The sequence below is a fragment of the Croceicoccus sp. BE223 genome (assembly GCF_031457155.1).
GTDB lineage: Bacteria > Pseudomonadota > Alphaproteobacteria > Sphingomonadales > Sphingomonadaceae > Croceicoccus.
On the sequence record NZ_JAVDWB010000004.1, the window covers coordinates 166,401 to 221,333 of the forward strand.

A 54,933-nucleotide genomic window follows, 5' to 3' on the forward strand; every position below is an offset into this window, starting at 1 on the left:
TTGATCCGCACGACGGTCTTGTCCAGATGCCAGACGCTGTCGGCCCGTCCGCGCCTGCGGCGAATGTTGGCGGTGATGGCGGGACCGAGTTTGTTCGGCCAGCAGCGAACGGTCTCGTAGGTCACGTCGATCCCGCGCTCTGCGAGTAACTCCTCAACGTCCCGCAGGCTCGGGGTGAAGCGGTGATGAAGCCATACGCCTAGCCGGATGGCGTCGGGATGAACGATGCCGCTTGAAGGAAATGGAATTCATTACCCAGGTGGCGAGAGGTTAGCACCCTCCTTACAGCACCCCACGCCCTCTGCCGGACAGCGCATCGCCACGCTTCGCCGATGGTTCCCGCCGGCTGGATCGCTTCACCTGATCTACCGGTCGCCTTGTAGCAATTGATACAGCAGCAATCCGATTGATGATGTATGCTGTCGGCATCGGTCTGAGGGCTCGCAGCTAAACCTATCTGGTCAGACACCGCCCTTTTGCTGGTCGAAGGATCTCGACCAATGCCATCATTCCAACTGAAGATCGCTGGCCGTGGGGCCAGTGAGCCGCAAACGCTTGAGTTCGAAAGCTCTGACAACGCGGGCGCCCTCAACAGGCTTGACCGCCTCGCTCCCGGCCAACGGGCCGAGCTTTGGCGCGACGATGATTTCGTCTGCATCATCTCTTCCGATGCCGGGGGCTCGGGTGTGTGGAAAATCGAAGGCCGATAGGCATCACTGCGTTTCGCCTGCCTGGCGCACCCGCTTTCGCGCTGCTTAAATGGCCGCACCTTCCTTGCCAGTCTTTGTCAGATTGCACGGTGCACCGATTTCCTGCGGATTCGCCTCGTTCGTTCCCGCCCTCTGGTGATGGGCTCGGTCGAGCTTGTCCGGTCCGGCGGAGCAATTTTTTGGGTGCGCCGAAAAGCAGATGCGCCTTCGCACGTTAGGCACAATAGGCACGATAGGTCAGCCCACTTGCCCGGACGGCAGTCTGCCGGGTGCCATGTGGCGTGAACCTGACTTCAGGAGTCGTTGCGGAAGTCGTCGATCTGTCGCAGCATCGCATGTCGGGCGTCACGATACCTTCGGTATTGTCGACCGCACAGCAGACCAAGTGCTGTGAGGAGCCCGACGCCGATCAACAAGATGGACTCGTCCGCCATCACCACGTCCATAGCAGCCCTTCTGCAGAAGAGGACCTCGCTTTTGCGCGGGGGTGGTGATGGTTCAACCATGCGATTGAAAAAGGATGCCGCTATTTATCTTAGGGCAAGTCTCTTCAATGATACCTTCGCACCGTCGATGTGAGTCGAGGGGATCGCGGCCCATGCATAAATACCTGTTGACAGTTGCCCGTCAGGGGGCCGGTGACGAACAGATCTTCGAGTTCGAGAGCCAGGACACGGCGGGCGCGCTTACCGTTCTCTCCACCATGTACGTCGGTCCCTGCGCCGAGCCTTGGGAAGACAACAATTTCATCTGCACAATCGAACGAGATGCAGTTGGGCCGGACGTCGGGGAGGTCAGGGCTCCCGAACGAATACAGGGTCGCATGCCGTTTTGACTGACAGCGTTTCCCCAATCTACGTACTATGACGTAGCCCAACATCGGCTCATCGCTGGTCAAATCTTAGTGGCACTTGTGCACAAGGGTCGGACCCTGGTTGCTCGTTGGCTCCGTCGATCTTCTCCGGATGGGCGGAGCCAACATTCAGACCAGGCCTTTGACGGAAAGTCAGGCCTGCGCGCCGGGCGTTGAGTAGCAAACCGGCTGGCCATTAAAAATGTGCCCACTAGATTGGTTTCCAGGATCGAACGGAAGACGTCCGCTGGGTGAAGCCGGTGAGCGCCGAACATCGGGATGTTGGGAGCAACACCACCGCAATTCACCAAGATATAGGCAGGTCTGTACTTCGCGCACGCTTCGTCAAGAGCCCAGTTCACGTCCTCTGCGTCGCGAACGAATGCTTTTAGGAACAGTCCGCCGCTCTCATTTGTCACAAGGCGGCCTGAGGCCTCGTCTACGTCCACGATCGAAACGTTCATGCCCTGCCGGCTCAGCCACCTCGCTGTCGCGGCTCCCAAACCCGAGGCTCCACACGTGACGATGGCGTGTGCGCCGCTGACCTCCATCAGCGTGTCTCCGAGTCATTTTTGGTGAGACGTCTTAAGAAGCCCCATTGGCGCGGCCGAGCAGCGCTGTGATAGGCCAGGTCTGTGAATTCGAGAACTTAACTTGGCGCCGACGATCGCACCATGCCCGGCCCCCAAAGATCGCAGTTATACCCGATGTAACCTTGTCATAACCCCAGCTTTCAGGTGACAGAGCATGTTTTGAGCGTCTCCCGTCATCTTAATAAAAGAGTACAGGCCCCTCGTTCTGGATCACCGGCTCCTGCTGCCGGGAGCGCACGCGGGCGAGAAGCTGGGATAACGCATCGACCTGATCGCGATACCGGGTTTGCGGGAACCCGAGAAGTTCGGACTTGAAATCGGGCAACCACGGCGCCTCGTGCGGCAGGTGCAGCTGCCCCGCCTCGATCATCGCGGCGATACCCCTGACCCGCGATTCCTTGTCGGTCGTTGCCCGCTCGGCAATCGCCACCGGAACGCCGCTGGGCGAGATGCGCCGTAATTCCTGGATCAATTGCTGGCCCGAGGCCATGTCCTCAATCAGCAGATCCCGCGCGCCGTACTCCCGCGCGAGCGCAATCGTCCGGTTGCGCAGATCATGGATCTCCAACCGCTCGCGCAGGACATGGAGGATGTAGATGTCGTTACCGCGGATGAGGGCGGTGATGCAGCACGAGTATGCACAGTTCGCTCCGGTCTTGTTCGCGGTGTCCCACGACTGGATGATGTAGCCATCGCGGGTGTCAAATGAGGGACCGTAGTAACGGAGCCACATGGCCTTGATCCAGTTGCCATCTGCCGGGACAGGGTTCTGCAAGTACTGTCCAGCGTAGCGCTCCGAGCCCATCTCCTGGCAGATCCGTGCCAGCGCTTCGAGCGACTCGTGTGCAGGATGGAGCGCTTCACCGGCGCGTCGCAGGTGGAATTTGCCGCCCAGCAGGCGGATGCACTCGTCGATCTGGGCGACGGCCGGGAGACAGAGATGGTTCCAGCCGCCTGCTTCGAGAAGCATGCCGGAAAGATCGAACTGGTGGAGGCGCTGCATCACGCCGATGATCGCGCCGCTCTTCTTGTCATTGAGGCGCGAGGCGAGGGTGGAGTGGTACCACTCGTTCACGTTCTCGCGGATAACGACGGAATCCGCCTCATCGGGCTTGATGACGTCGTCCAAGATGATGATGTCGCCGCCCCGCCCGGTGAGAGTGCCGGTGATCGAGGTTGCGAGCCGTCCGCCATTGCGGGTGGTTTCAAAGTCCATCGCCTTGCGGCGAGTGGAGATGACCGTCCCGGGGAATACTTCTCGGTACCAGTCGGACTGCATGATGCTCAGGCAATCCCGGGCGAGCTTGCCGGACAGTTCGTTCGAGTAGCTGACGCAGACGAAGTTCTTGGTGGGGTCGAGCCCGAGCATCCACGCGACCCATGCGATAGAAATGGTGATTGATTTGAGGTTGCGCGGCGGCAGGTTGACGAGCAGACGCGTGGACCTGCCCAACCGCACCTGCTCGAGTTCGTACGCCATGGCCGACAAGTGCCAGTTGGGTACAAGCTGCTGTCCGCCGCTGATGTAGGAAAAGGCGCGCATCAGGAAAAACAGGAAGCTGCGGCGAGTGAGCGCATTCGTACCCGCGCGCGGGTCCTCGAAGGGAAGTATCATGGCAGATCGTCCTCGCTATAATTGGCAATGGTGGCGATATGGCGGTCGGTCGCTAGCGGACCGTCCGGATCGCCACCCGTGGGCTTGATGAGCTCATCTACGGAGCCGGCTCGCTCGAGCTCTCCGCTGGCGTCCCCGCCAAAAGCTTTCAGGAAGTTGTCGAGGATGGCTTCGTCGTGGGCCGAGAGCGTCCTCCTGTCCGCGCCCCGGTCCTCGATTCCGAACACGGTGAGTACGAGCGGTAGGAGCTGCGCGCTGGCCTTGAGGTTGCCGTTGGCCGCCAGCAGCGCCAGCGTGCGGATCGCCAGCTGCTGGGTGGTGCCTTTCATCTGGTACTTGCCGATCTTGACTTCGACGATCCGGTTCAATTCGGCGTGGAGGTCGGTCTTGAGCCCGCGCGAACCCTTCTTGCGGCCGCGCGGATTGCCCGACTGGCCCGGGGGGAACCGGGTGTGGATGGGAGGCTTGCAGTAACCGACCGTGTAGGGCGTTTCCGCCTCCGGAGCGCCTGACCCCCGATCTCCAGACGCGCCATCGTTCCCTTCATCCTGATCTTCGTAGTCGAATTCGTCATCTGCATGCGACATGATCACGCCTCCCGCCCGGCGAGGCGTTCGGCCGCGATCTCGTCGAAGGTACGGCCATCACCAGCGAGCGTTGCGACAATCCCCGTGGCATCGCGCAGGCGCCTCAGTGCGGTATCAACGTAGAGCGGATCGAGCTCGATCCCGACCGCCCGGCGGTTGACTCTGGCTGCCGCCAAGAGGAGGCTCCCCGAGCCGCAGAACGGATCCAGCACGATATCACCGGGGTTCGAGCAGTCGAGGAGCAGGTCGGCAATGAGGGCGGTCGGCTTGATCGACGGGTGATCGGCCAAGTCGCGCTGCCGCGTCTTGGAGAAGGTGCTGCAACCCGGGTGCTCAAGAACGTTCGTCCGGTACCGGCCCGTCTCCCCCATGCGGAAGTTATTGATGTGCTTGCCGCGTCCCGACTTGAACACGCAGATGAGTTCGTGGCGGCTGCGGTAGAAGGCGCCGAGGGATCCTGCGGTTTTCACCCAAACCAGGAGCTGCTTGAACTCCTCGTAGACCCCGTCCGCGGCGTCGAGCATGTGGCGCAGGTTCCGCCAGTCGATGAAGTGGTAATGGATCGACGCCTCGTGGGAAAACCGCGCGCAGTTACGGAATACCCCGCGGAAAAAGGCGATCAATTCGGGCGTGGTCTGCTCACCGCTCATCATCACGAACTCGCGGGCCGTAGCCTTAGTCGACACGTTGTGGCGAACCTTGACCCCGTAGGGGGGATCGCTGGACACGAGGCGCGCGAGCTCTCCCCCGAGCGCCCCCTCAAAGCTTTCAGAACGCTGGGAGTCACCGTTGAAAAGCCTGTGGGGACCTGCGAGCCACAAATCGCCGATACGGCTCACCGCCTTCGTATCGGGGTCGGGGAGCATCACTGCCTCGGTTTCGTCGGCAACCTCCTCGCCGGGGATCGAGAAGTCGAGGTCGGACAGGCTGAATCCGGTGACCCCGAAATCGTAGTTCTTTGCGACCAGGTCGTTCAGCTGCCGGGAGAGAACGTCGTCCTTCCAGGGGCTCAGCTCGGCGAGCTTATTGTCCGCGAGCGCGTAGGCGGTCCGGTCCTCATCGGTCAGGAAGCGCGCGCGGACAACCGGGACCTTCTTAAGCCCAAGTAACTCGGCGGCGAGGTACCTACCGTCACCGGCCACAATCATGCCGTTCTCGTCTATGACGATCGGCGCCAGAAACCCGAAACGCTCGATGCTCGCAGCGATCAGCCGTACCTGCTTGGCCTCGTGGTGCTTGGCATTGTCGGGGTCGCGGTGGATGGACCGCAACGGGACGATTGCACTGTGGGGGTTGGGGCTGAGGCTGCTGCTCGCAAGCAACTCTGCCTGATTGCCGAGATTTTTGTCCGCCATTGCACTGCTCCTTGAAAAGGGAGCAGTTCAGTTATCGGTGATGATGCCCTGGTTTAAGGAAAATAGATCGGGCAAAATGGCAGCACGGTCACGACCTGGTAGTTCGGGCCGAGCTTATCCATGGGCTGCGGGGCATTCATCTCGTGACGGTACGTCGGGAAGAAATCGGAAAACAGCATCGCTTTCCCGGCGTATTCTCGCCGGGCCTGTTTAACGATGGTCGCAATCGTGGTGACTGACGCGGTCGGATCAAGTTTCTCCGCCCACAACAGAAGCGCGCGACCACTCATGTTGACCGCCTGCGGAGCGTAGAGATTATCCTTGTGATGGGTGAACAGGACGGGCTGACCCGTCGTGTCCTGAATGAGTGCCATCAATCCGCGAAGGTGGTGTCGTAAAATGCGATAGCTGGAACGTCGGCGAGGCCGGAGGAGATCCGCTGCTCGACGCGCCCCGAAGTTGGCGTCCTCCTTGGTGAGTACCGCGCCAGTACTGCCCGTCCTGATCGCCGCGTGATCCATCGCGTACTTAAGAATGACCACTTCGATTTCAGGATGCGCGCGTTCACCGCGCCGCTTCGCCGGGCGCTTTCGGTTCAGGGAGCGATTGAGCTTGGCCAGGGAACGGTTGAAATCGAGGTCATTGCCGAGGGCTCTGATTGTTGACCGATAGCTGGATTCGACGAACGCCAGCTTCTTCCCGAACTCCGTCGTTATCGCGTCAACCCGGGTCGGATCGGTGACGATATTCCGGGGCTGATCGGTGACACCCTGTGGGTCGTTAGTGCGGGGGCGAGGCATGGTCCGATGGACGTATCATGCCACGCGATGTTCCGCTATCGTTCCCTGATTGAGCTTGGAAAATCGCTACTGCAATTTTAGGGAACCTCCCATAAGAAACCGCAGTTTTCTGCCATCGCGCTTGGCCAATCCTCTACCAACCTGGCCGGGAATTGCCGGAATTCCCTGCAGAGTCCCTGCAAAGCAGGGAAGTCCTACCCTGAGGCTGGTTAGCCTCAGACTGCGTCGTTCACCACCATCCCCTCCGACATCCGCGACACGATTTCTTTTCAAGGTCACGCCGGCCTGTCTCCGTCTTGCCCTCGAAAACGGCAAAGCCGGGTCGCGGTTGCTGCTGGAATGCGGCAGCGATGGGCGGCGTTTGCGATGTCATCGGGGTGATCACATGACGGTGGAAGACGAGGTGTACGAGCTGACCGGTACGCAGCTGGCGGCTTATCTTGCCAGGATCGGGATCGATGGCGGCGTCACGCTCGATTTCGATGGACTCGCACGGCTGCATCGCGCCCACCTGATGGGCATTACCTGGGAGGCGATCGACGCCTTCATGGGCTGGCCCAGTTCGATTGCTCCTGCCGCTGCCCACGACAAGATCGTCGAGGGCGGGCGAGGTGGGTGGTGTTACGAGATGAACGGCCTGTTCGGCGCGGCGCTCGCGGCCCTGGGCTTCAAGGTTACCCGGTTGTGCGGCTGTGTCGACCGGCCTAAGCTGGGCGACATGGCCATCGGCAACCACCTGACCCTGCGCGTCGATCTGGACGTGCCTTATCTGGCCGAGGTCGGCGTCGCCGATGCCCTGATCGCGCCGGTGCCGATGGCGGTCGGGCCGATCCGGCAACGCGGTTTCGACTTCGCCATCGCGGATGCCGGTGAGGGCTGGCTGCGCTTTCACAACCACGCGCACGGGATCGCGCGAACGGTCGATTTCGGGCCCGGGCACCGCGACGAGGGCGCGCTGGCGGCGGTGCAGGGTTTCTTGATGACCGACCCCGGCTCTCCGTTCACGAATGCCCTGGCGGTGTTCCGTCATTTCGACGACGGGTATCTTGCCCTCCAGAACGGCCGCCTTCGCCGTATCACCGCCGCGGCCGTCGAAGAGGAGACCGTAAAAAGCGAGGATGAACTGGCCCATCTCCTGCGCGATCGCTTCGAAATCGATGTGCCGCGTGTCGACGAGATCTGGGCCAAGGTGCAGCGCATGACGCAAAGCCCGATTCCGGCGCAAAACTAGCGCGGCCGTTTGCATGACCGGGGCGATCCCATAGGATCGTCGCCGTGCTATCCCAGAAAGCCCGGTATGCGATCCGCGCCATGCAACACCTGTCCGACCATTACGGGCAGGGATTGGTCCCGCTTGCCGACATCGCGGCGGCCCAGAACATTCCCGCCAAGTTCCTGACTGTCATCCTTTCGGAATTTACCCGCTTCGGCCTCGTCGAATCGCAGCGCGGACGCGACGGCGGCTATCGCCTGGCGCTGCCTCCGGTTGACATATCCTATGGCGACCTGGTGCGCTTGACGCGCGGATCGCTGGCGCTGGTGCCCTGCGCCAGCCGGTTTGCACACGAAACCTGCAAGAACTGCCTGCCCGAGGAAGAATGCCGCACGCGTGCGCTGATGCTGCAGGTTCGCGACCGCGTCGCCGAACTGCTCGATGGAATCAGGTTGTCCGATCCCATCGACCCGGCAGTGGTCGAAATCGCCGGGGGCGGCTGATCAGCCGATAGTTTTTGCTGGTTCGGCCCAACGATATCTTGCCGCCTTGCCATATTGTCAACAAAATCAGTTGAGATTAATCCTCCATGCGACGGCGACGTACGCCTTGCCGAACGGAGCGACCTCGATGGCTGACCGCAATGACAAGACCTCTGCTCACAGCCTTGGCGCCGAGCAGATCGACGCGATCGTCGAGGCGCTTTCGCATTTGCGCTTCGGTGTCATCCAGCTGACCGTCCACGACGGCAGGCTGATGCAGCTCGACGTGACCGAACGGCGCCGTTTCGCCTGACTTCCCGGTCCGCATCGCGGACCGACCCACGACAATAGCGACCGAGCAGACCGGACCGCCGGATGCGCCGTTCCCGAACCTTCAGGGACATCACAGATGCATTCGACTGTTATCCGGCGCCCCGGCGCTACGCCCGCCCATGCCCTCTCTTTCTTCTCGCTGGCCGCTGCGCTGGCGTTCCCCTCGGCAGCCCTTGCGCAGGACGCCGGTGACGCCATTGCGGCAGAACCCGCTCCACCATCGCCCTCCGCCGCCGGTACCGGCGCGCAGGATAGCGGCGAGATCTTCGTCACCGCCCGCCGCCGCAGCGAGACCGTTCAGGACGTGCCGATCGCCGTCTCCGTCGTAGGCGGCGAGCATATCGACAGCACCGGATCCTTCAACGTCGGGCGCCTGCAGCAACTGACCCCGACGTTGCAGTTCTACAGCTCGAACCCGCGCAACACCGCGGTCAACATCCGCGGCATCGGCGTGCCGTTCGGCCTCACCAACGACGGGATCGAGCAGGGCGTCGGCATCTACGTCGACGACGTTTACAATTCGCGCGTCGCCTCCGCGACGTTCGACTTCCTCGACGTCGACCGGATCGAGGTGCTGCGCGGGCCGCAGGGCACGCTCTATGGCAAGAACACCACGGCGGGCGCGATCAACATCACCACGCGCCAGCCGACCTTCGATTTCGAGGGGAGGGCCGAAGTGTCGGTCGGCAATCTCGGCTTCCGCCAGGCCAAGGCGGCGATTTCCGGCCCGCTGTCGGAAACACTGGCGGCGCGCTTCGCGGTGTCCTCCACCCACCGCAACGGTACGATACGCAACGTCGTGACCGAACGCGATATCAACGAGCAGGACAACCTCGGCCTGCGCGGCCAGTTGCTGTGGCAGCCCAGCGATGCGCTGTCGGTCACGCTGGCGGGCGATTACAGCGAGCAGGATCCCGAATGCTGCGGCACGGTCTACGTCCGCGTCGGCAAGACCCAGCGCCCGCTGAATCGCCAGTACGAGGCGCTGGCCGCCGCGCAAGGCTACGTCACGCCCAGCCGCAACGGCTATGACCGTCTCACCGATCTGGATGCCAGCCTCAATGCCGGCAACAAGATCGGCGGCGCCTCGCTGAAGGCGGAACTGGACACCGGCCTCGGCAAGCTGACTTCGATCACCGCGTGGCGGTTCTGGGACTGGAAGCCGGAGAACGATCGCGACTTCACCGGCCTGCCGATCACCACGCTGTCGCAAAACCCGTCGCAGCAGGACCAATGGACGCAGGAATTGCGTCTCTCGGGCGGGGGGGACAGCCTCGATTACGTGCTCGGCGCGTTCTGGTTCGAGCAGAAGGTGCGCACGCAGGGCACCCAGAAACAGGGGCCGGCGGCGAGCGCGTGGCTGATCAATCCGTCCAATCCGCTGAGCCAGGACCCTTCCGTGCTGGACGGGCTGACCGCAGAAAACGACATCCGCCTCGACAACACCAGCGCCGCGCTGTTCGGCCAGGTCAGCTTTCGCCCTGCGCCGGGCGTGACCCTGCGCCCCGGCGTGCGATTGAACTACGACCGGAAGGACGGGTCCTACGATTCGGTGGTGACCAACGGCGACGGCCAGCTCGTCACGTTCGCCAGCACCGATCCCCGCATCGTCGCCCAGCGCGGCGTGCTCGCCCCGCAGCAATTCACCGTCGATTACGAAGACTGGAACTTCAGCTACGACTTCACCGCGAGCTACGAGCCGACACGCGACCTGCTATTCTACGCGACGTACGCGAAGAGCTTCAAATCGGGCGGCGTCAACCTGAACGGCGTGCCCAGCGACAGCAGCGGCGCGCCGATCCTGGCGGCGGCCACGGTGAAGCCGGAATCGGTCGATCATTTCGAAGCCGGCGTGAAGGCGCAATTCGCCGACCGCAAGGCGACGCTCAACCTCGCCGCCTTTCGCACCGAAATCGCCAACTACCAGGCGCTCGTGACGAACGGCAGCCTCGGCGTGCTGCGCGGCTATCTCGCGAATGCCGACAAGGTGAGGACGCAGGGTATCGAGGCCGACTTCTCGTTCCGGCCGAGCAAGCGGTTCAACCTTTACGTCAACGGCGCCTATACCGACGCGAAGTATCGCCGCTTCACCGACGCTCCGTGCCCGCCCGAGCTGTCTGGCGGCACCACAGTCGGCGCGGGCCAGACGCCGGGCGCACCGGATGTGCCGGGCGCGCTCAGCCCGGCGAACTGCGACATTTCGGGCCAGCGCCTGCCGGGCGTGTCGAAATGGGGCCTGTCCTACGGCGCCGAAGGGAACGTTCCGGCCGGCGTTCTGGGCCTCGACGGGGCTTTCTTCCTGGGCGTCGACGGTAGCTATCGTTCGCGCTTTTCCAGCAACCCGTCGCCTTCGATCTACACCTGGATCGACGGCTACGCGCTGACCAACCTGCGCGGTGGCTTTCGCGCCGACAACGGGCTGGAGCTTTACGGTTGGGTCCGCAACGCCTTCGGCACCGATTACTACGAGCAGCTCCAGGTGCCGAGCGGCAACACCGGCCTGATCGTCGGCAATCCCGGCGATCCCCGCACTTACGGCGTCACGCTCCGGCACGCCTTCTGACCCTCCGGCAGAACCTTCCCTCGGAACGAAGAGGATCACCTCATGTTCGATTTCTCGCTGACCTTTGCCGATATTGCGCCCTTCATTGTCGTCGGGCTCTTCGCCCAGTTGATCGACGGGGCCCTGGGAATGGCCTTTGGCGTCATCTCGCAGACGATGCTGGTCAGCGTACTCGGCGTCGCTCCGGCCGCGGCATCGGCGACGACGCACCTGGTCGAGATGTTCACCACCGGTGCGTCGGGCGCGAGCCACATCGCGCATCGCAACGTCGATTGGGGACTGTTCTGGCGGCTCGCGCCGTTCGGCGTGGCGGGCGGCGTGGCGGGTGCCTATCTGCTCACCAGCATCGATGCTTCGGTCGCCAAGCCGTTCGTCATGATCTACCTCACCGGCGTGGGGGTCTATCTCTTCGTCAAGGCATTGCGGATGCGAAAGCCCCGGTTCGAGGATCCCAAGACCACTCGTCCCCTGGCTCTGGTCGGCGGCTTTCTCGACGCGGCGGGCGGCGGCGGTTGGGGTCCGGTGGTGACGTCGAACCTGCTGATCCAGGGTGGCGATCCGGCCAAGGTGATCGGCACGGTCAACTCGGCCGAATTCCTGCTTGCCACCAGCATCTCGATTGCCTTCATCGCGACGCTGGGCCTTGAGGCTTTCGGCGCGGCGACGATCGGCATGATCATCGGCGGCGTCATCGCGGCCCCGTTCGGTGCCATGTTCGCCAAGCGCATTCCGGCGCGAGCGCTGCTCTTTGCGGTCAGCGTGGTGCTCGTCGCAACAAGCGCCTATTCGGTCTGGAAGGCGTTCGCGTGAGGCCGGTGCCGTCCCGCGTCAGGCGATGCGGTACGGCACCACACCGCGCCGGTCGCGGTCGACGACGATGGCGCGGTCGCCCGGCGGAAAGGCGCGCTGGTCGCAGGTCTCGCGCGGGCAGATGCGGCAGCTCGTGCCGATCGGCGTCGCCGACATGCGGGCGGCAAGGTCGAGCCCGTCGGCATAGATGAAGCTGGCGGCATGTTCCGCTTCGCAACCCAGCGCCACGGCGTAGCGGCGCGGGGGGCGGGCGAAGCTGCCCGAAGGCTTGACCAGTCCCTTGGCCATCGAGACGTAGCGGACACCGTCGGGCATTTCGGCCAGTTGGGTGAGGATGCGATCGGGAATGGCGACCGCCTCGTGCACGATCCACAGCGGGCAGGCCCCGCCGAACCGCGCGAATTGCAGGCGGGTCGCCGAATGCCGCTTGGTGATGTTGCCGGCCATGTCGACGCGGCAGAAGAAGAACGGCAGGCCGCGCAGGTCTGGTCGCTGCAGGGTGGAGAGGCGATGGCACGCCTGTTCGAAGCTCACCGCGAAGCGCCGGGTCAGCCGGTCGATGTCGTGCCTTTCCTCCAGCGCCGCGGCGCGGAAGGCGGCATAGGGCATGAGCAGCGCGCCGGCGGTGTAATTGGCCAGGCCCACTGCCAGCAGTTCGCGCGCCGCCTGCGTCGAAAGGCCCGATCCGGCGACGACTGCGGCGATCTCGCGCTCCAGCGCGAGGGCGACGATCTGGTGGGCGAGCTGGAAGCGGCGGGTTTCGGGCGGCTGCGCGCTGTCGAGAACCAGCCGCTCCCTCTCGCGCGATCGCAACGTGTCCCCGTCCCCTTCGATTACCATGAGGCCTAGGGCGTTCTGCGCGAACCGTTCGAGCGCGGCGGATCCCGGCGACGGCGCATCGCCCGCAAGACTTGCGGCGAGATCCTCGCCCGCCCGGTCCAGCGTGTCGATGTAGTTGCCGGCATCATGGAACCAGTCGCGCACCTCCTCCCACGGCAGGCGTGCCGCGCTCTCCGTGCCCGCGCCGAGCGCCTCGTCGAGCATCTGCAAACGCTCGCCCGCGTGGCGGTAGGCACGGTGCAGCGCGACGAAACGTTCGGCGAGATGCGGCAACTGGCGCACCGCCCGGCTGGCCAGCGCCTCGTCCAGCGGTTCGGCGAAGATCGGGTCGGACGCTGCCTGCATCAGCGCCTCGGCCCGCGCGTCGGAGCTTTCGCCGCCGATCTCGTCGCGGGCCATGCCGAAGCGGCGGGTCAGGGTGGCAAGGATCGGCGCAGTGAGTGGCCGGTCGTCGTTCTCGATCTGCGACAGGTAGCTGACCGAGATCGACAGGGCCCGCGCCAGTTCGGCTTGCTTCATGCCATGGCGTTCGCGCAGGGCGCGCACCGACTGGCCGGCGAAGATGCGTTGCGGCTTGGTCATTTGCACCGTTCATAGCCTTGCCGCGAAGTTTTGCAAAACCGGGCTAAGTAATTTTGCAAATTTGCATTGGACTTGTCGTTCGGGCAATCGGATAGGGCGCGTTTCCCGATACCTGCGGCCGCGGGCGGTACCTTGCGCGCGGCCTGAACGGAGCCTGCCGATGTCTGCCAATATCGCCGAAGTCGAACGCCGCCGCGCCGCCGCCAAGCTGGGCGGGGGGCAGAAGCGGATCGACGCGCAGCACGCCAAGGGCCGGCTGACCGCACGCGAACGGCTCGACGTCCTGCTCGACGAGGGCAGCTTCGAGGAACTCGACATGTACGTCGAACACAACTGCGTCGATTTCGGCATGGACGAGCAGCACGTGCCGGGCGACGGCGTGGTCACCGGATCGGGCACGATCAACGGCCGGCTGGTCTATGTCTTCAGCCAGGATTTCACCGTCTTCGGCGGATCGCTGTCCGAACGCCACGCGCAGAAGATCTGCAAGATCATGGACGCCGCGATGAAGGTCGGCGCGCCGGTCATCGGCCTCAACGATTCGGGCGGTGCCCGCATTCAGGAAGGTGTCGCCTCGCTGGGCGGTTATGCAGAGGTGTTCCAGCGCAACGTGCTCGCCTCGGGTGTCGTGCCACAGCTTTCGCTGATCATGGGGCCCTGCGCGGGGGGCGCGGTCTACTCGCCCTCGATGACCGACTTCATCTTCATGGTGGAAGACAGCTCCTACATGTTCGTGACCGGCCCTGACGTCGTGAAGACCGTTACCAACGAGGTCGTGACGCAGGAGGAGCTCGGCGGCGCATCGACCCATACCGTGAAATCGGGCGTGGCGGACCTCGCTTGCGAGAACGACATCGTCGCCCTGTTGCAAGCGCGCGACTTCATCGACTTCCTGCCCGCCAACAACCGCGAAGAGGTGCCCGAGCGTCCGTCGAGCGATCCGTGGGACCGGCAGGAAGACAGCCTCGACACGATCATCCCGGCTTCGGCCAACCAGCCCTATGACATGCACGAAGTCATCCGCAAGACGGTCGACGAGGGCGATTTCTTCGAGATCCAGCCCCGCCACGCAGCCAACATCATCTGCGGTTTCGGGCGCATCGAGGGGCGCACGGTCGGCGTCGTCGCCAACCAGCCGATGGTGCTGGCCGGCGTGCTCGACATCAATTCGTCGAAGAAGGCGGCGCGCTTCGTCCGCTTCTGCGACGCGTTCAACATCCCGATCCTGACCTTCGTCGACGTGCCCGGTTTCCTTCCCGGCACCGACCAGGAGCACAACGGCATCATCAAGCACGGCGCCAAGCTGCTCTTCGCCTATGCCGAGGCGACCGTGCCCAAGATCACCGTCATCACCCGGAAGGCCTATGGCGGTGCCTACGACGTCATGGCGTCCAAGCACCTGCGCGGAGATCTCAACTACGCCTGGCCGACCGCCGAGATCGCGGTGATGGGCGCGAAGGGCGCGGTGGAGATCATCTTCCGCCAGCATCGCGACGATCCCGACATGATCGCGGAAAAGACGAAGGAATACGAAGACCGCTTCGCCAATCCCTTCGTGGCGGCGAGCAAGGGGTTCATCGACGAGGTGATCATGCCGCATTCCACCCGCCGCCGGATCGCGCTGGGCTTGCGCAAGCTGCGCAACAAGGCGCTGGAAAACCCCTGGAAGAAGCACGACAACATTCCGCTCTGAGGCCCGTCATGGTCGACTACACCGCAACGGTTCGCTGGCACGCGCGCGACGGCGAGGATTTCACCGCCCAGCGGTACAGCCGCGCCCACGAATGGCGCTTCGACGGCGGGGCGGTCGTGCCCGGCTCCGCCGCCCCGGGCAACGTTCCGGCAGGCACGGCCGATGAAAGCGCGGTCGATCCCGAAGAAGCGCTGCTTGCCGCGGCGGCGAGCTGCCACATGCTCTATTTCCTCGCCTATGCGGCCAAAGCCGGCTTCACGATCGAAAGCTACGTCGACGAAACGGTCGGCGCGGTCGCGAGGAACCAGGCGGGCGATCCCTGGGTGGCGAGCATCGTGCTGCGCCCCGCTGCGCGATTTGGCGGCGACAGGCGCCCGACCCGTGCCGAGATCGACGACCTGCATCACCGGTCGCACAAGTCCTGCATCATCGCGAACTCGCTGAAGAGCGCGATCACCATCGAACCCGTTTACGGAGAGGCTGCATGAAGGCCGGAACAATGAAGCTCGGACGCATGAATCACCTCGGCTACGCGGTGCCCGACATGGATGCGGCCATCGCCCACTATCGCGACGTCATGGGCGCCGAAGTCATCACCGAACCCTTCGACCTCCCCGAACAGGGCGTGAAGGTGTGCTTCGTCAACACCCCCGGCCATGCCGGAACCGAGGGAACGCAGGTCGAGCTGCTGAGCCCGCTGTCCGCCGAAAGCCCGGTGGCCGGATTCATCGCGAAGAACCCGCTGGGCGGCCAGCACCATGTCTGCTTCGAAGTGCCCGACATCGCCGCCGCCCGCGCCTATTTCGAGGGGATCGGCAAGCGCATCCTCGGCCCGACGCGGATCGGGGCGCACGGCACGCCGATCTTCTTCGTGCATCCCAAGGACATGATGGGCATGCTGACCGAAATCATGGAATCGCCCAGAGAGGGAACGGCGCACTGATGGCCTACAAGTTCATCTCCGTCAGCCGGGACGATGACGTCACGACCCTGATGCTCGCGCGGCCCGAAAAGCTGAACGCGATCACGCCGACGGTCTTCGTCGAGTTGACCGACGCGATCGACACCGCGCTGGCCGAGGGAACGCGCGCCTTCGTCCTGACGGGCGAGGGACGCGCCTTCTGCTCGGGCGCGGACCTGATGCCGGATGGCGCCGGCTATGACGGTCTGCCGGAAGACCTGGGCGAGATCATCGACCAGTTCTACAATCCCTTCACCGCGAAGCTGATGGATCTGCCGGTCCCGGTCGTGACCGCGATCAACGGCCCCGCGGTCGGCGCAGGGCTCAGCCTGGCGCTTGCGGGCGATCTCGCGGTGATGGCGCAGGGGGCCTATCTGCTGCTCGCGTTCGTCAACATCGGCCTCGTCCCCGACGCCGGCGCGACATGGCTGGTGGCGAAAAGCGTCGGGCGGCAGCGCGCGATGAATATGGCCCTGCTGGGAGAAAAGGTTTCCGCCGACGACGCCCTGGCGATGGGTCTCGTCACCGAAGTGGCCGCCGACGACGAGGTGCTGGCCCGCGCCCAGGCAATCGCCGCGAAGCTGGCGGGCGGACCGTCGAAGGCGATCGGCCTTATCCGCAGCCAAGTGAATGATGCGGTCGCGCAGACGCTGACCGAAAGCCTTTCGACCGAGCGCGATAACCAGCGCGCCTGCGGCTACAGCGAAGATTTCAAGGAAGCGATCGCCGCGTTCGGCGAAAAGCGCAAACCCGTGTTCAAGGGCCGTTGAGGCCGAGGAGTCCCCCATGACCGACAGCAACGACAAGACCCTGAGCGATTGGCAGGCCCTGGCCGACAAGGAAGTCAAGGGCCAGGACCTGACCTGGCATACGCCCGAAGGCATCGCGGTGAAGCCGCTCTATACCGAGGCGGACGTCGAGGATTGGGATCCGGGCCTGCCGGGCTTCGCCCCCTTCACGCGCGGCGTCAAAGCCTCGATGTATGCCGGACGGCCCTGGACCATCCGGCAATACGCGGGCTTCTCCACGGCGGAGGAATCGAATGCCTTCTACCGCCGCAACCTTGCCGCCGGGCAAAAGGGCCTGTCGGTCGCGTTCGACCTCGCCACCCACCGCGGCTATGACAGCGACCATCCGCGCGTCGTCGGCGACGTCGGCAAGGCGGGCGTCGCGATCGACAGTGTCGAGGACATGAAGATCCTGTTCGACCAGATCCCATTGGACCAGATGAGCGTGTCGATGACGATGAACGGCGCGGTCATCCCGTGCCTCGCCTTCTACATCATCGCGGCGGAAGAACAGGGCGTGTCGCCCGACCAGCTGACCGGGACCATCCAGAACGACATCCTCAAGGAGTTCATGGTCCGCAACACCTATATCTATCCGCCCGAACCCAGCATGCGGATCATCTCGGACATCTTCGCCTATACGGCGGACCACATGCCCAAGTTCAACTCGATCTCGATTTCCGGCTACCACATGCAGGAAGCCGGCGCGACGCAGGTGCAGGAACTGGCCTTCACCATCGCCGACGGCATGGAATACGTGAAGTACGGCGTCGCCTCCGGTCTCGACATCGACAAGTTCGCGGGCCGCCTCTCGTTCTTCTTCGCCATCGGCATGAATTTCTTCATGGAAGTCGCCAAGCTGCGCGCGGCGCGCACGCTGTGGCACCGTGCAATGACCGAACTGGGCGCGAAGAGCGAGCGGTCGAAGATGCTGCGCACGCATTGCCAGACCAGTGGAGTCTCGCTGACCGAGCAGGACCCCTACAACAACGTCATCCGCACCACGATCGAGGCGATGGCCGCGATGCTGGGCGGGACCCAGTCGCTGCACACCAACGCGCTGGACGAGGCGATCGCGCTGCCCACCGACTTTTCCGCCCGGATCGCGCGCAACACGCAGATCGTGATCCAGGAAGAGACGGGGATGACCAATGTGGTCGATCCGCTGGGCGGGTCGTACTACGTCGAGGCGCTGACCAAGGCTCTGGTCGACGAGGCCTGGGCGATCATCGAGCGCGTCCAGTCCGAAGGCGGCATGGCCAAGGCGGTCGATGCCGGCTGGCCCAAGGCGATGATTGAGGAAGCCGCCGCCGCGCGGCAGGCCCGCGTCGACCGGGGCGAGGACGTCATCGTCGGCGTCAACAAGTTCCGTTTGAAGGACGAGGACAAGATCGAGACGCTGGAGGTCGACAACACCGCCGTCCGCCAGGCGCAGATCGCCCGGCTGGAAAAGATGCGCGCGAGCCGTGACGAGGCGAAGTGCCAGGCCGCTTTGAAGGCGCTGCGCGAAGGTGCGGCGGGGACGGGCAACCTCCTTGCACTCGCCGTCGATGCGGCGCGCGAACGGGCGAGCCTTGGCGAGATTTCCGACGCGATGGAAAGCGCCTTCGGCCGTTATGACACGATGCCGCGCCCGGTGAAGGGCGTTTACGGCGCGGCCTATGCCGGCGACAGCCGCTATCAGGCGGTCTGCGACGGGGTCGACGCAGTGACCCGACGCCTGGGCCGCAAGCCCAGGGTGATGATCGCCAAGATGGGCCAGGACGGCCACGACCGCGGCGCGAACGTCATCGCCTCCGCCTTTGCCGACATGGGCTTCGACGTCGTGTCCGGCCCGCTGTTCCAGACGCCTGCGGAAACCCGCGACATGGCGCTGGCGAACGGCGTCGACCTGATCGGTGCCTCCTCGCTGGCCGCGGGGCACAAGACACTGATCCCCGAACTGATCAACCTGCTGCGCGAAGCGGGCCGGGCCGACATCAAGGTGACCGCCGGCGGCGTCATTCCGCCCAGCGATTATCAGTACCTGCGCGATGCGGGCGTGCAGGGCATCTACGGCCCCGGATCGAACGTCGTGGAATGCGCCGCAGACGTGCTGCGTCTGCTCGGCCACAACATGCCGCCTCCGGGCGAGGAACTGGAAGCCGATGTCATGGGTCAGGCGGCCGAGTAATGGGCGGGCAGCCGCATTTCGGATTGTTCGGCATCGCGGCGCTCAACACCTCGCTCGGGCACCAGATCGGCGGACCGGTTGCGGCGACGGCGGCGGCCTTTGCCGTGGGGCTGGCCGTCGCGCTCGTCCTGCTGGTCGTGAACGGAGTCCCGTCGCGCGATGCGCTGGCCTTCGATCGCCCATGGATATGGTTCGGGGCGGTGTTCATCCTCTTCTACGCGGTTTCGGTGACCTTTGCCGCGCCGCGTATCGGGCTCGGCAATGCGATCTTCTTCGTCTTGCTCGGGCAACTGGTCGCGGCGGCGGCGATCGATCATTTCGGCTGGCTGGGGGTGGTGCCGTCGACCCTGACCCTGCGCCGCGCGCTCGGCATCGCGATCATGGCGCTGGGCGTCTGGTTCGCGCGCAAGCCGCTATGACTCTGGGCTTCTCGGTCGAGACGCTGCTGCCCGACGCGCGCGTGTCGGGCCCGCTGCGCATGGGGCTGGTGCGCCTTTCCGAAGCGGAATGGTTGCAGGCGGAGCCGGACATCGCCCCCCGCGCGGCGGCGTTCGACGCCAATCCCGATGCCGTGCAGGTGCTGCCCGAGGCGCGCGCGGCGGAGTCGGAACTGGCCGCGATGCTCGGCGTCGACGGCGGGCTGGAGCAGGTTGCCCGCGCACACTGGGAAGATTTCTGCATCCTGACGCAGGATGCGCCCGGCACGCGTTTCCGCCTGACCGGCGCGGCGGTCGCCTTCCCGACCGACTGGCACCTCGCCGAAAAGATGGGACGCCCGATGATGGAGGTGCACGAACCCATCGACGGTTATGCCGAGCAACTGGCGGCAGGCGTCGATCGCTTCCTCGAAGGGCTGCGCGCACCCAACATCTTTGGCCGGACCAACGCCTTCGTCATGGCGAGCGACGCCTGGCGCTACATGCCCGCCGACGATCCGGCGATGCGCTTTGCCCATGTCACGCCCGACAATGCGGGCGAGACGCTGTTCGTGCGGTGCGAGCGCGAGACCCTGCGCCGCCTGCCGCGTTCGCAAGCCGTGGTCTTCACCATCGGGGTGCAGGTCAGCCCGCTCGGCAGCCTGTCCGACGGGGCGGTCGCGCGGATTGCGCAGTCGGCAGGCGGGTTCGGCGCGGGCGAGGGCAATCGCCGCGCCGCGCCGCACTATGCCGAGGCGCTGACGGCCTATGCGTCGCGGCGGGCCGAGGGAAGGCAAGTGGCATAAGCGCCGACGCCAGAATCACGGGGAGAGAGCCGATGACCGAGCAGAAGATCGAGACCCGCATGGTCCATGCCGGGTGCGAGGTGGATCCGACGACCAAGGCCCGCATCACGCCGATCTACCAGACCGCGAGCTATGCCTTCGACGATGCCGACCACGCCGCGCGGCTGTTCGGGCTGCAGGAATTCGGCAACATCTATTCGCGCATCATGAACCCCACGGTCGACGCGCTGGAAAAGAAGATCGCGTCCCTGGAAGGTGGGGTCGGCGCGCTGGGCGTGGCGTCGGGCCACGCGGCGCAGTTCGTCGCGTTCAACACGCTGATGGAACCGGGCTGCAACATCGTCGCGGCGAAGAAGCTCTACGGCGGTTCTCTCAACCAATTGGGCAATGCGTTCCGGAAGTTCGGCTGGGAAACGAAGTTCGTCGATGCCGACGATCCGGCCAATGTCGCCGCGGCGATCGACGACAGGACGCGGGCGGTCTTCATCGAAAGCCTCGCAAACCCCGGCGGCGTGGTGCAGGACATCGCGGCCATCGCCAGGATTGCGCACGATGCGGGCGTGCCGCTGATCGTCGACAACACGATGGCCACCCCGGCGCTGTGCCGGCCGATCGAGCACGGCGCCGACATCGTCGTCCATTCGACCACCAAGTTCCTCAACGGCCACGGCAATTCGATCGGCGGAGTGATCGTCGATGCGGGCCGCTTCGACTGGACGGCGAGCGACAAGTTCCCCAGCCTGTCGGCGCCCAACCCCTGCTACCACGGCGCCGTGCTGGCAGAGGCGCTGGCCCCGGTCGGCCCCATTGCCTTCATCGTCGGTTGCCGCGTGCTCGGCCTGCGCGACCTTGGCCCCGCCATGGCGCCGATGAACGCCTTCCTCGCGCTGACCGGCATGGAGACGCTGCACCTCAGGATGGAGAGGCATTGCGACAATGCGCTGAAGGTCGCGCAGTGGCTGGAGCGGCATCCCAAGGTAAACTGGGTCAGCTACGCCGGGCTCCCCGGCGACAAGTATCACGCGCTGTGCCAGACCTACCTTGGCGGGCGCGGCGGCGCGGTCTTCACCTTTGGAGTCGAGGGCGGGCTCGACGCCGGGCGCAAGCTGGTCAATTCGGTCAGGCTGTTCAGCCTGCTCGCCAACATCGGCGACACCCGCAGCCTCATCATCCACCCCGCCTCGACCACGCACAGCCAGCTTTCGGCAGACGATCTCGTCGCCGCGGGCGCGGGGCCGGACGTGGTGCGCATTTCGGTCGGCATCGAGCATGTCGACGACATCATCGCCGATCTCGATCAGGCGCTGGCCCAGATCTGACAGGAAGAAAGTCCGACATGTTCAAGAAGATCCTGATTGCCAACCGCGGCGAGATCGCCTGCCGCGTCATCAAGACGGCGCGCGCCATGGGCATCGCCACGGTGGCGGTCTATTCCGATGCCGACGCCCGCGCGCCCTTCGTGCAGATGGCGGACGAGGCGGTTCACATCGGCCCCGCGCCGGCGTCGGAATCGTACCTGATCGCCGACAAGATCATCGCCGCCTGCAAGCAGACCGGCGCCGAGGCGGTCCATCCGGGCTACGGCTTCCTGTCCGAACGCACTTCGTTCGCCGAAGCGCTGGCGGCGGAAGGCATCGAGTTCATCGGCCCCCCGGTCAAGGCCATCGCCGCGATGGGTGACAAGATCGAATCCAAGAAACTGGCGAAGGAAGCGGGCGTCAACGTCGTGCCGGGCTTCGTCGGCGAGATCGAGGATACTGAGCATGCCGTCCGCATCTCGAACGAGATCGGCTACCCGGTGATGATGAAGGCGAGCGCGGGCGGCGGCGGCAAGGGCATGCGCCTCGCCTACAACGAGACCGACGTGCGCGAAGGGTTCGAGGCGACCAAGCGCGAGGGTCTGAACTCGTTCGGCGACGACCGCGTCTTCATCGAGAAATTCATCGAGAATCCGCGCCACATCGAGATCCAGATCCTCGGCGACAAGCACGGCAACATCCTTTACCTGAACGAGCGCGAATGCTCGATCCAGCGCCGCCACCAGAAGGTGGTGGAGGAAGCCCCGTCGCCCTTCGTCACCCCTGAAATGCGCAAGGCCATGGGCGAGCAGTGCGTCGCGCTGGCCCGCGCGGTGGGCTATTACAGCGCCGGCACGGTGGAGCTGATCGTCAGCGGTGCGGACAAGACCGGGCAGTCGTTCTACTTCCTCGAGATGAACACCCGCCTGCAGGTCGAGCACCCGGTGACCGAGTGCATCACCGGCATCGACCTTGTCGAACAGATGATCCGCGTCGCCGCCGGGCAGGAACTGAAGATGACGCAGGACGACGTCAGGATCGACGGCTGGGCCATCGAGAACCGCGTCTATGCCGAGGATCCCTATCGCGGATTCCTGCCGTCGACGGGCCGGCTGATCCGCTACGACCCGCCGGTGCCCGGCTGGAAGGGCGGCATCCGCGGGGTCGAGGAGGAGGTGAACGGCGTGGTTGGCGGCATCCGAGTCGATGACGGCGTGATGGAAGGCGGCGAGGTGTCGATGTTCTACGATCCGATGATCGCCAAGCTGGTTACCTGGGCACCGACCCGCGACGCGGCGGCGGACCTGCAGATCAAGGCGCTCGACGCCTTCGAGATCGAGGGGCTGGGCCACAACATCGACTTCGTTTCGGCCATCATGCAGCACCCGCGCTTCCGGTCGGGAGAGCTCACCACCGGCTTCATCGCCGAGGAGTATCCCGACGGGTTCGAGGGCGCGCCCGCCGGTCGCCAGCTGCGGGTGCGGCTGGCCGCGATGGGCGCCTTCATCGCCGCCGCCTATGCCGACCGCGCGCGCCGCGTCGACGGCCAGCTCGGCCACAGGCTCGATCCGCCGGGCAAGTGGAGCGTCAAGATCGACGGCGAGTTCCACGATGCCGAACTTTCGGGCGACACGATCCGTGTCGACGGCGAGCCGGTCGACCTGGCGATGGAATATACGCCGGGTCAACGCACCATCTCGGCCCTGTTCGACACCGACGAAGAGGGCGAGGGCGGCGAGGAACTGATCGTGCAGGTGAAGCCGGTCCCCGCCGGTTTCGAATTCACCACCCGCGGCGCGAAGCACAAGCTGCGCGTCCTGCCGACCCGCATGGCGAAGCTCGACCGGTTCATGATCGAGAAGATCCCGCCGGACATGAGCAAATATCTCGTCTGCCCGATGCCGGGCCTGCTCGTCTCGCTCAATGTTGCCGAAGGGGACGAGGTCCAGCCGGGTCAGCCGCTCGCAGTGATCGAGGCGATGAAGATGGAAAACATCCTGCGTGCCGAAAAGGCGGGCAAGGTCGCCAAGGTCAATGCCAAGGCTGGCGACAGCCTTGCGGTGGACGCGATTATCCTCGAACTGGAGTAGATGCACCTGCTCCACGACCCTGCGGCCCCGGCGGCCGATCCGATCGATTTCGACACCTTCTTGAAAGTCGACATCCGGGTCGGCACCGTGGTCGCCGCCGAGCCTTTCGCCAAGGCGCGCAAGCCCGCCTACATCCTGATGATCGACTTCGGGCCGGCCATCGGCATCAGGAAGTCGAGCGCGCAGATCGTCGCGAATTACGCCTGCGACGACCTCGTCGGCAGGCAGGTCGCGGCGGTGGTCAACTTTCCGCCCCGACAGATCGGTCCGGTGATGTCGGAAGTGCTGACGCTGGGATTTGCCGACGGCGCGGGTGAAGTGACGCTGTTCCGGCCCGACAAGCCGGTTCCCGACGGGGCGAGGCTGTTTTGAAGCGGATCTGGACCATAGGCTACGAGCAGGCCACCGTCCCGGCGGTGATCGACGCGCTCGTCGCGGCAGGCGTGGAAGTATTGGCCGACGTGCGCGCCCTGCCGTTGTCGCGCCGCCCCGGCTTTTCGAAGACCGCGCTGGCCGGAGCCGCGCAGGAAGCGGGCATGGCCTATCGTCACTTCCGGGCGCTCGGCACGCCGAGGGAAGGGCGCGAAGCCGCGCGCAAGGGCGACCATGCGGGGCTGGAGCGGGTCTATGCCGGTCAGCTCGAATTGCCAGAGGCGCTGGCGGCGGCAGCCGAGCTGCGCGATCTGGCGGGCGAGAAGCGGGTGGCGCTGTTGTGCTTTTGCGGGGATGGGCGCAAATGCCACCGCTCGCTGCTGCACGCTGCGATGCTGGAGGATTTCGAGGCGGTCGACCTGACGGTCTGAACCGCCTTCCACGTCAGGCAGCGGCGCGGCCGAAGGGTGCGTTCAGCCGGACGATGTGCCAGTTCAGGATGCTCGCGAAACTGACCCACGCCAGATAGGGCACGATCAGCCAGCTGGCGAGATACGACCAGTCGCTCAGGAAGACGCAGAGCGAAAGGACCGAAAGCCACAGGAAGGGCACTTCGATCAGCGCCCAGTCCGGCCGCCGCGCGTTGAAGAACAGCGGCGACCACAGGAAGTGGCAGACGCCGTTTACCAGGTAGAGGCCGATCAGCAGCGAGTTCGCGCCCTGCGCCGCCGCCGCGTCCCAGCTCAGCACGAAGGCCCAGGCGGCGAGGCCGAGGATGACCGTCCACGCCGGGCCGAACAGCCAGTTCGGCGGCTGCCAGCTGGGCTTGGCAAGGTTTTCGTACCAATCGCCGATGGTGGTGAGCAGGCCGCCCCCGACAAGGAGGACGAGCGCCCAGATGACGGCGAACCAGATGGGAAAGGCCATGCCCGACCATAAGCGGCGGCGCGTGGTCTGGCAAACCTGCCTCGATCGTGCCCGGGGCGTTTCCGGTGCCCCAAGATACTCTCAGCCGATCTGGTCGTTCATGAAGGCGGCCACGTCGGCGATTTCGACGTCCCTGGCCAGAAACGTCCGGCCGATCCCCCGCATCAGCAGGAAGGGCAGGGTGCCCGCGTCCATCTTCTTGTCGTGCAGCATGTGATCGGCCAGCCGCCGCCCGTCGCAGACAAGGCCCAGCTCGCGCACTTCGGCCTTCATGTCGCAGGCCTTGAAATGCGCCGCGATACGGTCGGCCTCTGCCTGTTCCATCAACCCGCGCCGCACCGAGTAGCGGGCCGCCAGCACCATCCCGATGGCCACCGCCTCGCCATGGAGGAGGGCGTCGGAATAGCCGGTCTCCGCCTCGAGCGCGTGGCCGAAGGTGTGGCCGAGGTTGAGGAGCGCGCGGGTGCCGTTGGTCTCGAACTCGTCGGCCATGACGACCCGCGCCTTCGCCGCGACCGACCGGCTCACCGCTTCGATCCTCGCCGTCTCGTCACCGGCCAACAGGGCGGGGCCATGGGCCTCGCACCAGTCGAAGAACGCGTCATCGTCGATGAGGCCGTACTTCACCACTTCGGCATAACCGGCGCGCAATTCGCGCGGCGGCAGCGTGCCTAGAACGTCGGTGTCGGCCAGCACCAGCGACGGCTGGTGGAATGCGCCGACGAGGTTCTTGCCCATCGGCACGTTGATGGCGGTCTTTCCGCCGACGCTGGAATCGACTTGCGCCAGAAGCGTCGTCGGCACCTGCACGAAGCCGCAGCCGCGCTTCAGCACCGATGCGGCAAATCCGGTCAGGTCGCCGATAACCCCGCCGCCCAGCGCGACGATGCGATCGTTCCGCTCCACGCCCTCGGCCAGCAGGAAATCGATCACTTGCGCCAGGTGCGCCCAGTCCTTGGTCTTCTCTCCGGCGGGCAGCACCAGCCAGCGCGCTTCCTTGCCCACCTCGGCCAGCGCGGCGTCGACCGCTTCGCGGTAGAGCGCGGCGACGTTGGCGTCGGTTACCATCGGCACCGTGCGCTTGCGCAGCATCGCGCCGCATTCCTCGCCCAGCCGCGCCAGCAGGCCGGGGCCGACGCGCACCTCATATGGGCGCCCGGCCAGTGCGACGTCGATGGTGCGGGTCGTGCTCATGCGGCGAATTCCTCCAGCGCGGCGAGGATGCGCGCGACGGTCGCTGCCTGCGGCCCGCTATCGCTGACGACGCGGATCGGCGCCTGCGCATAGGCCGGGCGGCGCTTGTCCATCAGGTCGGCGAGGACCACGCGCGGATCCTTGCCCGTCAGCAGCGGGCGGGTGTTCTTGCGCCCGACCCGCTCGACCAGCGTGTCGAGATCGCTGTCGAGCCAGACGGCGACGGCGCGATCGAGGATGAGGGCGCGTGTTTCGGGATCGACGAAGGCGCCGCCGCCTGTCGCGATGACGGCCGGATGGTTGCCGTTCTCCTCGATCAGGCGGGCGATCACGCGCCGTTCGCCATCGCGGAAATAGGCTTCGCCGAAGCGTTCGAAGATTTCGGCGATCGACATCTGCGCCGCCTCGACGACCGCGTCGTCGGCATCGATGAAGCCGAAGCCCAGCGCCTGCGACAGCCGCTTGCCGATGGTCGATTTGCCGACGCCCATCAGCCCGACCAGCACCACCGGCCGGTCCAGCCGCCGCGCCAGGTCGGCCAACGCTTCTGCGCCCGGCATCGCCGGCGTATGGGCCGAGGCGGCATCCCTGCCGGTCGAAGGGTCGGTCTGGTGCATTGCAGCCCCGCCTATAGTTGCGCTAGGCCACGGCGCAAGGTCGCCCTGTCGCATCGCTTGCCGATGTCGCGGCGGGGCGGACTTGGTCGCCGTCTTGCACCTGCAATCATGCAGTTGCGCTTACAGGGAAACTTCATGCGCGGTTCGAAGGGACGATGGGCCATTCTCGCTCTCGCCATCGTCGTATTGCTGGTCTACGCCTTCATCGACGGCGGACGGCAGGAGCCGCGCTGGGTGGAAATCGAATTGCCGGCGCCCGGAATCGGCGCACCGGAGAACGGGAAATGAACGTGACGATGACCGGAACCGCGCGCACGCGCCGCCGCATCGCCCTGGCCCTGCTGCTGGCCGCAGCGCCCGTCGTTGCGCTGTCGGCGCAGGACGGGCCGGAATCGCTGTTGCCCGAAGGGTTCGACGATCCCGCGCCGGCACCGGCTCCCGCGCCGTCGCGGCCCCAGTCCACGGCACCTGCCGCCTCTTCGGGCGGGGACGTGCGGACGAGCGCGCCCGGCACCCCCGCGCCCGCCGTGTCCGCGCCCAGCCCCGCCGCGGCGGACGCGGCCCGTCGCCTGCTCGACAGGCTGCCCAGCGTGGCCGAGCTCGAGAAGATGGACAGCGACGAGATCGACGAGCTGCTCGGCCTCAAGCCGACGTTCGACATCCCGGACGCGGCCCGCCGCTCCACGGAACGGGTCGGCATCCTGTCGATCGACGAAGGCGGCATGCGCGGCAACGCGCTGGCCAATTACGATGCCCTGTTCGTGCGCCGCGTTCTCGAAGGGACGAAGGGGCCGCTCGTGTCCCGCTGGGGCCACATCCTGGTGCGCCGCGCATTGGCCAGCCGGCTGAAGCCGCCCGCCAGCATGGACGGCGTGGAATTCGCCGCGCTGCGTGCGGGCCTGCTCAACCGGATGGGAGAGCACGTCCTCGCCCGCGCGGTGGTGCAGGAAGTCGATACGCAGGACTACTCGCCGGCGCTGATCGCCAGCGCCTATGATGCCTATGTCGGGCTCGGCGACTTTTCGGGCGCCTGCCCGATGGTCCGCCTGCATGCGCGGGTGCGCGAGGATCGCGACTGGGAACTGCTGCGCGGCATCTGCGGCAGCTTCGCCGGAGAGACGAGCGGGCTGGAGCGGATCGAGCGCCAGCGCCGGCGGTCCGAAGACACCCAGATCGATTCGCTGCTGGCCCAGAAATACGCCGGCGCCGTCGGTGCCTCGCGCCGCGCGGTCACGCTGGAATGGGACGACGTCAAGGAACTGACCCCCTGGCGCTATGGTCTCGCCACCGCGACCGGGGCGGAAGTGCCGGAGGGGCTGCTGGCCTCGGGCGGGGCACCGTTCCTGCGGCTGGCCGCGATTTCGCCTTCGGTGCCGCTGGTCCAGCGCGCGCGCGGGGCTGACGTGGCGGGTTCCGAAGGCATTTTGTCGGCGACCGCGATGGTCGATCTCTATTCCCAGATCTACGCTGATCCGGAAATGACCGGCGACGAAGCCTCGCGCGCGGCGCGGCTGCGCGATGCCTATGTCGGCATACCCGAATCGCGGCTGGCCGCAATGCGCGACATCTGGGGCGAAAAGGACCTGTCGAAGCGGTTTTACGCCCGCCAGGTCATGACCGCCTACGCCGCCGCGCGCCTGCCTTCCGATCCCGCATTCGAAGACGACGCTGGCATGCTGATCGGCGCGATGCTGGCGGCGGGCCTCGATGCCAACGCCGTGCGCTGGGCCTCTACGGTCGAGACCGGCAGCCAGGGCTGGGGCCTCCTCATGCTCGGCGCACCGACGATCAGCGAGCGGGTGAGCGAGGCGGCGGCGCGCTCGTTCATGGACGCAGACGATAGCGAGGGGCAGCGCCGCTCGCGCCTCTTCATCGCCGGCCTCGCCGGGCTGGACCGGCTCTCCTCTGCCACCGCGACGGAGCTTTCGGGAGATCTCGGCTACGACATCAACCGCAAAACCCGCTGGACGGTCGCCATCGACCGCGCCGCGCAGCGCAAGAACCCGGTGCTGGTCAGCTACCTGGCCGCGCTGGGCATGCAGGGGTCGAGCTGGTCGCAGATGACGCCGGTCCACCTCTACCACATCGTGCGCGCGCTGAAGATCGCCGGCCTCGATGCCGAGGCGCGGATGATCGCGGCAGAGGCGATCGCCCGGACCTGACGGCGGCGCGGGGACGATCCTATGCGCGCGCCCGACATCGATGACTTCCTCGCCATGCTTTCGGCTGAGCGCGGCGCGGCGGCCAATACGCTGGCTGCCTATCGCCGCGATCTCGAGGCTGCGGCCGAGGCGCTGGCCGATCTTGCCGACGCGAACGAGCGCGACCTCGCCGGGCTGGGCGAGGCGTGGTGCGTCCTTGCACCCTCCAGCCTGGCGCGGCGGTGTTCGACGTTGCGCCAGTATTACGGCTTCCTGATCGACAGCGGTTATCGCCGTGACGACCCCTCGGGCGGCTTGCCGCGCCCGCGCGTGCGCCGGCCGCTACCCCGCCTGCTCAGCCGCGAACAGGTCGACCGGATGCTGGTGACCGCGGAGGAAGAGGCGGCCTCCGACGAACCGCAGGCGGTGCGCATGCTGGCGCTTCTGGAAATGCTCTACGGATCGGGCCTGCGCGCGACCGAATTGGTGTCGCTGACGCTCGACACGGTGCCGCGCGATGCGCCGCTGCTGCACATTACCGGCAAGGGCGGGCAGCAACGGATGGTCCCGGTGAGCACGCGGGCGCGCCACGCGCTGTCCCGGTGGCTCGAGCTTAGGCCCAAGGGGACGCGCTACGTCTTCCCCTCGCGCGATCGGCACATCAGCCGGGTGCGGCTGTTCCAGCTTCTGCGCGGGCTGGCAGGCAGGGCCGGACTGCCGCCCGAAGCGGTCAGCCCGCATGTCCTGCGCCATGCCTTTGCCACGCACCTGCTGGAGGGCGGGGCCGACCTTCGCGTGCTGCAGACCCTGCTCGGCCATGCCGACATCGCGACGACGCAGATCTACACCCACGTCGATTCGGCGCGGCTGGTCGAGCTGGTCAACGCCCGCCACCCGCTGGGCCCGGGGCGCATGCGCGGGCCGGACCGGGATGGGCAGACAGCGGCGCGCCCTCTTGCTACGGACGGCAAGGCAGACTAGCGCACCTGCGATGAACAGCTATCTCGATTTCGAAAAGCCGCTCGCCGAACTCGAAAGGCGCATCGCGGAACTGCGCGCCGCCGCCGACCAGGAAGACGTCGAGGTCGACATCGATGCCGAGGTCGACCGGCTGGAAAAGAAGGCGCAGGGCCAACTGGCGACGATCTACAAGTCGCTCTCGCCCTGGCAGAAGACGCAAGTCGCCCGCCATCCGCAGCGTCCGCATTTCAGCGATTACGTCGCCCATGCCTTCAGCGATTTCATGCCGCTGGGCGGCGATCGCGCGTTCGGGGACGACCAGGCGATCCTTGGCGGGTTCGCGACGCTCGATACCGACGATGGCGGCATCAAGGTCATGCTGATCGGGCACGAGAAGGGCAACGACACCCAGTCGCGACTTCGCCACAACTTCGGGATGGGCAAGCCGGAGGGATACCGCAAGGCGATCCGCCTGATGGAGCTTGCGGGACGGTTCGGCCTTCCGGTCGTCACCCTGGTCGATACCTCGGGCGCGTTCCCCGGCGTGGAGGCGGAGGAGCGCGGCCAGGCCGAGGCGATCGCCCGCGCGACGGAAGCCTGCCTCAACCTGCCGGTGCCGATGGTCGCCTGCATCGTCGGCGAGGGCGGTTCGGGCGGCGCGGTGGCGCTAGCCAGTGCGGAGCGTGTGCTGATGATGGAACACGCGGTCTATTCGGTGATCAGCCCCGAAGGCTGTGCCTCCATCCTCTGGCGCACCGCCGAAAAGGCGCCGGAGGCGGCCGAGGCGATGAAAGTCACGGCGCAGGACCTGGCGCGTCTGGGCGTGGTCGATCGCGTCGTCGAAGAACCGCTCGGCGGCGCGCATCGCAATCCCGTCACGGCGGCGAGATCGTTGGCCCGGGCCATCGCTGGCGAACTTGCCGGGCTGGCCGGAAAGCCGGCGGAAACCCTGCGCGAACAGCGGGCGAACCGGTTTATCGCGATCGGCTCGCTCGCCTGAACTTCCCGCCGCCCGGGAACAAAGCACCGGCAATTCCGGTTTCACGGACAAGTTGGGGTTGCGCGTACGCCGTCGCAGGGACGTGCGGGCGACCCCACGCCGTTTTCGTGAGGAGCCCGAATATGCCCACCCTTCCCGCTGCTGCGCCGGCCAAGGCTGCCGAAACCAAGAACGCGGGCCTTCGCCGCTCCGCCGTGCTGGGTTCCGCCGCCATTCTCGTATTGTCGCTCGCCGCGTGCGCTGGAGCCACCACCGCTCCCGTCACCCCAGGTCAGGCCTCGCCGATTTCGGCCGAGGATGCCAAGCTCGGTGCAGAGGCGCATCCGCAGCTCGTCGCGGAGTTCGGCGGTGCGGTGACCGGTCCACAGGCCGACTACGTGACGCAGGTGGGCAAGAACATCGCCATCCAGTCCGGACTTGGCGACGCGCGCAGCGCTTACACCGTCACCCTGCTCAATTCGCCGGTTAACAACGCCTTCGCGATTCCCGGCGGCTACATCTACACCACCCGCGAGCTCGTCGCGCTGATGGATAACGAGGCGGAACTTGCCGGCGTGCTCGGCCACGAAGTCGGCCACGTCGCCGCCCGCCACGCGCAGCAGCGGCAGAAGGCCGCCCAGCAGAACTCGATTCTCGGCGCCGTTGGCGCGGTGCTTTCGGGTGTTCTGTTCGGCAACAGCCAGATCGGCCAGCTGGGCCAGCAGATCGCGATGCAGGGCTCGCAATTGCTGACGCTCAAGTATTCGCGCAGCCAGGAGACGCAGGCGGACGATCTCGGCATCGCCTACCTGTCGAATTCGGGCTACGATCCGCGGGCGATGGCGACGGTCCTGCAGAGCCTCGCTGCGCAGAACGCGCTCGATGCCAAGATCCTCGGCAGCACGTCGAACCAGGTGCCCGAATGGGCCTCGACGCACCCCGATCCGGCCAGCCGCGTCACCCGCGCGCTGCAGCAGGCGCAGGGCAAGCCCGGCAACGTCACCAACCGCGACACCTTCCTGACCAAGATCAGCGGAATGATGTACGGTGACGATCCCAAGCAGGGCGTGGTCGACGGCAACACCTTCACGCACCCCGTGCTTGGTTTCCAGTTCAAGGCACCGAGCGGGTTCTTCATGGTCAACGGGACGCGCGCCGTTTCGATCAGCGGCCAGTCCGGCAGGGGACAGCTGACGGGTGCCGCCTATAACGGCGACATGCGGACTTACATCCAGAACGCCTTCAACGCGCTGACCGACGGCAAGCAGCAGATCACCCCGTCGGCCATCCAGACGACGACGGTGAACGGCCTTCCCGCCAGCTACGCCACCGCGCGGGTCGATACCGGCAACGGACAGGTCGACGTGACCGTGTTCGCCTACGAATTCTCGAAGTCGCAGGCGTTCCATTTCGTCACCATCACGCAGGCAGGCAATGCCGGCGTGTTCAACCCGATGTATCAGAGCATGCGGCGCATTTCCTCTGCCGAAGCGTCGGCGGTAAAGGCGCGCAAGGTCGTCGCCTATACCGTCAAGTCGGGCGACACCGTGCAGTCGCTGGCGGCCAGGATGGCCTATCCGAGCTATCAGCTCGAGCGGTTCCTGGTGCTCAACTCGCTGGAGAGCAACAGCACCCTGCAGGCAGGCCAGAAGGTCAAGATCGTCACCTATTGACCGGGCTTTCGACAAGGGAAGGGCTGGAGGATCATGCGACCTTCCAGCCCTTTCTCTTTGGCACTTGTCGACGCGGCGACCTTGCGCCCAACGCAAAACGGGCGGCAGTTTCCTGCCGCCCGCTGCTCAAGAACGGATTATCTTGAATTAGCCGGCCTTGTTGGCGGCCTGGAGCGAGGTGTTCACCTTGGTGAAAGTGTTGTTCAGCTCGCCACCGACGGCGGTCAGCGTGGTGATGCAGGCAACGGCGATCAGCGCAGCGATCAGGCCGTATTCGATGGCGGTCGCGCCGGATTCGTCAGCGAGAAGGTTCTTGAAAAACTGCATTGTAGGTCTCCTGGTTCAAATAGGTAACTTTAGTTCACCCGGCCATTTCGACGTCCTGGCGAAGAATTTCTTCGATGCCCCCAGTGTTTCGATCCAGCCATTTCATTCCTAGGTGTAAAAACTGAAAAAGAAGTTAATCAGAATTCAGATTACTTGATTGCAGCACTCACACTGTCGGAAACGCGGGTCCACATGTTGATGGTCGTGCTGGCAACGCCGTTCAGGCCCACCGACATGGCAATGACGAGAAGGGCGCAGATCAGGCCATATTCGATGGCCGTGGCGCCGTTTTCGTCGCTGCGGAAGTTGGTGAGAAAGTCGAGCATTGCGGTACGGGCCTTCAATCGTGGTCCGTTGTCAGAATCGTCGACAGGTCTTAATTTTTGATTGAAGGCCTCTCCGGCACTGGAAAACAATCCGACAGGGGGGTCTTGGTTAATGGCGTTCCAACCATGCTAGTCGTTGCCGCGGCTCTGTTTGATGGCGCCGGCCGCGTCCTCTTGCACCAGCGCCCGCATGACAAACATCACGGGGGTCTGTGGGAATTTCCAGGCGGAAAGGTCGAGGAAAACGAATCACCCGAAGCCGCGCTGGCTCGCGAACTGGCGGAGGAACTGGGCATTTCGGTCGATTCGCGTGCATTCGCTCCGGCGTGTTTCACGACCGGTCCGCTTCCGCGCGGCGGCGACGGCGCACTTGTCATCCTTCTTTACACCTGCACGCAGTGGCGCGGAGAACCCCGCGCCCTCGAGGGTGAGGCGGTTGCCTGGCTCGACCTCACGAGCTGCGCAGGCATGGACCTCGCTCCTCTCGACCAGCTCCTGCTGGCCGATCTGAGCGGTCGGGCGGGTCGTTGACGGGCCGATCGAAATATCGGGTCAAAGGGCTTGCCAAGCCGAAGGCCTCCCACTAGATGGGCGCCTCCAGAGCGCGCCCGTAGCTCAGCTGGATAGAGCACCAGACTACGAATCTGGGGGTCAGAGGTTCGAATCCTTTCGGGCGCGCCAACACATCAGGCCGTCCCCGTTCGCGGGGGCGGCCTGATGTGTTTTGGCCTCCAGTGATTACGCCGCGATCGCGACTTTCGGCGCGGGATGGTTTCAAGTCGAAGGCGACGGGCCGACGGCCCGGAACCGCCAGGGTCCTTACCGGTTGAACCTGCAAACCCCCTTTCACGAGTTTTTGCAGGAGTATCTTTCATGGCCGATAGCGACGGCATTTTCGAAACCCTCAAGCAGGACCACGACAAGCATCGCAAGCTGCTGGCCGACATGGCCGAAACCGAAGGCGCGAGCGAGGAGCGTGAGCAGCTGCTCGAAACCTTCACGATCGAAGTGAAGTCGCACGCCGCGGCGGAAGAGCAGGCGCTCTATTCGACGATGATGCGCAAGCCCGAAACGACCGACGAGACCCGTCATTCGGTTTCGGAGCATCACGAGATCGAGCAGATGCTCAACGACCTGGCGGCGACGGACATGAGCAGCAGCGCCTGGATGGCCAAGTTCAAGGACCTGCGCCACCGTTACGAGCATCACATCGACGAGGAGGAAGACGAGCATTTCCCCGACTTCGAGAAGCACCTGACCGATGCCGACCTTGCCCACATGCGGTCGGTGTTCCAGCGTCGGAAGGCTGCGGAGGAAAAGCAGCAGGAAGTGACGCCGGAGAAAATGGAAGACGCGAAGGACTGACCGGCGCATCGTTGGCGCATTGATGAAAAAACGGGTCGCGCCGACAGGAGAGAGCATGAGCGACAAGACGGTTCGCCCAATGGGTGGCGATCCCGTGATGGTAGACGACGACGGGCCGGGCGCAGACTTTGCGAAAAGTCACGAGCCCGGCATCTGGCGTTACGAGATGGCCGACCGCGCCCGGGTCATCGTCGATGCCGCCGACTACTTCAGCGTCGTGCAGCAGGCCATGCTGAACGCCAGGAAGCGCATCTTCCTGATCGGCTGGGATTTCGACACGCGTATCGCGCTCGGCCGCGGGCGGCGTTGGTGGCAGATGCTGCCACGCCATCGGCCTCCAAGGCGGCTCGGCCGTTTCATCGTCTGGCTCGTCAAACGCAATCCCGAACTGGAAGTCTATGTCCTCAAGTGGAACTTCGCGGCGCTGAAGATGGCGTTCCGGGGTTCGATGTTCTTCGACCTGGTGCGCTGGTTCCGTCACCCGCGCATCCATTTCAAGCTCGATTCGGCGCATCCGTTCGGTTGCAGCCATCACCAGAAGATCGTCATCATCGACGATCGCTTCGCCGTCTGCGGCGGGATCGACATGACCGCCGATCGCTGGGATACGCGCGAGCACATCGACGACAACCGGCTGCGCCACGAACCGGGCGGAGGCACCTACATGCCGTGGCACGACATGACGATGCTGGTCGAAGGCGATGTGGCCCGCGCGCTCGACGACCTGGGCCGGGTGCGCTGGAACATCGCCGGCGGCAGCAACCTCGACAAGCTTGAGCACCAGCCGGAGAGCGTCTGGCCCGAGGATCTGGAGCCGCACTACACCGATGTCGAGATGGGCATTGCCCGCACCCGTTCGCCATGGGCCGAGCACGACGAGATTCGCGAGATCGAGGAGCTGTTCGTCCGGACGATCAAGGGGGCGAAACGGTTTATCTATGCCGAGAGCCAGTATTTCGCCTCTCGCAAGATTGCGGAGGCGATCTGCGCCCGCATGGCGGAAGATGACCCGCCCGAGATCGTGCTGGTCAACCCCGAACAGGCTGACGGCTGGCTCGAACAGCAGGCGATGGATACGGCCCGCGCGCGCCTGGTCCAGGCGATCGGCCGGGTCGACAGGCACGACCGTTTCCGCATCTACATTCCGCGCACGGAAGGGGGCAATCCCATCTACGTCCATGCCAAGCTGTTGATCGCCGATGACGAGGTGTTGAAGCTGGGCTCTGCGAACATGAACAACCGGTCGCTGGGCCTCGATTCCGAATGCGACCTTCTGCTCGATGCATCGCGTGAGGGGAATGCGCACGCGGTCGACCAGATCCGCGCCCTGCGCCTCTCGCTGATTGCCGAGCATTGCGGCATCGACGAAGGGGAAATGCCCGCGCTGCTGGAGCGTTATGGGTCGATGCACGCGCTGATCCAGAACCATCCGCAGCCGGGCCGCACCTTGCGCGCCTACGAGGTGCCCGAGCTGAGCGATATGCAGGAGACGCTGGCCGACGGCGAATTGCTGGACCCGGAGACGCCGGACAAAATGTTCGTACCCGTCAGCCAGCGACGCGGCGGGCTCTTCCGCCGCCTGCGCCGTCCGAAACGCAAGAAGCCCAAGGACTGAGCTTCAGCCGGCGCGAAGTTCCTGCGCCAGCAGCTCGAATTCCTCGCCCCGCGGACTTCCCTTGCGCCAGACAAGGGCGATCTCGCGGCTGGCCTTGCTCGATTTCAGCGGGCGGGCGACGACGTCGGTGCCGTTCAGGATGCCTGCGTCGATCGCCATGCGCGGCAGCATGGTCAGACCAAGGCCGTTGTCGACCATCTGCACCAGGGTGTGGAGCGAGGTGCCGATCATCGTCGCGCTGGCCCGCATTTCCGGCCGGTTGCACGCGGCCAGCGCGTGTTCCTTCAGGCAGTGGCCGTCTTCGAGCAGCAACAGGCGCGTCTCGTCGATCATCGCGGGCGGCACCTCTGCCGGCGGATCACGCGGATCGTCCTTGGGAAAGGCGACGTAGAGTTCGTCGGTGCAGATCGACGCGACCTCGACATCGCCGGTCGGGAAGGGAAGGGCGAGAAGCACGCAGTCCGCGCGGCCATGGTGCAGCGATTCGATGGCGTCGGCGCTCGGCTCCTCGCGCAGGAACAGCTTCAGCTTGGGCCTCTCTCGGCGCAGGCGCGGCAGGATGCGGGGCAGGAGAAACGGCGCGATGGTCGGAATGACGCTCATCCGCAATTCGCCGGACAGCGGCTGTCCGGCGGACTGGACAAGATCGGACAGTTCCTCCGCCTCGCGCAGAAGGCGATGCGCCTTGGCGACCACTTGCTCGCCCAGCGGCGTGAAGCGCACCACGCGGCGCGTGCGTTCGACCAGCGTCACGCCCAGCAGCGATTCGAGCTCGCGAATGCCCGCAGAGAGCGTCGATTGCGAAACGAAGCAGGATTCGGCGGCCCTGCCGAAGTGACCATGCTCGTGCAGCGCGATCAGGTACTGCAGTTGCTTGATCGTCGGCAGGTAGGTCGCGCTCACGCCTTCTCGCTCTCCGCCGCTCCGTCCGTCATCGCGCTTACGTCGCCGGCTTCGACTTCAGGTTCGGCAGGCCTGCCATCTTCGGGCACGTCGGCGATGCGCGTCATCTTGAGCCGGCCGTTCTCGACTCCGAAGCCCAGCTTGCCTTCCACAAGGGAAAGGGCGTCGCGGCCAAAGGTTTCGAAGCGCCAGCCTTCCAGCAGGCTCAACCCCTTGCGCACGCCGGCGGCAAGCTGTTCGAGATCATCGGCCCGTGCCAGGAGCCGCGCGGCGACATCGATCTCGCGCGCGCGGATCTTGAGCAGGAGCTTGAGCAGGTCGGCGACGAGAGCGCCCTCCTTGCCCAGCGGCGCGCCGCGCTTGCGTTCGGGCATCTCGTCTTCGGGCAGTGGCACGGCGGCATCGAGCGTCTTCATCAGCCGCTTGCCGATGTCGTTTTCCTTCCACCCGTTGGACAGCCCGCGCACCTTGGCAAGGTCCGCCTGCTTCTTCGGCGGGTGGCTGGCGAGATCGGCCAGCGTTTCGTCGCGCATGATCCGGCCACGCGGGATGTCCTTGTCCTGCGCCTCGGTCTCGCGCCAGGCGGCCAGAGCCTTGAGCCGGCCCAGCACCTGCGGATTGCGGCCCGGGGCCCGGATGCGATGCCACAGCGTGTCGGCATCGGTGGCGTAGTTGGCGGGATCGGCCAGCTTTTCCATCTCGTGGTCGAGCCAGACGCCGCGCCCGGTCTTGATCAGCTTCTTGAGGATGCGGGGGAAAATCTTGGCAAGGTAGGTGACGTCGCCGACCGCGTATTCGAGCTGCCGGTCCGTCAGGGGCCGGCGGCTCCAGTCGGTGAACCGCGCGCCCTTGTCGATCGTCAGGCCCAGCCAGGTCTCGACCAGGTTCGAATAGCCGATCTGCTCCGACTGGCTGATCGCCATCATCGCGATCTGCGTGTCGAAGATCGGGTGCGGCGTGCGGCCGGTCAGGTTGTAGATGATTTCGACGTCCTGCCCGCCGGCATGGAAGACCTTGAGCACGTCTTCGTTATCAGTGAGCAGGTCGAGCAGCGGCTTCAGGTCTATGCCGTCGGCCAGCGGGTCGATCGCGGCGGCTTCCTTGCCGTCCGAAATCTGGACGAGACAGAGCAGCGGCCAGTACGTCGACTCGCGCATGAATTCGGTGTCCACGGCGACGAAGTCGGCGCTGGCGAAACGGTCGCAAAGCGCGGTCAGCTCATCGGTGGAGGTAATCAGTCCGTGTATTTTCATTGACTGCGCGCATTAGCCGCGCCGGCGCGCGCGTTCAACGGCGCATGACGGCCCATGCCCGGTTTTGCGCCGGGTTGTGGCGCAAAGGGCGCGGCTGCGGCCCTTGCGCGGGTCAGGCGGAGCGGCGGAACAGCCGTCCGAGCAGGCCTGGCCGAGCCGGTTCCGCTTCGCTCTCCTCGCCCGCGTCGTTGGCGTTTTCCTGCCGTTCGCGCACCAGCTTGTGGCGCAGGGAGCGGCCCGAGACATGCTCCGTTTCCGGCTCGAAGCGGTAGGTGGCGTTGGGCCGGACCGGGGCAAGGGTGGTGAGCGGCGTGAACAGCGCCTCGTCGGTATCGCCCGCCTCGGCCTGGGCGTCGGTCGCTTCCTCGTACTCGTCGCGGGTCGTGACCGGGGCGTCGAAAAAGGGATAATCCTCGTCGCTGCCGCACAGGACGACGAGGGCGTGCGGAAGACCGTCTTCATGGACGGCACGGTGGGCGGCGATGTGGAGCAGAACCGCGCAGCGCACCCTGGCGAGGCGGGCCGCGTCCTGCGCCTGCGGCTGGGCGTCGCCCAGGGCCTGCATCGCGGAGAAAGCCGGGTAGAGCGGGGCGAGGCCGGTCACGCCGATCTCGCGGTCGCGGTGGTCGTGCTTGTCGCGCCAGCGAACCACGCCCCGCCCGTAGCTCGACGCGATCTTGCCGCGATCGCTGGTGGAGAAGGGAAAGACGTCGTCGCAGTAGTAGCTTGTTTCGATGACCGGCCCATCGGTCTCGTTCGAAGGGCGGGCGAAATCGACCGAGATCGCGCTGATCGGCTGGCCATGCACGTCGAGCGCCGCGATCGTGCGCGGCAGCTTGTCCCAGCCGGTGAGGCGAACGTGGCCGGGATCGACGGCCAGCGCGGCGGCGGCCACCGGTTGATCGGCAAGCTCGACCAAGCGCGCGTCGACAAGGGCAAGCGCATCGTCGCTGCACGCCTTGCGAAGAAGCCCCTCGACCTCGTCGCGGAACGCGCGCTCCTGGTCTTCCGTGGCGAAAAGTTGACTGGCAAATCCCATCCGAGAATTCCTTGCGTCAGGCGCTTCGTTTCAGGAACTTGTTGAGAAGCCCGCCCAGGCCGGACGGCGCGATGTCGTTGGCAACCTGCGGTTCGGGCGCGATTTCGCGCAGGCGCTTGCGCAGCGATGCGCCCGACACCTGGTCCTCGCCGGGCAGGCTGGCGAACGGGTCGTAATCGTCGGGGGGCGGGGCGATATGCAGCGCAGCGAACATCTCGTCATAGGCGCCGCCGTCCTCCTCGCCCTCGGCATCGAGCATCTCTTCGTACTCGAAGCGGGTCACCACCGGCGCGTCGAAATAGGGGAAACTTTCGTTGTTGCCGACGATGAGCGTGAACGGGCGTGGCATGCCGCGCCCCTCGGCGGTGGCCTTGATCGCCTGGTGCAGGCGGACCGCGATGAAGGCCGAGGCGATGGCCGCCGCGTCCTGTTCCATCGCGTCGTTGTGATCGTCGCTGCGGCAGCGTTTCTGCGCCAGCAGCACTTCGCCGTAGAGGCCGCCCAGACCGCGCACGGCGATGGTGTTGTCGACATTCTCGAAATGCCCCGACCAGGCCGGACCCTTGGCCGAATAGGCGTCCATCATCGTCTGCCGGTCGGAACCGGTGAACTTGTAGAGGCTGTCGGAATAAAACACGGTGTCGAGATCGGGCTCGTAGAAATTGCCGTGCTTGGCATCGAGCACCGGCATCTCGAACGGGGCCGAGATGTCGATGGAGATGGCGGTGATCGGCTTGCCGGGCCGGTCCAGCTTCTTCATCTTCTCGCCCAGCTGTTCCCAGCCGACGACACGCACCGCGCTGACCGGCACCTTCAGGCACAGCTTGGCGAGATCGTTGCCCTCGTCGGCCAGGTCGCCCAGCTGGCCTTCCAGCAGACCCGCGGCCACGTCGGGCTGACCCCGGCGCAACAGCGCCTCCACGTCGCCGAGGAAGGCGAAGAGCTCGTCTTCGTTCCCGAAGATATTGCTGGCGAACATGCATCGATCCCTTGTTGCAGGTTCGCCTGTTCTAAGCGGGCGATGGTTAAGAAGAGATTGAGCGCATTTCCTGAAAAGCTTGGTTGCCGGCGCGGTAACGCTTTGCGCCACTGGAAATCGCGGCGCGCTTGCCCTAGGGGCGGCGCCAATCCTTTTTCCTGTTTCCGAAGCGAAGAGATCATGCACCCGTATCGCACCCATACCTGCGGCGCACTTTCCGCCGCCAACGTCGGCGAGACCGTCCGCCTCTCCGGCTGGGTCCATCGCAAGCGCGACCACGGCGGCGTGCTGTTCGTCGACTTGCGCGACCATTACGGCATGACCCAGATCGTCGCCGACGAAGACAGCCCGGCGCTCGAAGTGCTGGACCGGCTGCGGGTCGAATCGGTCGTCACCATCGACGGCGTGGTCAAGGCGCGGACGCCCTCGACGGTGAACGCCAACCTCGCGACCGGCGAGATCGAGGTCTTCGCCCGCGCGATCATGGTGCAGAGCCGCGCCGAGGAACTGCCGATGCCGGTTGCCGGCGAGCAGGAATACCCTGAGGAAATCCGCCTCAAGCACCGCTTCCTCGACCTGCGTCGCGAACGCGTTCACCGCAACATCGTGCTGCGGTCGCAGGTCATCGGCAGCCTGCGCCGTCGCATGACCGAGCAGGGCTTCCTCGAATACCAGACCCCGATCCTGACCGCCTCGAGCCCGGAAGGCGCGCGCGACTTCCTCGTGCCCAGCCGCATGCATCCGGGCAAGTTCTATGCGCTGCCGCAGGCGCCGCAGATGTTCAAGCAGATGCTGATGGTGTCGGGCTTCGACCGTTATTTCCAGATCGCGCCCTGCTTCCGCGACGAGGACCTGCGCGCCGATCGCAGCCTCGAATTCTACCAGCTCGACTTCGAGATGAGCTACGTCACGCAGGAAGACATCTTCCAGATGCTCGAGCCCGTGCTGGCCGGCGTGTTCGAGGAGTTCGCGGACGGCTTCACCGTCACGCCCGCCGGCAGCTTCCCGCGCATCCCTTATGCCGAGGCGATGCTGAAATACGGCAGCGACAAGCCGGACCTGCGCAACCCGCTGATCATTTCTGACGTGTCGGAGCATTTCGTGCAGTCCGGCTTCGGGCTGTTCGAAAAGATCGTCGGCACCGGCGGCAAGGTCCGCGTCATCCCGGCGCCGAACACCGCCAACAAGAGCCGCAAGTTCTTCGACGACATGAACAATTGGGCGCGCGGCGAAGGGTTCGCAGGGCTGGGCTACGTCACCCGCAAGGGCGGCGAATTCGGCGGACCCGTCGCCAAGAACCACGGCACCGAGGGGATGGAGAAGCTTTATGCCCAGCTCGGCCTCGGCCCCGATGACGGCCTGTTCTTCGCCGCCGGCAAGGAAAAGGACGCCGCCAAGCTGGCCGGCGCCGCCCGCACCCGCGTCGCGGAGGAACTGGGCCTGGTCGAGCAGGGCTGCTTCAAGTTCTGCTGGATCGTCGACTTCCCGATGTTCGAGTACGACGAGGAGCTGAAGAAAGTCGATTTCAGCCACAACCCGTTCTCGATGCCGCAGGGCGAGATGGAAGCGCTGGAAACGAAGGACCCGCTCGACATCCTCGCCTGGCAGTACGACATCGTCTGCAACGGCTACGAACTGTCGTCGGGCGCGATCCGGAACCACAAGCCCGAGATCATGTACAAGGCCTTCGAGATCGCCGGCTATTCGAGGCACGAGGTCGACGAGAACTTCTCGGGCATGATCAACGCCTTCAAGTACGGCGCACCGCCCCACGGCGGTTCGGCGCCGGGCATCGACCGCATCGTCATGCTGCTCGCGGGCGAAAGCGCGATCCGCGAGGTCATCGCCTTCCCGATGAACCAGCGCGGCGAGGATCTGATGATGCAGGCGCCGACCGTCGTCGCCCCGCAGCAGCTGCGCGAACTGCACATCCGCACGATGGACAAGCCGCAGGCCGATCTCGCCAAGCTGGTCCGCACCGACAACATCGGCGACTGAGCGGCGGCAGTCCGCCGCCTGTCATCGGTCCGGTAATGGAGGATTGACAGTGGATCGGTGGCGCGCGGCGGCAGAGGGCATCGGGCATACGCTACGGCGGCACGGCGTATGGCTGGCCCGGCTCGCCATCCTCGTTGCCGTGGTTCTCGCGGTCCACTGGCTTTCGGGCTTCATGCCTGGCTATTCGAGGCCGTCGCCCGAGCCGCCGGGCTTCGGCGATCGCGAACTGTACCAGGCGATCGCCGCGCAGATGGCGGCGGGCCGGGGCTATTACGAGACGGCGATCGCACTCCAGAACGCGCACGGCTACCCGGTCATGCCGTGGTTTACGGTGCGTGCTCCGACATTCGCGTTCCTGACTGCAAATCTCGGCGACGAGCTATCGGCATGGCTGGCCCGCGGCTTGCTTGTCGCGGCCGCGCTCGCCTGGTCCATCGCCCTGCATCGCGCCCGCTTCCATCCGCTCGAGGTGATCGCCGCCTTCACCGCGATTCTTGCCGGCGGTTTCATGGCCTTCTACGTCACCTTCCTCAATCACGAGACCTGGGCGTCCCTGTTCATGGCGCTCGGTTTCGCCCTGTGGCGGCCTTCGCGTGAGGGGGGCGCTGTCGTGTGCTTCGCGATCGCCTGCCTGTTCCGCGAATTCGCGGTCATTGCGCTCCTGCTCGGGCTGGCCATCGCCGTGATCGGCGGCGGCAGGTCGCGCATCGGCCTGTGGCTCGGCGCATTGGCGCTCGTCGCTGCGTTCTATGGCTGGCACACCCTCAACGTCATCGACGCGCGCGGCGGAGCCGGACTGACCTCGCAAGGGTGGAGCGGGCGGATCGGTGTTACCGGGACCATGTTCACTTACGTTGCCAATTCGATCTATCGCGCAGTCGGAGTGGGTGCGGGCGGGCTGTTGATGCTGGCGACGATGCTGGGCTGGCTGGGGGCCGGGCCGCTCGCATGGCGCGTGGTGCCCGTTACGCTTGGCTGGCTGGTGGTGATCGCGGTGTTCTCGCGGCCGGATAACATCTACTGGTCGAATCTCATCGTCGTCTGGTTCCCGGTCGGGCTGGTCCTGTTTCCGCGCTTCGTGGCTTTCGCCGCGACGGGGCGCGGCCTGACCGGGGTCCGCAGCGCAGCCTGATACATTTCACGCTACGTCTGTGGGGATCGGCTCATTCCCCTTGCAACGCCCGAAACGCTTCATTAGGGCGGCGTTCGAACTATTCACCGCTTTGAGCGAGAGGGTTACCCATGAGCGATACCGAGGAACGCGTTAAGAAGATCGTCGTCGAACACCTGGGCGTGGAAGCCGACAAGGTGACGATGGACGCCAGCTTCATCGACGATCTTGGCGCGGACAGCCTCGACATCGTCGAGCTGGTCATGGCTTTCGAGGAAGAGTTCGGGGTCGAGATCCCCGACGACGCCGCGGAAAAGATCACGACCGTTGGCGACGCCGTGAAGTACATCGAAGAGCACAAGGGCTAATCACCCCTCGCTCTGCCCGCCGCGCCTGCGGATCGGGCCTATGTCGACAGGCTCGGCCCGCGGGGCTGGGCCTGTTGCGTTTGCGGCCCATAGCGTATCGGGCCGCTGCGAAGAGAACGGAAGGACCGTAGATGCGTCGTGTCGTCGTTACCGGACTTGGCCTCGTCACCCCCCTGGGCGCCGATGTCGAGACTACCTGGAAGAACCTGATCGCCGGCAAGAGCGGTGCGGGCCAGATCACGCGCTTCGACGCATCCGACCAGAAGTGCACGATCGCCTGCGAGGTGAAGCCCGCCGATCACGAATACGGCTTCGATCCCGACAGGCGCGTCGATTTCAAGATCCGTCGCCAGGTCGATCCCTTCATCGTCTATGGCATCGACGCCGCCGGCCAGGCGCTGGAGGATGCGGGTCTGACCGAGATGGACGACGATCTCAAGCTGCGGGCCGGCTGCTCGATCGGTTCGGGCATCGGCGGATTGCCGGGCATCGAGAGCGAGTCGCTGGTTTTGGCCGAACGCGGTCCGGCGCGGGTAAGCCCGCACTTTGTGCACGGGCGCCTGATCAATCTCATCTCCGGCCAGGTCTCGATCAAGTACGGCCTCATGGGCCCCAATCACGCGGTCGTCACCGCCTGTTCGACCGGCGCGCACTCGATCGGCGACGCGGCGCGGATGATCAGGGACGGCGATGCCGACGTCATGCTGGCCGGTGGCGCGGAATCGACCATCTGCCCGATCGGCATTGCCGGTTTCGCGCAGGCCAAGGCACTCAACTGTTCCTCGAACGACGCGCCGGAAAAGGCGAGCCGTCCCTATGACAAGGGCCGCGACGGCTTCGTCATGGGCGAGGGCGCGGGCGTCGTCGTGCTGGAAGAGTACGAACATGCCAAGGCGCGCGGTGCGAAGATCTACGCCGAAGTCGTCGGCTACGGCCTTTCGGGCGATGCCTATCACGTCACCGCGCCGCACCCCGAGGGCAAGGGCGCGGAAAACGCGATGCGTATGGCGTTGAAGAAGGCGGGGCTCGGCGCGGGCGACATTGACTATGTCAACGCGCACGGCACCTCGACGATGGCCGATACGATCGAACTGGCCGCGGTGAAGCGCGTGCTGGGCGACGATCTCGGCGGCGCGTCGATGAGCTCGACCAAGTCGGCGATCGGCCACCTACTCGGCGGCGCGGGCGCGGTCGAGGCGATCTTCTGCATCCTTGCTATCCGCGACCAGATCGTTCCGCCCACGCTCAACCTCGACGATCCCGACGAGGGGACCGAGGGTGTCGACCTGGTGCCCAAGGTGGCGAAAAAGCGCGCGGTGAAGGCGGTGCTTAACAACTCGTTCGGGTTCGGCGGCACCAACGCTTCGCTGGTGATGAAGGCGGTCGACTGACGCCATGAAGCGCGGGCTCGTCGTCGCTGCCGCGGTGGTGGTCCTCGCCATCGCGGGCGTGGCCGGCTGGTTCGCGTCGGGCTGGTACGGCGGGTCGCAAGTGGCAAAGGACACGGCCTTCGTCGTGCCCGACGGCGCGTCGCTCAGCTCGACCGCGGCCAAGCTCGAAGACGAAGGCCTGATCGGTTCGTCCGAGGCATTCCTGCTGCGGGCGAAGATCCTCGGCAGCGGCGATCCGATCAAGGCGGGCGAGTTCCTGGTGCCGGCAGGCGCCAATTCGGCGACGATCCTCGACACGCTGCAGCACGGGCAGGTCCTGCGCCGCATGGTGACGGTGCCCGAGGGCCTCCCCTCGATCATGGTGCACGAACGGCTGATGGCCGAACCGCTGCTCACCGGCACTGTCGCGGTGCCGGCCGAAGGGTCGGTCCTGCCCGACAGCTACGATTTCGAGCGGGGCGAGACGCGGCAGGCGGTGCTCGACCGGATGCAGAAGGCGATGCGCGATTTCCTCGCCGCCGAATGGCCCAAGCGTGACAGCAACCTGCCGGTCGCGACCGTGAACGAGGCGCTGAGCCTGGCCGCCATCGTCGAGAAGGAAACCGGCGTCCCGTCCGAACGGCGCATGGTCGCAGGTCTCTACACCAATCGCCTGCGCATCGGCATGCGGCTTCAGGCCGACCCTACGATCATCTACCCGATTACGAAGGGCAAGCCGCTGGGCCGCCGGATCAAACGGTCGGAGATCATGGCGGTGAACGGCTACAACACCTACTCGATGGCCGGATTGCCGACGGGGCCGATCACCAATCCGGGCCGCGAATCGATCCTGGCCGTGCTGCATCCGGCGCCGACGAAGGCGCTCTACATGGTGGCCGACGGTTCGGGCGGGCACGCCTTTGCCGACACCCTCGACCAGCACAACGCCAATGTCGCCAAGTGGCGCAAGATCCGCCGCGAACGCGGCGAAATCCCCTAAAGCAGCAGGACGACGATCCAGACCACGCCGGGGAGCAGGATCACGCCGGCAAGGTCCAGCAACAGGCCCGATCGGATCATCGCGGGAAGGGCGACGCGGCCCGAGCTCCACGCAATGGCGTTTGGCCCGGTCCCCGCAGGCAGCATGAAGCCCCACGAGGCGGCGATGGCCGCGGGCACCGCGAGCAGCAGGGGATCGACGCCCAGCGCCGCGATCAGCCCCGCCACGATCGGAATGATCGCGCTGCCGGTGGCGACATTGCTGGCGAATTCGGTGATGACGATGACGAGGGCGCAGATCGCCATCGCGACGATGAACAGGGGTATCGCTTGCAACGGCAGCAGCATCCGGCCCAGCCATTCGGCAAGGCCCGACGCGTCCATCCCGCCCGCCAGCGCCAGTCCGCCGCCGAACAGCAGCAGCACGTCCCACGGTGCGCGGTTCGCTTCGGGCCAGGTGAGCATCCTGCGCCCGGTGCCGTCCGGCAGGACGAACAGGATCAGCGCCGCGATCACGGCGACTGTCCCGTCGGTCAGCGAATCGGCCGGCAGGTAATCCTCGACGAAGGGGATCGCCAGCCAGCCCAGGAAGGCGAGGGCGATGATGACGGCGAGCCGCTTTTCCGGCGTGGTCCATTGCGGGTCGCAGGCGAGCGCGGCGCGGGCGGCGGCGATGTCGAACGGCGCGGTCGAAAGCCGCTGCACCCGCGCGATCAGGACGGCGGCGACCGGCAGGGCAATCGCCACCAGCGGCAGGCCGAATGCCATCCATTGCGCGAAACCGATCCTGACGCCCAGCATCTCGTCGAGCAGCGCGGCGGCGATCGCATTCGTGGGCGTGCCGATGATGGTGCCGAAGCCGCCGATGGTGGCGGCAAAGGCGATGCCGATGGGAAGCGCGCCGGCAATTCCGGCCTGCGACGGGGCATCGCCCGGCGCTTCCCCGGTGCCGCCTGCTATGACCGCCAGCGCCATGGGCACCATGATCAGCGCCGAGCTGGTATTGCTGATGAGCATCGACAGGAGCGCGGTCGCGGCCATGAAGGCGAAGAGCATCGAAAAGGCGCTGTGGCCGCCGATGCGCACGAGACCGCGCGCCAGCCTGCGGTGAAGGCCGGTCCGCTCGATCGCGAGTGCCAGCATCGCCCCGCCCAGGATCAGGAAGATGATCGGCGAATAATAGGACGCGGCGACCGCCTTGGCCGGAGACACGCTGGCGAGCGGCAGGACGACGAAGGGCAGCAGCGCGGTCGCCGACAGTGGCACCGCCTCGGTCATCCACCAGGCCGCCATCCACAGCACGAGGCCGGCGACGTGCCATGCCGACGCATCCATTCCCGCCGGCGGGGGCAGGACGATGATCACCATCATCAGCGACAGGCCAAGCCAGAACCCGATGCGCCGTGCCGTCATGTTCCGTTCTTCCCCCGATCCCCTTGGCGTTCTAGCCTGCCACCACGACAGGGCAAGCCGGGAGGCCAGCGATGCAAGATGGACAGGTTCTCGGGATAGGGGGATTCTTCTTCCGCTGCCGCGATCCCGTGGCGATGGCGGCGTGGTACCGCGATCATCTCGGCGTGGGCGCCGGGTGCGGCGGGGGCGCCGATGGGGAACCTTCCGAGTGGTTCTGGCAGGCAAGCGGCGGACCGGTCGTCTTCGCGCCCTTCGCGGACGACAGCGACTATTTCGCCGCCGACAAGACCTTCATGCTGAACTTGCGGGTTTCCGGCCTGGATGCGCTGGTCATGCGACTGCAAGCGGCCGGCATCGGGGCGGAGCGGCGAGCCGAATGGGATTCGCCCGAAACGGGGCGTTTCGCCCGAATCCACGATCCGGACGGCAACGCGGTGGAATTGTGGGAGCCGCCCGCCGACTGAGCGGCGGGCGTTCGCATGCCGCGCCTTACTTCGGCGCCAGCACCATCACCATCTGCCGACCTTCGAGCCGCGGAAAGGCTTCGACCTTGGCGATTTCGTCGACATCGGCACGGACCCGGTTCAGCAACTCGATGCCGAGTTCCTGGTGTGCCATTTCGCGCCCCCGGAAGCGCAGGGTGCACTTCACCTTGTCGCCATGTTCGATGAACTTGATCACGTTGCGCATCTTCACGTCGTAATCGTGATCGTCGATGTTGGGACGCATCTTGATCTCTTTGAGTTCTTGCGTCTTCTGCGTCTTGCGGGCGAGATTCGCCTTTTTCTGCGCTTCGTAGCGGAACTTGCCGACATCGAGGAACTTGCAGACCGGCGGGTCCGCGTTGGGAGACACCTCGACGAGGTCGAGGCCTACTTCGGCCGCGCGCTCGATCGCCTCGCGCGTGTACAACACCCCAAGATTCTCGCCCTCGTCATCGATGACGCGAACCTTATCTGCCTGAATGAATTCGTTGAAGCGCGGTCCGCTCTTGACCGGCGGTTGAAGTGAGCGGCGGGGTGGACGTGATATGGGGCCTTCTCCTCGTGGTTCGTTGCACAATGTGGTGAGGGGACCGCAAAACGGCAAGGTGCCCGAGTTCGTCGAGCGAGTCTCCCCCACGCGCGCGGCCTTAAAGCGAAACGCGCCGCGATTAAAGGGTCTACGCGCGTCTTCGGTGCCGGTTCCGCGTCCGGTGATGCTAGGCTGCCGCACTCCAGAGCGGGAATCGCAGCAACCGGCCCGCGGCAGGGACAATGGCATCGGCCTGAAGCGCGGGGCGCAAGGCGGCGCGAATCGCCGGGTCGGCGGCATCCATCCCGGCGGTCAGCGCGCCGAACGCGGGCAGGATCATCTTCGCGCCCGCTGCCACGGCGCAGGGACGAACGATGCGCCGCCCCCTGATCGAGACCTGCAGCCGCGGGTGGAAATGGCCCGACAGTTCGGGCCGCGTTTCGCCCGGCACGGTGCGATGCCGCAGCAACATGCCGCCGACGTCCAGCTCCTCGACCTGCGTTCCGCCGGGCGCGCGCCGCAGCCCGTCCTTCTCGTCGTGGTTGCCCGTCACCCAGACCCAGTCGACCGCTCGGGTCAGCGCATCGAGCATGCCCCTGGCATGGGGCTCAAGCCGTTCGGGACCCTCGCCGTCGTGGAAATTGTCGCCCAGCGTGAAGACCCGCCGCGCACCGGTCGCCCGGATCGCTCCGGCGACCCGTTCGAGCGTCTCGCGGCTGTCGTAGGGCGGCAGCGGCTGTCCGGCCTTCGCATACCAGCTCGCCTTTTCGAGGTGCAGGTCGGCGACGAGCAGCGTCCGCTCGCGAGGCCAGTAGAGCGCCCGGCCGTCGACGATGTGCCAATCCTCGCCGGCAAAGGAGAAGGGTGCGAACGAAACGGGAACCATACGCAGGCTATTGCCGCAGGGCGCAGGCTTTGGCAAGCGCATCCCTATGACCGAGTGGAAAGAACAGACCGCCGCCGCCAAGGCCTGGTTCGAAGCCCTTCGTACGCGCATCTGCGACGAGTTCGAAGCGATCGAGCGAGAGGCCGGCAGCGACGCCAGGTTCGAGTTCACCGAATGGGACCGCGAGGAAGAGGGCAACGACAATCCCGGCGGCGGCGTGCGCGGCGTGATGAAGGGCAAGGTCTTCGAAAAGGTCGGCGTCAACGTTTCGACCGTGCACGGCAGCTTCGCGCCGCAGTTCGCCGCCACCATCAACGGGGCCAGCGAAGACGCGCCCCAGTTCACCGCCACCGGCATCAGCCTCGTCGCGCACATGGCCAATCCGCACGTTCCCGCGGTGCACATGAACACCCGCTTCCTGACGACGCAGGCGGCCTGGTTCGGTGGCGGTGCCGATCTCAATCCGCCGATCCCCTACGAGGAGGATACGGCCGATTTCCACGCCGCCTTTCGCGCCGCCTGCGCGCGCCACAACCCGACCTATTACGACCGCTTTGCCAAGTGGGCGGACGAATACTTCTTCATCCCCCATCGCGGCGTCGCGCGCGGTGTCGGGGGTATTTTCTACGATCACATGGAATGCGAGGACCTTGCCGGGTTCGAGCGCAATTTCGCCCTGACCCGCGACGTTGGCGAAGCGTTTCTCGACGTCTACCCGCGGCTGGTGCGTCGGCGCATGGACATGGCGTGGAACGAGGCGGACAAGCGCCAACAGCTCGAATGGCGGGGCCGCTATGCCGAATTCAACCTCGTCTACGACCGGGGAACGCTGTTCGGCCTGAAGACGGGGGGCAATGTCGAGGCGATCCTGATGAGCCTTCCGCCCGAGGCGAGCTGGAGCTGAGGCGAAGCCTTCGCCAGCCGGCCAGTTCTGCGGGGCCGGCGGGGGCGGGCTGAACGACTGCGCCGGTCCGCGCACTGGCCGGGCCGGGCGCAATGCCATATGACGTTGCAAATTCACGATTCCCCGGCCACGCTTTCGCGCGCGCTGGGCAAGGGAAGTACTTTCGATGATCGTTTCGGTTCTGGCGCTTTCCGTTTCACTGGCCGCACCGGGCGAGGCCTGCGCGATCGAACTGGAATGCGTTGCCGCTCCGGCCCTGATTTCGGCACCCGACTTCGAAACGGATGACGCGCGCGTCCTCGAAATCGGCGCGCTCGGCGACCTGACGGTCGATGCCGCCGCGCTTTGGCAGGACGGCACCGATCCCGCGCAGCCCGTGCCCGCCGGCGATGCTGCGCCGGGTGCGGTTGCCACCCTGCCGCAGGAAGGCGAAGCCGGCGAGGATACCGGCAACGAAATCGTGGTCGAAGGCGAAGTCGGCGCGCCGGTCGGCGACCCGGCGGAAAAGCTCAACGCCGCGACATACAAGGCGGTCGAAGCGGTGGACATCGCCCTCGTCGAGCCGATCGCGAAGATCTACGACAAAGGCATCCCCAAGCCGATCCGCCGCGGCCTCGGCAATTTCCTGCGCAACCTTGGCGAGCCGATCAATTTCCTGAACTTCATGCTCCAGCTGAAGCCGGGCAAGGCGGTCAAGACGCTGGGCCGGTTTGCGATCAACACCACGATCGGTCTCGTCGGCGTGTTCGACGTCGCCAAGAAGAAGCCCTTCAACTTGCGCTACGAATACAACGGTCTTGCCAATACGCTGGGCTATTACGGCGTGGGGCCGGGGCCGTACCTCTATCTGCCGTTCATGGGTTCGACGACGGTGCGCGACCTGATCGGACGTATCGTCGACCTGTCGATCATTCCCTTCGTCGCCGGCAAGCCGTTCAACAGCCCCTATTACGCGATCCCGGTCGGCGCCTTGACGTCGCTGGAATCGCGGATCGAGACCGATGCGCAGATCGACGCGATCCGCGAACGCTGCGGCGATGGCTATGCGGCGAACCGCGACCTCTACCTCATCCAGCGCAAGATCGAGATCAATCGCCTGCGCGGCCGCACCAGCGACAACCTCGGCGAGATCCAGGAACGGCTGGAGTTCAACTGCGACATCGAGATCGATCCGACATACCGGCCCAAGAAGGGCGAGGGCTTCGTGAAGGGGGCAACCACCCTGCTCGAAGAATCGGCCGGGTCGACTACCGAGAGCCCCGCAACCGAGAACCCTGCAACCGGGAACCCTGCAACCGAAGGCATGACGCCCGAGGCCGATGTGCCGGTGGCGCCGTCATACGCTCCCGGTTCGGCGATCGGGCAGGGCGGTTCGGTCGCAGACGAGCCGCCGGTCGCACCCGCCAACGACAATCTGTCTTCCGACCCTGTCGCTGCGCCGCAACCGGGTGAAGCGGCGGCGCAATAATCGCCCGGCTCTCGCGGGAAAAGGCGCGGCAATCGCGAGATAGTCGCCTTTTTGCCATTGCATCGCAGCATCGGATGCGCACATCGTAGCCCGGCATGCTGCGTCAGTACGAACTAGTCGAACGGGTCAAGGCCTACGATCCCGATGCGGACGAGGGCATGTTGAACCGTGCCTACGTCTATACCGTGCAGAAGCATGGCACGCAGAAGCGGGCCAGCGGCGACCCGTACTTCAGCCACCCGGTCGAAGTCGCCGGCCTGATGACCGACCTGAAGCTGGACCAGGAAACGATCATCACCGCTCTGCTCCACGACACGGTCGAAGATACGCTCGCCACGATCGAGGACGTCGAGAAGAACTTCGGGCCCGATGTGGCCCGGCTTGTCGACGGCGTCACCAAGCTGTCCAAGATCGAGCAGATGCCGGAAAACGAACGGGCGGCGGAAAACCTGCGCAAGCTCTTCCTGGCGATGAGCGAGGACTTGCGTGTCCTTCTCGTCAAGCTGGCCGACCGGCTGCACAACATGCGCACGCTCCACTTCATCGCAAACGAGGAGAAGCGCCGCCGCATCGCGCGCGAGACGATGGACATCTACGCCCCGCTGGCCGAGCGGGTCGGCATGTACGAATACATGCGCGAGATGCAGTTGCTAGCCTTCGAGCAGCTGGAACCGGCGGCTTATGCCACGATCACCGGGCGGCTGGCGCAGATCCGCAGCGTCGAAGGCGGGCAGGTCGACGAGATCGCCCTTCGCATCAAGCAGGCGCTGGCCGAAAGCGGGGTGACGGTGGAAGTGTCGGGGCGCGAGAAGCACCCCTTCTCGATCTGGAAGAAGATGGCCGAACGGCACGTCAGCTTCGAACAGATCACCGACATCATGGCGTTTCGCGTCATCACCGACACGCCGGAGGACTGCTATCGCGCGCTGGGCGTCCTGCACCGCACCTGGTCGATGATTCCTGGCAAGTTCAAGGACTATATCTCGACACCCAAGTCGAACGGCTATCGCTCGCTCCACACTTCGCTCGTCTACGAAAACTCGATGCGCGTCGAAGTGCAGATACGCACCCGCGAAATGCACCGCACCAACGAATTCGGGCTTGCCGCGCACTGGTCGTACAAGCAGGGCGGCACGACGCCTGACGGGCAGGTCGGCTGGCTGCGCGACCTGATCGAGATCCTCGACACTGCCGCCGATGCCGAGGAACTGCTCGAACAGACCAAGCTCGCGATCTACCAGGATCGCATCTTCGCCTTCACACCCAAGGGCGCGCTGTACCAGCTGCCCAAGGGCTCGACGCCGGTCGACTTCGCCTTTTCGGTGCACACCAACCTCGGCGCCAGCGCGGTCGGGTGCAAGATCAATGGGCGGCACATGCCGCTGCGCACGCCGCTCGCCAACGGCGACATCGTCGAGATCATCAAGGGCCCCGACAGCGAGCCGCAGCTATCCTGGCTGTCCTTCGTCGTCACGGCGAAGGCGCGGGCCGCCATCCGCCGTTCGGTTCGTCAGAAGGAGCGTGACGAAACCGCCCGCATCGGCCAGGAGCTCTTCGATTCGATTGTCCAGCGCATGCCCGGCAAGGTCGGCAAGAAGGCGCTCGCCGGCGCGCTCAAACGGCTGGACCTCGAGGACGAGACCGCGCTGATGCTGGCCATCGGCAATGCCAAGCTGTCGGAAAAGGACGTGATGGAGGCGCTGGTGCCCGGCAGCGCGGGTGAACTGCCCGACGACAGCTTCTGGCACGCACCGGCGCGCTCGGTGCGGCTGCGCGGACTGCCCAAGGGGGCCGAATTCAAGCTTTCGCGCTGCTGTCACCCGGTGCCGGGCGATCGCATCGTCGGCGTAAAGGATGGGCGCAAGGTTGGCGTTCACACCATCGATTGCCTCACCCTGGCGGAAGAGGACGACAAGCGCTGGATCGATCTGTCGTGGGACCCGCGCAGCGACGGGGCGACCGGCAACCTTCGTGTCATGCTCTACAACAGGCTCGGTACCCTGTCGGAAATGACCGGTGTCTTCGCGGCAAACCACGCCAACATCACCCAGCTCGGCCTGGTATCGCGCGATGACCTGTTCGGCACCTACGAAGTGGGTATCGAGGTGCGCGACCTCGCTCACCTGACGCGCATCATCAGCGCCTTGCGCGCCAGCGACGCGGTGGCCCAAGCCGACCGGGTGTAGCGGCCTGACCGGGTGTAGCGGCCCGACCGGGTGTAGCGAAGCCCGCGACCGGTTCGCTCAATCCCTGACCGGCTGCACCGGCACGGGAAGGTTGCAGACGTCGGCGCCGCCAGCGGGGACGGAATAGAAGGTATCCTTGCGATTCGCCTTGGCCTCCACCCAGCGGGCGAACGTGTCGCCATCGGTGTCCAACACGCGAAAGCGCGGTCTTTCCGCTTCGGGCAGTTCGCTGGCGAGGCGGACCGAAGCGATGGGCGTCCGCTCCGCCGCCGTGGCGTTGACCCCCGCTTCAGCGGTTCCGCGCGGCAGGATCGAGAGGTGCTCGATGCCCGCCACGATCCTGCCGACGACTGCGATGTTGCGATCGAGTTGTCGCGGGGCATGGCCGATCACGGTGTAGAGTTCCGCCCCGTTTCCGGCATCCGGCGTCAATCCGCGGGCTACGCCGACAGAGGCGTAGCAGTGAACCGGCCAGATCCTACCCGGTGCGCTGAGCCCGTTGCGCGTCTCCAGATCGCTCGCGACCGGAAGGCCGTTCACATAGCCGAACGCGGCGGCATAGGGATCGGCGAAGCGCGAGCCGGGCGCGGTCTTTACCTTGGCCGGCATTTCGGCTGCTCGACGGCCATCAACGGACCACAGCGTCGCGACAAGGCCCGTGCGCCACGGCAGCGCATAGCCCTCGGGCGCAGTGGCGCGCATCGCGGCGGGCAGGGCCTTGGGTTCGGCGACATCGCCTTCGCCCCATTGCACGACCCAGTTGTCGACCGACCGGTAGACCGTCATCCCGTCCCACCAATGCGCCTTGGCGAGGGCGCGGACGTTTGCGGTCCAGGCCGATGACCATGGCTCAGGAAAGAGCTGGATCGCCACTTCGCGCGGCTGGCCGGCGGCATCGGGCGCCAGCGTCATGATGACGAGATCGTCGGAGGCAATTTCGCGCCATGCGCTGGCCGGCGCCGCCTCCACGATCTCGGCCGGCGTC

At 65.6% G+C, this 54,933-nt stretch carries 54 protein-coding genes, 1 tRNA gene and 1 pseudogene (2 of these 56 running past the window's edge); 36 read left to right on the forward strand and 20 right to left on the reverse strand.

The genetic code is table 11. From position 1 onward, the window contains the following. Positions 1 to 248, reverse strand: a pseudogene (locus J2X37_RS16545) (IS6 family transposase); it reaches 438 nt to the left of the window's first position. Positions 249 to 991: 743 nt separating this feature from the next. On the opposite strand from J2X37_RS16545, the gene J2X37_RS10205 reads away from it, so the two are divergent. Together J2X37_RS10205 and J2X37_RS10210 are read left to right on the forward strand one after the other, a co-directional pair. Further along, positions 992 to 1,204, forward strand: coding sequence for a hypothetical protein (locus J2X37_RS10205; protein ID WP_310020754.1), 213 nt, complete (start codon positions 992 to 994; stop codon positions 1,202 to 1,204). A 104-nt stretch (positions 1,205 to 1,308) separates the two neighbouring features. Further along, a complete protein-coding gene (locus J2X37_RS10210; RefSeq protein ID WP_310020756.1) occupies positions 1,309 to 1,545 on the forward strand; it encodes a hypothetical protein in 237 nt (78 codons plus the stop codon). Positions 1,546 to 1,604: 59 nt separating this feature from the next. Here J2X37_RS10210 and J2X37_RS16550 read toward each other — a convergent pair whose 3' ends face one another. From J2X37_RS16550 to J2X37_RS10230, 5 genes are all read right to left on the reverse strand, one after another. Continuing rightward, positions 1,605 to 2,114 (reverse strand): SDR family NAD(P)-dependent oxidoreductase, encoded by a 510-nt coding sequence (locus tag J2X37_RS16550; protein WP_404979615.1) that lies wholly within the window; start codon positions 2,112 to 2,114, stop codon positions 1,605 to 1,607. A gap of 220 nt (positions 2,115 to 2,334) precedes the next feature. After that, entirely contained in the window at positions 2,335 to 3,771 is a 1,437-nt protein-coding gene (gene terL / locus J2X37_RS10215; protein ID WP_310020758.1) for a phage terminase large subunit, read from the reverse strand. After that, complete coding sequence (locus J2X37_RS10220; RefSeq protein WP_310020760.1) at positions 3,768 to 4,358, reverse strand: DUF5681 domain-containing protein; 591 nt, start codon at positions 4,356 to 4,358, stop codon at positions 3,768 to 3,770. The genes terL and J2X37_RS10220 overlap by 4 nt, the downstream gene beginning before the upstream one ends. Positions 4,359 to 4,360: 2 nt before the next feature. Then, on the reverse strand, positions 4,361 to 5,713 hold the full coding sequence (locus J2X37_RS10225) for a DNA methyltransferase (protein ID WP_310020762.1): 1,353 nt from the start codon (positions 5,711 to 5,713) through the stop codon (positions 4,361 to 4,363). A 53-nt stretch (positions 5,714 to 5,766) separates the two neighbouring features. Then, on the reverse strand, positions 5,767 to 6,513 hold the full coding sequence (locus tag J2X37_RS10230; RefSeq protein WP_310020764.1) for a hypothetical protein: 747 nt from the start codon (positions 6,511 to 6,513) through the stop codon (positions 5,767 to 5,769). A 55-nt stretch (positions 6,514 to 6,568) separates the two neighbouring features. Between J2X37_RS10230 and J2X37_RS10235 the strand changes: the two genes are divergently transcribed. The 5 genes from J2X37_RS10235 (at position 6,569) to J2X37_RS10255 (ending at position 11,914) form a co-directional block, all read left to right on the forward strand. Further along, on the forward strand, positions 6,569 to 7,744 hold the full coding sequence (locus J2X37_RS10235; RefSeq protein ID WP_310020766.1) for an arylamine N-acetyltransferase: 1,176 nt from the start codon (positions 6,569 to 6,571) through the stop codon (positions 7,742 to 7,744). A gap of 44 nt (positions 7,745 to 7,788) precedes the next feature. Further along, positions 7,789 to 8,229, forward strand: coding sequence for an Rrf2 family transcriptional regulator (locus J2X37_RS10240; RefSeq protein WP_310020768.1), 441 nt, complete (start codon positions 7,789 to 7,791; stop codon positions 8,227 to 8,229). Between the two features lie 127 nt (positions 8,230 to 8,356). Further along, on the forward strand, positions 8,357 to 8,521 hold the full coding sequence (locus tag J2X37_RS10245) for a YezD family protein (RefSeq protein ID WP_310020770.1): 165 nt from the start codon (positions 8,357 to 8,359) through the stop codon (positions 8,519 to 8,521). Positions 8,522 to 8,617: 96 nt separating this feature from the next. Next, the gene (locus J2X37_RS10250; RefSeq protein WP_310020772.1) at positions 8,618 to 11,104 is read left to right on the forward strand and encodes a TonB-dependent receptor; all 2,487 of its coding nucleotides are present in this window, start codon (positions 8,618 to 8,620) and stop codon (positions 11,102 to 11,104) included. Between the two features lie 42 nt (positions 11,105 to 11,146). Then, positions 11,147 to 11,914 carry a sulfite exporter TauE/SafE family protein gene (locus tag J2X37_RS10255; RefSeq protein WP_310020774.1) on the forward strand — a complete coding sequence of 256 codons (768 nt, stop codon included), beginning with the start codon at positions 11,147 to 11,149 and terminating at the stop codon, positions 11,912 to 11,914. Between the two features lie 18 nt (positions 11,915 to 11,932). Here the strand turns inward: J2X37_RS10255 and J2X37_RS10260 are convergent, their stop codons facing one another. Next, entirely contained in the window at positions 11,933 to 13,336 is a 1,404-nt protein-coding gene (locus tag J2X37_RS10260; RefSeq protein WP_310020776.1) for a short-chain fatty acyl-CoA regulator family protein, read from the reverse strand. A gap of 160 nt (positions 13,337 to 13,496) precedes the next feature. Between J2X37_RS10260 and J2X37_RS10265 the strand changes: the two genes are divergently transcribed. The 11 genes from J2X37_RS10265 to J2X37_RS10315 are packed head-to-tail and all read left to right on the forward strand — an operon-like array spanning position 13,497 to position 24,364. After that, positions 13,497 to 15,029: an acyl-CoA carboxylase subunit beta gene (locus J2X37_RS10265; protein WP_310020778.1), complete on the forward strand. Its 1,533-nt coding sequence runs from the start codon at positions 13,497 to 13,499 to the stop codon at positions 15,027 to 15,029. An 8-nt stretch (positions 15,030 to 15,037) separates the two neighbouring features. Continuing rightward, complete coding sequence (locus tag J2X37_RS10270; RefSeq protein WP_310020780.1) at positions 15,038 to 15,517, forward strand: OsmC family protein; 480 nt, start codon at positions 15,038 to 15,040, stop codon at positions 15,515 to 15,517. A gap of 11 nt (positions 15,518 to 15,528) precedes the next feature. Further along, positions 15,529 to 15,972 (forward strand): methylmalonyl-CoA epimerase, encoded by a 444-nt coding sequence (gene mce, locus J2X37_RS10275; RefSeq protein WP_310021098.1) that lies wholly within the window; start codon positions 15,529 to 15,531, stop codon positions 15,970 to 15,972. Then, positions 15,972 to 16,760, forward strand: a complete 789-nt coding sequence (locus tag J2X37_RS10280; protein WP_310020782.1) for an enoyl-CoA hydratase-related protein — start codon at positions 15,972 to 15,974, stop codon at positions 16,758 to 16,760. The genes mce and J2X37_RS10280 overlap by 1 nt, the downstream gene beginning before the upstream one ends. Positions 16,761 to 16,776: 16 nt before the next feature. Next, entirely contained in the window at positions 16,777 to 18,951 is a 2,175-nt protein-coding gene (scpA, locus tag J2X37_RS10285; protein WP_310020784.1) for a methylmalonyl-CoA mutase, read from the forward strand. Further along, positions 18,951 to 19,370: a DMT family transporter gene (locus J2X37_RS10290; protein ID WP_310020786.1), complete on the forward strand. Its 420-nt coding sequence runs from the start codon at positions 18,951 to 18,953 to the stop codon at positions 19,368 to 19,370. The genes scpA and J2X37_RS10290 overlap by 1 nt, the downstream gene beginning before the upstream one ends. After that, positions 19,367 to 20,173, forward strand: a complete 807-nt coding sequence (locus tag J2X37_RS10295; RefSeq protein WP_310020788.1) for a heme-dependent oxidative N-demethylase subunit alpha family protein — start codon at positions 19,367 to 19,369, stop codon at positions 20,171 to 20,173. The genes J2X37_RS10290 and J2X37_RS10295 overlap by 4 nt, the downstream gene beginning before the upstream one ends. A 32-nt stretch (positions 20,174 to 20,205) precedes the next feature. Then, a complete protein-coding gene (locus tag J2X37_RS10300) occupies positions 20,206 to 21,492 on the forward strand; it encodes an O-acetylhomoserine aminocarboxypropyltransferase (protein WP_310020790.1) in 1,287 nt (428 codons plus the stop codon). 17 nt (positions 21,493 to 21,509) lie between these two features. Then, positions 21,510 to 23,561, forward strand: coding sequence for an acetyl/propionyl/methylcrotonyl-CoA carboxylase subunit alpha (locus tag J2X37_RS10305; RefSeq protein WP_310020791.1), 2,052 nt, complete (start codon positions 21,510 to 21,512; stop codon positions 23,559 to 23,561). Beyond that, a complete protein-coding gene (locus J2X37_RS10310) occupies positions 23,562 to 23,933 on the forward strand; it encodes a tRNA-binding protein (RefSeq protein ID WP_310020793.1) in 372 nt (123 codons plus the stop codon). It begins immediately after the preceding gene. Then, complete coding sequence (locus tag J2X37_RS10315) at positions 23,930 to 24,364, forward strand: DUF488 domain-containing protein (RefSeq protein WP_310020795.1); 435 nt, start codon at positions 23,930 to 23,932, stop codon at positions 24,362 to 24,364. Before J2X37_RS10310 ends, J2X37_RS10315 begins: the two co-directional genes overlap by 4 nt. Before the next feature lie 13 nt (positions 24,365 to 24,377). On the opposite strand, the gene J2X37_RS10320 is transcribed toward J2X37_RS10315, so the two are convergent. The 3 genes from J2X37_RS10320 to J2X37_RS10330 form a co-directional block, all read right to left on the reverse strand. Continuing rightward, positions 24,378 to 24,860, reverse strand: coding sequence for a TspO/MBR family protein (locus J2X37_RS10320; protein WP_310020797.1), 483 nt, complete (start codon positions 24,858 to 24,860; stop codon positions 24,378 to 24,380). Between the two features lie 81 nt (positions 24,861 to 24,941). Continuing rightward, positions 24,942 to 26,054: a 3-dehydroquinate synthase gene (gene aroB, locus J2X37_RS10325; protein WP_310020799.1), complete on the reverse strand. Its 1,113-nt coding sequence runs from the start codon at positions 26,052 to 26,054 to the stop codon at positions 24,942 to 24,944. Continuing rightward, the gene (locus J2X37_RS10330) at positions 26,051 to 26,671 is read right to left on the reverse strand and encodes a shikimate kinase (RefSeq protein WP_310020801.1); all 621 of its coding nucleotides are present in this window, start codon (positions 26,669 to 26,671) and stop codon (positions 26,051 to 26,053) included. The genes aroB and J2X37_RS10330 overlap by 4 nt, the downstream gene beginning before the upstream one ends. A 108-nt stretch (positions 26,672 to 26,779) precedes the next feature. On the opposite strand from J2X37_RS10330, the gene J2X37_RS10335 reads away from it, so the two are divergent. The 5 genes from J2X37_RS10335 to J2X37_RS10355 all read left to right on the forward strand — a co-directional run bounded on the left by J2X37_RS10335 (position 26,780) and on the right by J2X37_RS10355 (position 32,424). Then, the gene (locus J2X37_RS10335) at positions 26,780 to 26,959 is read left to right on the forward strand and encodes a hypothetical protein (protein ID WP_310020803.1); all 180 of its coding nucleotides are present in this window, start codon (positions 26,780 to 26,782) and stop codon (positions 26,957 to 26,959) included. 8 nt (positions 26,960 to 26,967) lie between these two features. Then, positions 26,968 to 28,833 carry a hypothetical protein gene (locus tag J2X37_RS10340; protein ID WP_310020805.1) on the forward strand — a complete coding sequence of 622 codons (1,866 nt, stop codon included), beginning with the start codon at positions 26,968 to 26,970 and terminating at the stop codon, positions 28,831 to 28,833. 21 nt (positions 28,834 to 28,854) lie between these two features. Beyond that, a complete protein-coding gene (locus tag J2X37_RS10345) occupies positions 28,855 to 29,793 on the forward strand; it encodes a tyrosine recombinase (RefSeq protein WP_310020806.1) in 939 nt (312 codons plus the stop codon). A gap of 10 nt (positions 29,794 to 29,803) precedes the next feature. After that, positions 29,804 to 30,772 carry an acetyl-CoA carboxylase carboxyltransferase subunit alpha gene (locus tag J2X37_RS10350; protein ID WP_310020808.1) on the forward strand — a complete coding sequence of 323 codons (969 nt, stop codon included), beginning with the start codon at positions 29,804 to 29,806 and terminating at the stop codon, positions 30,770 to 30,772. 122 nt (positions 30,773 to 30,894) lie between these two features. Beyond that, complete coding sequence (locus J2X37_RS10355; RefSeq protein WP_310020810.1) at positions 30,895 to 32,424, forward strand: M48 family metalloprotease; 1,530 nt, start codon at positions 30,895 to 30,897, stop codon at positions 32,422 to 32,424. 147 nt (positions 32,425 to 32,571) lie between these two features. Here the strand turns inward: J2X37_RS10355 and J2X37_RS10360 are convergent, their stop codons facing one another. Further along, positions 32,572 to 32,751 carry a Flp family type IVb pilin gene (locus tag J2X37_RS10360; RefSeq protein WP_310020812.1) on the reverse strand — a complete coding sequence of 60 codons (180 nt, stop codon included), beginning with the start codon at positions 32,749 to 32,751 and terminating at the stop codon, positions 32,572 to 32,574. A gap of 149 nt (positions 32,752 to 32,900) precedes the next feature. Continuing rightward, positions 32,901 to 33,077 carry a Flp family type IVb pilin gene (locus tag J2X37_RS10365; RefSeq protein WP_310020813.1) on the reverse strand — a complete coding sequence of 59 codons (177 nt, stop codon included), beginning with the start codon at positions 33,075 to 33,077 and terminating at the stop codon, positions 32,901 to 32,903. Between the two features lie 126 nt (positions 33,078 to 33,203). Between J2X37_RS10365 and J2X37_RS10370 the strand changes: the two genes are divergently transcribed. From J2X37_RS10370 to J2X37_RS10385, 4 genes are all read left to right on the forward strand, one after another. Continuing rightward, positions 33,204 to 33,608, forward strand: a complete 405-nt coding sequence (locus J2X37_RS10370) for a (deoxy)nucleoside triphosphate pyrophosphohydrolase (protein WP_310020815.1) — start codon at positions 33,204 to 33,206, stop codon at positions 33,606 to 33,608. Between the two features lie 73 nt (positions 33,609 to 33,681). Next, positions 33,682 to 33,758 (forward strand) — tRNA-Arg (locus tag J2X37_RS10375). 192 nt (positions 33,759 to 33,950) lie between these two features. Continuing rightward, the gene (locus J2X37_RS10380; RefSeq protein ID WP_310020817.1) at positions 33,951 to 34,442 is read left to right on the forward strand and encodes a hemerythrin domain-containing protein; all 492 of its coding nucleotides are present in this window, start codon (positions 33,951 to 33,953) and stop codon (positions 34,440 to 34,442) included. A gap of 55 nt (positions 34,443 to 34,497) precedes the next feature. Next, positions 34,498 to 36,057 carry a phospholipase D-like domain-containing protein gene (locus J2X37_RS10385; RefSeq protein WP_310020819.1) on the forward strand — a complete coding sequence of 520 codons (1,560 nt, stop codon included), beginning with the start codon at positions 34,498 to 34,500 and terminating at the stop codon, positions 36,055 to 36,057. A 3-nt stretch (positions 36,058 to 36,060) separates the two neighbouring features. Here the strand turns inward: J2X37_RS10385 and J2X37_RS10390 are convergent, their stop codons facing one another. The 4 genes from J2X37_RS10390 to J2X37_RS10405 all read right to left on the reverse strand — a co-directional run bounded on the left by J2X37_RS10390 (position 36,061) and on the right by J2X37_RS10405 (position 40,231). After that, complete coding sequence (locus J2X37_RS10390; protein WP_310020821.1) at positions 36,061 to 36,960, reverse strand: hydrogen peroxide-inducible genes activator; 900 nt, start codon at positions 36,958 to 36,960, stop codon at positions 36,061 to 36,063. Continuing rightward, the gene (gene rnd / locus J2X37_RS10395; protein WP_310020823.1) at positions 36,957 to 38,213 is read right to left on the reverse strand and encodes a ribonuclease D; all 1,257 of its coding nucleotides are present in this window, start codon (positions 38,211 to 38,213) and stop codon (positions 36,957 to 36,959) included. Before rnd ends, J2X37_RS10390 begins: the two co-directional genes overlap by 4 nt. Positions 38,214 to 38,325: 112 nt before the next feature. Next, positions 38,326 to 39,252, reverse strand: a complete 927-nt coding sequence (locus J2X37_RS10400; RefSeq protein ID WP_310020825.1) for a hypothetical protein — start codon at positions 39,250 to 39,252, stop codon at positions 38,326 to 38,328. Between the two features lie 16 nt (positions 39,253 to 39,268). Further along, positions 39,269 to 40,231, reverse strand: a complete 963-nt coding sequence (locus tag J2X37_RS10405) for a hypothetical protein (protein WP_310020827.1) — start codon at positions 40,229 to 40,231, stop codon at positions 39,269 to 39,271. A 180-nt stretch (positions 40,232 to 40,411) separates the two neighbouring features. Between J2X37_RS10405 and aspS the strand changes: the two genes are divergently transcribed. From aspS to mltG, 5 genes are all read left to right on the forward strand, one after another. Further along, on the forward strand, positions 40,412 to 42,229 hold the full coding sequence (gene aspS / locus J2X37_RS10410) for an aspartate--tRNA ligase (RefSeq protein WP_310020830.1): 1,818 nt from the start codon (positions 40,412 to 40,414) through the stop codon (positions 42,227 to 42,229). 49 nt (positions 42,230 to 42,278) lie between these two features. Continuing rightward, complete coding sequence (locus J2X37_RS10415) at positions 42,279 to 43,361, forward strand: hypothetical protein (protein ID WP_310020832.1); 1,083 nt, start codon at positions 42,279 to 42,281, stop codon at positions 43,359 to 43,361. A gap of 110 nt (positions 43,362 to 43,471) precedes the next feature. Further along, positions 43,472 to 43,708 (forward strand): acyl carrier protein, encoded by a 237-nt coding sequence (locus J2X37_RS10420; protein ID WP_047821044.1) that lies wholly within the window; start codon positions 43,472 to 43,474, stop codon positions 43,706 to 43,708. 131 nt (positions 43,709 to 43,839) lie between these two features. Continuing rightward, positions 43,840 to 45,099 (forward strand): beta-ketoacyl-ACP synthase II, encoded by a 1,260-nt coding sequence (fabF, locus tag J2X37_RS10425; protein ID WP_310020842.1) that lies wholly within the window; start codon positions 43,840 to 43,842, stop codon positions 45,097 to 45,099. A 4-nt stretch (positions 45,100 to 45,103) separates the two neighbouring features. After that, complete coding sequence (gene mltG / locus J2X37_RS10430) at positions 45,104 to 46,078, forward strand: endolytic transglycosylase MltG (RefSeq protein WP_310020845.1); 975 nt, start codon at positions 45,104 to 45,106, stop codon at positions 46,076 to 46,078. Here mltG and J2X37_RS10435 read toward each other — a convergent pair. Continuing rightward, entirely contained in the window at positions 46,075 to 47,490 is a 1,416-nt protein-coding gene (locus J2X37_RS10435; RefSeq protein WP_310020850.1) for a DASS family sodium-coupled anion symporter, read from the reverse strand. The two genes, mltG and J2X37_RS10435, sit on opposite strands and share 4 nt — an antisense overlap. Before the next feature lie 71 nt (positions 47,491 to 47,561). Here J2X37_RS10435 and J2X37_RS10440 point away from each other — a divergent pair, with 71 nt between their 5' ends. Continuing rightward, complete coding sequence (locus J2X37_RS10440; RefSeq protein ID WP_310020853.1) at positions 47,562 to 47,954, forward strand: VOC family protein; 393 nt, start codon at positions 47,562 to 47,564, stop codon at positions 47,952 to 47,954. A 25-nt stretch (positions 47,955 to 47,979) separates the two neighbouring features. Here J2X37_RS10440 and infC read toward each other — a convergent pair whose 3' ends face one another. Continuing rightward, entirely contained in the window at positions 47,980 to 48,522 is a 543-nt protein-coding gene (gene infC, locus J2X37_RS10445) for a translation initiation factor IF-3 (RefSeq protein WP_310021101.1), read from the reverse strand. A gap of 169 nt (positions 48,523 to 48,691) precedes the next feature. Next, entirely contained in the window at positions 48,692 to 49,390 is a 699-nt protein-coding gene (gene pdeM / locus J2X37_RS10450) for a ligase-associated DNA damage response endonuclease PdeM (protein WP_310020856.1), read from the reverse strand. A 46-nt stretch (positions 49,391 to 49,436) separates the two neighbouring features. On the opposite strand from pdeM, the gene hemF reads away from it, so the two are divergent. The 3 genes from hemF to J2X37_RS10465 all read left to right on the forward strand — a co-directional run bounded on the left by hemF (position 49,437) and on the right by J2X37_RS10465 (position 53,948). Continuing rightward, entirely contained in the window at positions 49,437 to 50,294 is an 858-nt protein-coding gene (gene hemF / locus J2X37_RS10455; RefSeq protein ID WP_310020859.1) for an oxygen-dependent coproporphyrinogen oxidase, read from the forward strand. 166 nt (positions 50,295 to 50,460) lie between these two features. Continuing rightward, positions 50,461 to 51,762 (forward strand): VacJ family lipoprotein, encoded by a 1,302-nt coding sequence (locus tag J2X37_RS10460; RefSeq protein ID WP_310020862.1) that lies wholly within the window; start codon positions 50,461 to 50,463, stop codon positions 51,760 to 51,762. 95 nt (positions 51,763 to 51,857) lie between these two features. Continuing rightward, on the forward strand, positions 51,858 to 53,948 hold the full coding sequence (locus J2X37_RS10465; protein WP_310020865.1) for a bifunctional (p)ppGpp synthetase/guanosine-3',5'-bis(diphosphate) 3'-pyrophosphohydrolase: 2,091 nt from the start codon (positions 51,858 to 51,860) through the stop codon (positions 53,946 to 53,948). 57 nt (positions 53,949 to 54,005) lie between these two features. Here the strand turns inward: J2X37_RS10465 and J2X37_RS10470 are convergent, their stop codons facing one another. Continuing rightward, positions 54,006 to 54,933, reverse strand: the 3' portion of a protein-coding gene (locus J2X37_RS10470; protein WP_310020868.1) for a peptidylprolyl isomerase. Its footprint extends 77 nt past the window's final position; only the last 928 of its 1,005 coding nucleotides appear in the window; its start codon lies beyond the right edge, outside the window; it ends in the stop codon at positions 54,006 to 54,008.

What these genes read in the sequence shown, in the direction of transcription:
- J2X37_RS10250 (WP_310020772.1), top strand. Translation starts at nt 8,618, where the DNA reads ATGCATTCGACTGTTATCCGGCGCCCCGGCGCTACGCCCGCCCATGCC.
- J2X37_RS10400 (WP_310020825.1), bottom strand. Translation starts at nt 39,252, where the DNA reads ATGGGATTTGCCAGTCAACTTTTCGCCACGGAAGACCAGGAGCGCGCG.
- J2X37_RS10295 (WP_310020788.1), top strand. Translation starts at nt 19,367, where the DNA reads ATGACTCTGGGCTTCTCGGTCGAGACGCTGCTGCCCGACGCGCGCGTG.
- J2X37_RS10290 (WP_310020786.1), top strand. Translation starts at nt 18,951, where the DNA reads ATGGGCGGGCAGCCGCATTTCGGATTGTTCGGCATCGCGGCGCTCAAC.
- aspS (WP_310020830.1), top strand. Translation starts at nt 40,412, where the DNA reads ATGCACCCGTATCGCACCCATACCTGCGGCGCACTTTCCGCCGCCAAC.
- J2X37_RS10405 (WP_310020827.1), bottom strand. Translation starts at nt 40,231, where the DNA reads ATGTTCGCCAGCAATATCTTCGGGAACGAAGACGAGCTCTTCGCCTTC.
- mce (WP_310021098.1), top strand. Translation starts at nt 15,529, where the DNA reads ATGAAGCTCGGACGCATGAATCACCTCGGCTACGCGGTGCCCGACATG.
- J2X37_RS10340 (WP_310020805.1), top strand. Translation starts at nt 26,968, where the DNA reads ATGACCGGAACCGCGCGCACGCGCCGCCGCATCGCCCTGGCCCTGCTG.
- aroB (WP_310020799.1), bottom strand. Translation starts at nt 26,054, where the DNA reads ATGAGCACGACCCGCACCATCGACGTCGCACTGGCCGGGCGCCCATAT.
- J2X37_RS10305 (WP_310020791.1), top strand. Translation starts at nt 21,510, where the DNA reads ATGTTCAAGAAGATCCTGATTGCCAACCGCGGCGAGATCGCCTGCCGC.
- J2X37_RS10270 (WP_310020780.1), top strand. Translation starts at nt 15,038, where the DNA reads ATGGTCGACTACACCGCAACGGTTCGCTGGCACGCGCGCGACGGCGAG.
- J2X37_RS10225 (WP_310020762.1), bottom strand. Translation starts at nt 5,713, where the DNA reads ATGGCGGACAAAAATCTCGGCAATCAGGCAGAGTTGCTTGCGAGCAGC.
- J2X37_RS10465 (WP_310020865.1), top strand. Translation starts at nt 51,858, where the DNA reads ATGCTGCGTCAGTACGAACTAGTCGAACGGGTCAAGGCCTACGATCCC.
- J2X37_RS10350 (WP_310020808.1), top strand. Translation starts at nt 29,804, where the DNA reads ATGAACAGCTATCTCGATTTCGAAAAGCCGCTCGCCGAACTCGAAAGG.
- J2X37_RS16550 (WP_404979615.1), bottom strand. Translation starts at nt 2,114, where the DNA reads ATGGAGGTCAGCGGCGCACACGCCATCGTCACGTGTGGAGCCTCGGGT.
- hemF (WP_310020859.1), top strand. Translation starts at nt 49,437, where the DNA reads ATGACCGAGTGGAAAGAACAGACCGCCGCCGCCAAGGCCTGGTTCGAA.
- J2X37_RS10460 (WP_310020862.1), top strand. Translation starts at nt 50,461, where the DNA reads ATGATCGTTTCGGTTCTGGCGCTTTCCGTTTCACTGGCCGCACCGGGC.
- J2X37_RS10420 (WP_047821044.1), top strand. Translation starts at nt 43,472, where the DNA reads ATGAGCGATACCGAGGAACGCGTTAAGAAGATCGTCGTCGAACACCTG.
- J2X37_RS10385 (WP_310020819.1), top strand. Translation starts at nt 34,498, where the DNA reads ATGAGCGACAAGACGGTTCGCCCAATGGGTGGCGATCCCGTGATGGTA.
- J2X37_RS10230 (WP_310020764.1), bottom strand. Translation starts at nt 6,513, where the DNA reads ATGCCTCGCCCCCGCACTAACGACCCACAGGGTGTCACCGATCAGCCC.
- J2X37_RS10245 (WP_310020770.1), top strand. Translation starts at nt 8,357, where the DNA reads ATGGCTGACCGCAATGACAAGACCTCTGCTCACAGCCTTGGCGCCGAG.
- mltG (WP_310020845.1), top strand. Translation starts at nt 45,104, where the DNA reads ATGAAGCGCGGGCTCGTCGTCGCTGCCGCGGTGGTGGTCCTCGCCATC.
- J2X37_RS10260 (WP_310020776.1), bottom strand. Translation starts at nt 13,336, where the DNA reads ATGACCAAGCCGCAACGCATCTTCGCCGGCCAGTCGGTGCGCGCCCTG.
- J2X37_RS10280 (WP_310020782.1), top strand. Translation starts at nt 15,972, where the DNA reads ATGGCCTACAAGTTCATCTCCGTCAGCCGGGACGATGACGTCACGACC.
- J2X37_RS10345 (WP_310020806.1), top strand. Translation starts at nt 28,855, where the DNA reads ATGCGCGCGCCCGACATCGATGACTTCCTCGCCATGCTTTCGGCTGAG.
- J2X37_RS10380 (WP_310020817.1), top strand. Translation starts at nt 33,951, where the DNA reads ATGGCCGATAGCGACGGCATTTTCGAAACCCTCAAGCAGGACCACGAC.
- J2X37_RS10300 (WP_310020790.1), top strand. Translation starts at nt 20,206, where the DNA reads ATGACCGAGCAGAAGATCGAGACCCGCATGGTCCATGCCGGGTGCGAG.
- J2X37_RS10370 (WP_310020815.1), top strand. Translation starts at nt 33,204, where the DNA reads ATGCTAGTCGTTGCCGCGGCTCTGTTTGATGGCGCCGGCCGCGTCCTC.
- J2X37_RS10330 (WP_310020801.1), bottom strand. Translation starts at nt 26,671, where the DNA reads ATGCACCAGACCGACCCTTCGACCGGCAGGGATGCCGCCTCGGCCCAT.
- J2X37_RS10265 (WP_310020778.1), top strand. Translation starts at nt 13,497, where the DNA reads ATGTCTGCCAATATCGCCGAAGTCGAACGCCGCCGCGCCGCCGCCAAG.
- J2X37_RS10320 (WP_310020797.1), bottom strand. Translation starts at nt 24,860, where the DNA reads ATGGCCTTTCCCATCTGGTTCGCCGTCATCTGGGCGCTCGTCCTCCTT.
- J2X37_RS10210 (WP_310020756.1), top strand. Translation starts at nt 1,309, where the DNA reads ATGCATAAATACCTGTTGACAGTTGCCCGTCAGGGGGCCGGTGACGAA.
- scpA (WP_310020784.1), top strand. Translation starts at nt 16,777, where the DNA reads ATGACCGACAGCAACGACAAGACCCTGAGCGATTGGCAGGCCCTGGCC.
- J2X37_RS10335 (WP_310020803.1), top strand. Translation starts at nt 26,780, where the DNA reads ATGCAGTTGCGCTTACAGGGAAACTTCATGCGCGGTTCGAAGGGACGA.
- terL (WP_310020758.1), bottom strand. Translation starts at nt 3,771, where the DNA reads ATGATACTTCCCTTCGAGGACCCGCGCGCGGGTACGAATGCGCTCACT.
- fabF (WP_310020842.1), top strand. Translation starts at nt 43,840, where the DNA reads ATGCGTCGTGTCGTCGTTACCGGACTTGGCCTCGTCACCCCCCTGGGC.
- pdeM (WP_310020856.1), bottom strand. Translation starts at nt 49,390, where the DNA reads ATGGTTCCCGTTTCGTTCGCACCCTTCTCCTTTGCCGGCGAGGATTGG.
- J2X37_RS10220 (WP_310020760.1), bottom strand. Translation starts at nt 4,358, where the DNA reads ATGTCGCATGCAGATGACGAATTCGACTACGAAGATCAGGATGAAGGG.
- J2X37_RS10440 (WP_310020853.1), top strand. Translation starts at nt 47,562, where the DNA reads ATGCAAGATGGACAGGTTCTCGGGATAGGGGGATTCTTCTTCCGCTGC.
- J2X37_RS10360 (WP_310020812.1), bottom strand. Translation starts at nt 32,751, where the DNA reads ATGCAGTTTTTCAAGAACCTTCTCGCTGACGAATCCGGCGCGACCGCC.
- J2X37_RS10365 (WP_310020813.1), bottom strand. Translation starts at nt 33,077, where the DNA reads ATGCTCGACTTTCTCACCAACTTCCGCAGCGACGAAAACGGCGCCACG.
- J2X37_RS10435 (WP_310020850.1), bottom strand. Translation starts at nt 47,490, where the DNA reads ATGACGGCACGGCGCATCGGGTTCTGGCTTGGCCTGTCGCTGATGATG.
- J2X37_RS10255 (WP_310020774.1), top strand. Translation starts at nt 11,147, where the DNA reads ATGTTCGATTTCTCGCTGACCTTTGCCGATATTGCGCCCTTCATTGTC.
- J2X37_RS10310 (WP_310020793.1), top strand. Translation starts at nt 23,562, where the DNA reads ATGCACCTGCTCCACGACCCTGCGGCCCCGGCGGCCGATCCGATCGAT.
- J2X37_RS10355 (WP_310020810.1), top strand. Translation starts at nt 30,895, where the DNA reads ATGCCCACCCTTCCCGCTGCTGCGCCGGCCAAGGCTGCCGAAACCAAG.
- rnd (WP_310020823.1), bottom strand. Translation starts at nt 38,213, where the DNA reads ATGAAAATACACGGACTGATTACCTCCACCGATGAGCTGACCGCGCTT.